Raw genomic sequence first — 47,527 nt, 5'->3', positions numbered from 1 at the left:
GGAGATAGCTGGTTCTCCTCGAAAGCTATTTAGGTAGCGCCTCATGTATCACTGTAGGGGGTAGAGCACTGTTTCGGCTAGGGGGTCATCCCGACTTACCAAACCGATGCAAACTCCGAATACCTACAAGTGCCGAGCATGGGAGACACACGGCGGGTGCTAACGTCCGTCGTGAAAAGGGAAACAACCCAGACCGTCAGCTAAGGTCCCAAAGTCATGGTTAAGTGGGAAACGATGTGGGAAGGCTTAGACAGCTAGGAGGTTGGCTTAGAAGCAGCCACCCTTTAAAGAAAGCGTAATAGCTCACTAGTCGAGTCGGCCTGCGCGGAAGATGTAACGGGGCTCAAACCATGCACCGAAGCTACGGGTATCATCTCAGGATGATGCGGTAGAGGAGCGTTCTGTAAGCCTGTGAAGGTGAGTTGAGAAGCTTGCTGGAGGTATCAGAAGTGCGAATGCTGACATGAGTAACGACAATGGGTGTGAAAAACACCCACGCCGAAAGACCAAGGTTTCCTGCGCAACGTTAATCGACGCAGGGTTAGTCGGTCCCTAAGGCGAGGCTGAAAAGCGTAGTCGATGGAAAACAGGTTAATATTCCTGTACTTCTGGTTATTGCGATGGAGGGACGGAGAAGGCTAGGCCAGCCTGGCGTTGGTTGTCCAGGTTTAAGGTGGTAGGCTGAGATCTTAGGTAAATCCGGGGTCTCAAGGCCGAGAGCTGATGACGAGTGTTCTTTTAGAACACGAAGTGGTTGATGCCATGCTTCCAAGAAAAGCTTCTAAGCTTCAGGTAACCAGGAACCGTACCCCAAACCGACACAGGTGGTTGGGTAGAGAATACCAAGGCGCTTGAGAGAACTCGGGTGAAGGAACTAGGCAAAATGGCACCGTAACTTCGGGAGAAGGTGCGCCGGTGAGGGTGAAGCATTTACTGCGTAAGCCCACGCCGGTCGAAGATACCAGGCCGCTGCGACTGTTTATTAAAAACACAGCACTCTGCAAACACGAAAGTGGACGTATAGGGTGTGACGCCTGCCCGGTGCCGGAAGGTTAATTGATGGGGTTAGCGCAAGCGAAGCTCTTGATCGAAGCCCCGGTAAACGGCGGCCGTAACTATAACGGTCCTAAGGTAGCGAAATTCCTTGTCGGGTAAGTTCCGACCTGCACGAATGGCGTAACGATGGCGGCGCTGTCTCCACCCGAGACTCAGTGAAATTGAAATCGCTGTGAAGATGCAGTGTATCCGCGGCTAGACGGAAAGACCCCGTGAACCTTTACTATAGCTTTGCACTGGACTTTGAATTTGCTTGTGTAGGATAGGTGGGAGGCTTTGAAGCGTGGACGCCAGTCTGCGTGGAGCCAACCTTGAAATACCACCCTGGCAACTTTGAGGTTCTAACTCAGGTCCGTTATCCGGATCGAGGACAGTGTATGGTGGGTAGTTTGACTGGGGCGGTCTCCTCCTAAAGAGTAACGGAGGAGTACGAAGGTGCGCTCAGACCGGTCGGAAATCGGTCGTAGAGTATAAAGGCAAAAGCGCGCTTGACTGCGAGACAGACACGTCGAGCAGGTACGAAAGTAGGTCTTAGTGATCCGGTGGTTCTGTATGGAAGGGCCATCGCTCAACGGATAAAAGGTACTCCGGGGATAACAGGCTGATACCGCCCAAGAGTTCATATCGACGGCGGTGTTTGGCACCTCGATGTCGGCTCATCACATCCTGGGGCTGAAGCCGGTCCCAAGGGTATGGCTGTTCGCCATTTAAAGTGGTACGCGAGCTGGGTTTAGAACGTCGTGAGACAGTTCGGTCCCTATCTGCCGTGGACGTTTGAGATTTGAGAGGGGCTGCTCCTAGTACGAGAGGACCGGAGTGGACGAACCTCTGGTGTTCCGGTTGTCACGCCAGTGGCATTGCCGGGTAGCTATGTTCGGAAAAGATAACCGCTGAAAGCATCTAAGCGGGAAACTTGCCTCAAGATGAGATCTCACTGGAACCTTGAGTTCCCTGAAGGGCCGTCGAAGACTACGACGTTGATAGGTTGGGTGTGTAAGCGCTGTGAGGCGTTGAGCTAACCAATACTAATTGCCCGTGAGGCTTGACCATATAACACCCAAGCAATCTGCGTGAGATGAGCAGATTGCGGTGACTGTGAAGATGACACGAACCGAAGGCTTGCGATCACGAACGCACCGAGCTATCACATACCCGATTTGCTGAAGCGCGCCGCAAGGCACGATTCGGTACCCGAATTTCTTGATGACCATAGAGCATTGGAACCACCTGATCCCATCCCGAACTCAGTAGTGAAACGATGTATCGCCGATGGTAGTGTGGGGTTTCCCCATGTGAGAGTAGGTCATCGTCAAGATTGAATTCCAGAAACCCTCATCGCTTACGCGTTGAGGGTTTTTGTTTTTCTGGTTCCCCCAAACCAACATGAAAACACGTTTTCGTTTCTATGCAGCATGTCTCTGCGTGGCTATGATGCGTGCCTCATTGCCAGGCGACTCTAAATGCTGACCTTGTTAAAGCTTCTTGCTGATGGTGCGTTCCATTCTGGACAGGTATTAGGCAATGCTCTGGGCATAAGCCGTAGTGCTGTCTGGAAGCAGCTTCAGCAGCTTGAGGTCGATCTGGGCATCGAGGTACATAAAGTGCGCGGGCGAGGTTATCGACTGGCTGCGCCCATCTCTCTCTTGAGTGCTGCTGGCATAGTGCAGTGCGGATTTCCTGCCAACTGGTCTGTGCGCACTTACGACACTATCGATTCAACCAACGCAGAGGCCGCGCGTCTGATTGCTCAAGGCGAGTCCATGCCTTTGCTGGTCGTGGCCGAGCAGCAAACTTCCGGAAGAGGGCGGCGTGGTCGCAAGTGGGTAAGCCCATTCGCTGAGAACCTGTATTACAGTCTGGTGCTGCGCATCGATGGCGGAATGCGCCAGTTGGAGGGGCTCAGTCTTTTGGTGGGTCTGGCGGTGATGAATGTGTTGCGCGACATGGGTGTACATGGTGCAGGCCTTAAATGGCCTAATGATGTGCTGGTCGGTAGGCAGAAGATTGCTGGCATCCTGCTGGAGCTTATAGGTGATCCGGCAGACGTCTGCCATGTCATCATCGGAATAGGCGTGAATGTGAATATGCGTTCATCCTTCGAAGTAGATCAGTTATGGACGTCCATTCGACTCGAAACAGGCAGTCTCATTGATCGCAATCAGATCGCGGCCCTTATAGGCAGTCAGCTCGATGCTCTTCTTGTGGTTCATCGCAAGGAAGGTTTTGCAGCTTTTCAGAAAGAATGGGAGCGCGGGCACCTGTGGCAGGGGGCGGCGGTAAAGTTGTTGTCAGGGATTCAGGAAGTGGAGGGAGTGGTGTTGGGGGTCGACTCGCTTGGGGCGCTAAGGCTTGAGGTCAGTGGTGTGGAAAAGAGCTTCAGTGGCGGCGAGCTCAGCCTGAGGTTACGAGATGATTCTTGAGCTCGATTGTGGCAACAGCTTTATCAAATGGCGGGTAACGGCGAAGCGTGACGCATCAGTGATCAGTGGCGGCGTTGTGGATTCAGATGCTGCCTTGCTGGAACATCTGAGTAATCTGCCTGGTGCATCATTCACTGACTGCCGTCTTGTAAGTGTTCGTAGCACTGAAGAAACGGCAAGGATGGTCGCTTTATTGGCTGATACCTTTTCCGTAATGCCGGTCTGCGCTATGCCTGCTCGTGAGCTTGCTGGTGTCACCAATGGCTACGACGACTTCGCACGTCTGGGCATGGATCGCTGGCTGGCGTTTGTTGGTGCTTACCATCTTGCAAGGGGCGCATGCCTGGTGATCGATCTCGGTACTGCGGTGACGTCTGACTTTGTGGACGCTATGGGCACGCACCTTGGCGGTTTTATTTGCCCTGGAATGCCCTTGATGCGCAATCAGTTGCGTACCCATACTCGTCGCATCAGGTATGACGACACGGAGGCTGAGAGAGCCTTGGCCCGCCTTGTTCCCGGTCGTGCGACTGCCGAGGCTGTAGAGCGTGGCTGTTCGTTGATGCTCAGAGGGTTTGCTATGACTCAGATCGAGATAGCCCGTGGGTACTGGGGGGGCGATTTTGCTGTTTTCGTGACTGGTGGAGATGCTGCTCTGGTTGCGGATGTGCTGCCAGGCGCTCGCATCGTTCCTGATCTGGTCTTCGTGGGTCTGGCTCTCGCTTGCCCTTTGCGTTGAGGTCTCTATGCGTTGGTTATTTCTTCTGCTGCTGATGCTTAATGCCTTTTATTACATCTGGCACCAGCAAGAGGCTCCACTGAGGGCCAAAGAGGTGATGCCCTTATCGTTGCACCGTGCCCCTCAGCAGGATATTCGCCTGCTCAGCGAATCGGATGCGGGGCGGGCGTCGCATGATGCCGATAGGAGGTGTCTTTACGTTGGTGGCTTTGTCAGACCAGAAGATGCTCGTCTGGTTGAGCAGCGTCTGAACAGCCTGGATATACAGTCTCAATTCCAGCCACTACAAACGAATGGGGCGACCGCCTACTGGCTAAAAATTACCCCGGAAAGTCGACGCCTTGTAGAGGCGGGTGTGATCAGCCAGCTGAGTCAGGATTTCCCTCAAATAAAAAATCAAATAATGTTATGCGAGGGCATTGCAACTGCTGATTAGTTTACATAGAATGGCGCCCGCTTCGCAGTGAGGTGAAAGTCTCGCGAACGAAGTGGTAGTAGTCAACGCATGTAACCTCAGGTTTTTACTGAGAAAAAGGTTGACAGAAGGGCAGCATGAGTTGAGAATGCTGCCTCGCTTAGGAGGGGTTCCCGAGCGGCCAAAGGGATCAGACTGTAAATCTGACGTCTACGACTTCGAAGGTTCGAATCCTTCCCCCTCCACCAGATTTAGCGCAAGCTGCAAATTGCGCGGGTATAGTTTAGTGGTAGAACCTCAGCCTTCCAAGCTGATGATGCGGGTTCGATTCCCGCTACCCGCTCCAAGCTTGCGGCTTATGCATTGTGTTTTGCTCTTGTAGCTCAGTTGGTAGAGCACACCCTTGGTAAGGGTGAGGTCAGCGGTTCAAATCCGCTCAAGAGCTCCATTGCTAAAGGCAGATATGAAAATATCTGCCTTTGTTTTAGGTGGGTCGGTTGCGCTTGACTTGCCTGATGTCTTGTTTAGATTCTGCTTTTGGGGCAGGCTGTTCTGAATAAGATGTTGAAAAACTCTCGTCAGGTCCGCATAATGGTCGGCCTGATTTTGCTTTTAGGTCAGTAGCTCAATTGGCAGAGCGACGGTCTCCAAAACCGTAGGTTGGGGGTTCGATTCCCTCCTGACCTGCCAGATTTCCTAGGTGTAATCTGGCTTTCTTTTCACAGGATCTCCGTAGATGAATCCCAAGGCTGAAGCATCAGACTCTCGCTTTGATATGCTGAAGTGGCTCCTGGTAGTCGTTTTGGTTGTCGTGGGTGTTGTCGGTAATCAGTATTATTCTGCTGAGCCGATCCTGTACCGTGTTCTCGCTCTCCTCGTGATTGCCGCTGTCGCTGCGTTTGTAGCGTTGCAAACCGGTAAGGGCAAGGCCTTTTTCGTTCTGGCGAAAGAGGCTCGCGCCGAGATTCGTAAAGTCGTATGGCCTACTCGCCAAGAAACCACTCAAACCACGTTGATCGTTGTGGCTGTTGTGCTGGTTATGGCGTTGCTGTTGTGGGGGCTTGATTCCCTGCTCGGCTGGCTTGTTTCCTTGATAGTTGGCTAAGGGTGTCCCGTGGCTAAGCGTTGGTACGTAGTGCATGCTTACTCGGGTTACGAGAAGCATGTCATGCGCTCGTTGATCGAGCGTGTGAAGCTGGCAGGCATGGAAGATGGCTTCGGCGAAATTCTGGTTCCCACTGAAGAAGTGGTCGAAATGCGTAATGGCCAGAAGCGCAAAAGCGAACGCAAGTTCTTCCCGGGTTATGTGCTTGTTCAGATGGATATGAATGAGGGTACTTGGCACTTGGTCAAGGACACTCCTCGCGTCATGGGCTTCATTGGCGGTACCGCTGACAAGCCTGCTCCGATCACCGACAAGGAAGCGGAAGCAATTCTGCGTCGTGTCGCAGACGGTAGCGACAAGCCGAAGCCTAAGACACTGTTCGAGCCGGGTGAGGTTGTTCGTGTGACCGACGGTCCGTTTGCTGATTTTAACGGTACGGTTGAAGAAGTTAACTACGAAAAGAGCCGGATTCAAGTGGCGGTGCTCATTTTCGGACGCTCTACCCCGGTAGAGTTGGAGTTCAGTCAGGTCGAAAAGGCATAACTGAGCTGGAATCCCATACCCCGCAGCCTAAGGCTGTGGGGTTTTTTCGTCACTGGGATATACGCGTAAGTAACCGGGGAGCCTTTATTGGCGCTTGAACCCGTAATTGGAGTGCCTCATGGCCAAGAAGATAACCGCATACATCAAGCTGCAAGTGAAAGCCGCTCAGGCTAACCCAAGCCCGCCAGTTGGTCCTGCTCTGGGTCAGCACGGTGTGAATATCATGGAATTCTGCAAAGCGTTCAACGCCCGTACTCAGGGTATTGAGCCAGGCTTGCCGACTCCAGTGATCATCACTGTGTACAGCGACCGTAGCTTCACTTTCGAAACAAAAAGTACCCCTGCATCGGTTCTGCTCAAGAAAGCTGCAGGCTTGATCAGCGGCTCGGCTCGCCCGAACACCGTTAAAGTTGGCACCGTGACTCGTGCTCAGCTGGAAGATATCGCTAAAGCAAAAAATGCGGATCTGACTGCAGCTGACATGGAAGCGGCCGTGCGTACCATCGCCGGTTCCGCTCGTAGCATGGGCCTTAACGTGGAGGGTGTGTAATGGCTAAGCTGACCAAGCGTCAAAAGGCAATCGCCAGCAAGGTCGAGGCTGGCAAGTCCTACAACTTCGTAGACGCTGCAGCCCTGCTGACCGAGCTGTCGACTGTCAAGTTCAGCGAGTCGGTAGACGTTGCTGTCAACCTGGGCGTTGATCCTCGTAAGTCCGACCAGGTCGTTCGTAGCGCTACCGTACTGCCGCACGGCACCGGTAAAACTGTACGCGTTGCAGTTTTCACCCAAGGTCCTGCTGCTGAAGCTGCTCTGGCTGCCGGTGCTGATCGCGTTGGTATGGATGATCTGGCCGCTGAAATGAAAGCTGGCGATCTGAACTATGACGTGGTTATCGCTTCCCCTGACGCAATGCGCGTTGTGGGTCAGTTGGGTCAGGTTCTCGGTCCTCGTGGCCTGATGCCTAACCCTAAAGTCGGCACTGTTACTCCTGACGTTGCGAACGCCGTCAAGAATGCCAAGGCTGGTCAGGTTCGTTATCGCACCGACAAAAACGGCATCATCCACACTTCCGTTGGCAAGGTCGGCTTCGATGCCGTCAAGCTGAAGGAAAACGTTGAAGCGCTGATCGCTGATCTGAAGCGTATCAAGCCAGCTTCTTCGAAAGGTATTTACGTCAAGCGCATCACCCTGAGCACCACTATGGGCCCAGGTCTGGTCATCGACCAGGGTTCGTTGGAAGCGTAAGACAAAAGCGGTACGGTGATTGACGCCGTACCCCTTTGAAAGATTGGGGTCCCTGCCTGGCGGGGGCTATCCAAGACCGTAGGCGACGCAAGTCTTAAACCTCAAGCCTACGCAGATGGTGCTCCCGGTTCCTTACCGAATCAGACACCAAAACGACATCTGGCTTCGGTCGGATGAAACGGTAACAAGCAGGAGTTAAACCCGTGGCAATTAAACTCGAAGACAAGAAGGCCATCGTCGCTGAAGTCAACGAGGCTGCCAAAGCTGGTCTGTCCGCTGTCGTGGCTGATGCCCGTGGTGTGACGGTCGGCGCTATGACCGGACTCCGTAAAGAGGCTCGTGAAGCTGGCGTTTACGTACGTGTTGTACGTAACACCCTGCTCAAGCGCGCTGTTGCTGACACTGAATTCAGTGTCCTCAACGACGTGTTCACTGGCCCGACCTTGATCGCGTTCTCCAATGAACATCCTGGCGCTGCTGCCCGTCTGTTCAAGGAATTCGCCAAAGGTCAGGACAAGTTCGAGATCAAGGCAGCTGCGTTCGAGGGCAAGTTCCTCGCAGCTAATCAGATCGATGTACTGGCAAGCCTGCCGACCCGTGACGAAGCAATTTCTCAGCTGATGAGCGTGATTCAAGGCGCTACCAGCAAGTTGGCTCGTACTCTGGCGGCTGTTCGCGACCAAAAAGAAGCAGCTGCAGCCTAAGGCTGAGTCAGATCTTTTCGCGTATTTTTGTTTATTTTGATGGTCGCGTAGGCCGTCCCCCAATTCAGGAAATTGAGTCATGTCCATCTCTCAAGACGATATCCTTAACGCCGTAGCTGAAATGTCCGTTCTGCAGGTTGTAGAGCTGATCAAGGCGTTCGAAGAGAAGTTTGGCGTTACCGCTGCTGCCGGCTCTGCTGGTCCAGCTGTTGCTGCTGCTGTTGTTGAAGAACAAACTGAATTCAACGTCATGCTGCTGGAAGCTGGCGAGAAGAAAGTTAACGTGATCAAGGCAGTACGTGAACTGACCGGTCTGGGTCTGAAAGAAGCCAAGGCAGTCGTTGACGGCGCGCCAGCAATGGTTCTGGAAGCTGTTGCCAAAGACGCAGCTGACAAAGCCAAAGCTACTCTGGAAGAAGCAGGCGCTAAAGTCGAGCTGAAATAAGCATCGATTTTGAGTGTCCAGCCCACGCGTTTAGCGAAAGGCTGATGGCTGGTGGCTTTTGCCACCGGCCTTTTTCCGTTATAGACGATTGGCGCTGTCAACGTTTGTAACGTGTGGTATCCACCGATGGCGGTGGCGCAAACCAAGGGGTTTGCAAGATTTTCTGGCTGCTTCCGTCGGGAGGGAGCCAAACAAGCAGGTGACCAAGCTGGGGAACGCTGATGGCTTACTCATATACTGAGAAAAAACGTATCCGCAAGGACTTTAGCAAGTTGCCGGACGTAATGGATGTGCCATATCTTTTGGCCATCCAGCTGGATTCGTATCGCGAATTCCTGCAGGCGGGAGCGACCAAAGATCAGTTCCGCGACGTCGGTCTGCATGCAGCCTTCAAATCCGTTTTCCCGATCATCAGCTACTCCGGCAATGCTGCGCTGGAGTATGTAGGTTATCGCTTGGGCGAACCGGCATTTGATGTCAAGGAATGCGTGCTGCGCGGTGTGACGTACGCAGTACCTCTGCGTGTCAAGGTCCGTCTGATCATTTTCGACAAAGAATCGTCGAACAAAGCGATCAAGGACATCAAAGAGCAAGAAGTCTACATGGGTGAAATCCCCCTGATGACTGAAAACGGTACCTTTGTAATCAATGGCACCGAGCGCGTTATCGTGTCTCAGCTTCACCGCTCGCCTGGCGTATTCTTCGACCACGACCGTGGCAAGACGCACAGCTCCGGTAAGCTGCTGTACTCCGCTCGTATCATTCCTTACCGCGGTTCGTGGCTGGACTTCGAGTTCGATCCGAAAGACTGCGTATTCGTCCGTATCGACCGTCGTCGCAAGCTGCCTGCGTCCGTACTTCTGCGCGCTCTGGGTTACACCACCGAGCAAGTGCTTGATGCTTTCTACACCACCAACGTATTCCATGTGCGCGGTGAAAACCTGAGCCTGGAACTGGTGCCTCAGCGCCTGCGTGGTGAAATTGCCGTTCTGGATATCCTGGACGACAAGGGCAAGGTCATTGTCGAGCAGGGTCGTCGTATCACTGCCCGTCACATCAACCAGCTGGAAAAGGCCGGGATTAAAGAACTGGAAGTGCCTCTGGACTACGTCCTGGGTCGTACTACAGCCAAGGTCATCGTGCATCCGGCAACCGGTGAGATCATTGCCGAGTGCAACACCGAGCTGAACACTGAAATCCTGGCCAAGATCGCCAAGGCTCAGGTTGTTCGCATCGAAACGTTGTACACCAACGACATCGACTGCGGTCCGTTCGTCTCCGACACACTGAAGATCGACTCCACCAGCAACCAACTGGAAGCGCTGGTCGAGATCTATCGCATGATGCGTCCTGGCGAGCCGCCAACCAAGGACGCCGCTGAAACACTGTTCAACAACCTGTTCTTCAGCCCTGAGCGCTACGACCTGTCTGCTGTAGGTCGTATGAAGTTCAACCGTCGTATCGGTCGTACCGAAATCGAAGGCTCGGGCGTGCTGTGCAAGGAAGACATCGTAGCGGTTCTCAAGACCCTCGTTGATATCCGCAACGGCAAAGGCATCGTCGATGACATCGACCACCTCGGTAACCGTCGCGTTCGTTGCGTTGGCGAGATGGCCGAGAACCAGTTCCGTGTAGGTCTGGTCCGTGTCGAGCGCGCTGTTAAAGAACGTCTGTCCATGGCAGAAAGCGAAGGCCTGATGCCTCAGGACCTGATCAACGCCAAACCTGTTGCGGCGGCGGTCAAGGAGTTCTTCGGTTCCAGCCAGCTTTCCCAGTTCATGGACCAGAACAACCCGCTGTCCGAGATCACGCACAAGCGTCGTGTTTCTGCACTCGGCCCTGGTGGTCTGACACGTGAGCGCGCCGGCTTTGAAGTTCGAGACGTTCACCCGACTCACTACGGCCGTGTGTGCCCGATCGAGACGCCTGAAGGTCCGAACATCGGTCTGATCAACTCCCTGGCGGCCTATGCCCGCACCAACCAGTACGGCTTCCTCGAGAGCCCGTACCGTGTGGTCAAGGAAGGTCTGGTCACCGAAGAGATCGTGTTCCTGTCGGCGATCGAAGAAGCGGACCACGTCATTGCCCAGGCTTCGGCCGCAATGAACGACAAGCAAGAGCTGATCGACGAGCTGGTTGCTGTGCGTCACTTGAACGAATTCACCGTCAAGGCGCCAGCCGATGTCACCCTGATGGACGTTTCGCCCAAGCAGGTCGTCTCGGTAGCTGCATCGCTGATTCCGTTCCTCGAGCACGATGACGCCAACCGTGCGTTGATGGGTTCGAACATGCAGCGTCAGGCTGTTCCAACTCTGCGTGCCGACAAGCCGCTGGTAGGTACTGGCATGGAGCGCAACGTTGCTCGCGACTCCGGCGTTTGCGTCGTGGCTCGTCGTGGTGGTGTGATCGACTCGGTTGATGCCAGCCGTATCGTTGTTCGCGTTGCCGATGATGAAGTTGAAACAGGTGAGGCGGGTGTAGACATCTACAACCTGACCAAATACACCCGTTCGAACCAGAATACCTGCATCAACCAGCGTCCGCTGGTCAGCAAGGGTGACCGTGTTCAGCGTAGCGACATCATGGCTGACGGCCCGTCCACCGATATGGGTGAACTGGCGCTGGGTCAGAACATGCGCATCGCGTTCATGGCCTGGAACGGTTTCAACTTCGAAGACTCCATCTGTCTTTCTGAGCGTGTTGTTCAGGAAGACCGCTTCACTACGATCCACATTCAGGAACTGACCTGCGTGGCGCGTGACACCAAGCTTGGGCCAGAGGAAATCACAGCTGACATCCCGAACGTGGGTGAAGCTGCTCTGAACAAGCTGGACGAAGCGGGTATCGTTTATGTAGGTGCCGAAGTCGGCGCCGGCGACATCCTGGTCGGTAAGGTCACTCCTAAGGGCGAGACCCAACTGACTCCGGAAGAAAAACTGTTGCGCGCGATCTTCGGTGAGAAGGCCAGCGACGTTAAAGACACTTCCTTGCGCGTACCAACCGGTACCAAAGGTACTGTCATTGACGTTCAGGTCTTTACCCGGGATGGTGTTGAGCGTGATGCGCGGGCCCTGTCCATCGAGAAGTCGCAACTCGACGAGATCCGCAAGGATCTGAACGAAGAGTTCCGTATTGTCGAAGGCGCTACTTTCGAACGTCTGCGCTCTGCGCTGGTGGGTCGTGTAGCCGAAGGCGGCGCTGGCCTCAAGAAGGGCCAGGAAATCACCAACGAAGTGCTCGATGGTCTTGAGCATGGTCAGTGGTTCAAGCTGCGCATGGCTGAAGATGCTCTCAACGAGCAGCTCGAAAAGGCTCAGGCTTACATCGTTGATCGTCGCCGTCTTCTGGATGACAAGTTCGAAGACAAGAAACGCAAACTGCAGCAGGGCGATGACCTGGCTCCAGGCGTTCTGAAAATCGTCAAGGTCTACCTGGCAATCCGTCGCCGCATCCAGCCGGGCGACAAGATGGCCGGTCGTCACGGTAACAAGGGTGTGGTCTCTGTGATCATGCCGGTTGAGGATATGCCGCACGATGCCAATGGCACGCCGGTTGATATCGTTCTCAACCCGCTGGGCGTACCTTCGCGTATGAACGTTGGTCAGATTCTCGAAACCCACCTGGGCCTCGCGGCCAAAGGTCTGGGCGAGAAGATCAACCGCATGCTAGAAGAGCAGCGTAAAGTTGCTGAGCTGCGTACGTTCCTCAACGAGATCTATAACGAAATCGGCGGTCGTCAGGAGTCTCTGGAAGACCTTACCGACAACGAAATTCTAGACCTCGCGAAGAACCTGCGTAACGGCGTACCAATGGCTACCCCGGTTTTCGACGGTGCCAAGGAAAGCGAAATCAAGGCAATGCTCAAGCTGGCAGATATGCCGGAAAGCGGCCAGATGCAGCTGTTCGATGGTCGTACCGGCAACAAGTTTGAACGTGCTGTAACGGTTGGCTACATGTACATGCTGAAGCTGAACCACTTGGTGGACGACAAGATGCACGCGCGTTCCACTGGTTCGTACAGCCTGGTTACCCAGCAGCCGCTGGGTGGTAAGGCACAGTTCGGTGGTCAGCGTTTCGGGGAGATGGAAGTGTGGGCGCTGGAAGCATATGGCGCGGCGTACACTCTGCAGGAAATGCTCACAGTGAAGTCGGACGATGTGAACGGTCGTACCAAGATGTACAAAAACATCGTGGACGGCGATCACCGTATGGAGCCGGGCATGCCCGAGTCTTTCAACGTGTTGATCAAAGAAATCCGTTCGCTCGGTATCGATATCGATCTGGAAACCGAATAACACGTGACGCGAATCGGGGGCAGGGCGGTACTGCCTGCTCCCTGCTCCGCCAGGAGGAAAAGCCTTGAAAGACCTACTGAATTTGCTGAAAAACCAGGGTCAAGTCGAAGAGTTCGACGCAATCCGTATCGGACTTGCATCGCCTGAGATGATCCGCTCTTGGTCGTTCGGTGAAGTTAAAAAGCCGGAAACCATCAACTACCGTACGTTCAAGCCTGAGCGTGACGGTCTGTTTTGCGCCAAAATCTTTGGCCCGGTAAAAGATTACGAGTGCCTGTGCGGCAAGTACAAGCGCCTGAAGCACCGCGGTGTCATCTGCGAAAAATGCGGTGTTGAAGTGGCTCTGGCCAAGGTTCGTCGCGAGCGTATGGCTCACATCGAACTGGCTTCGCCGGTTGCGCACATCTGGTTCCTGAAATCGCTGCCGTCCCGTATCGGCCTGCTGATGGACATGACCCTGCGTGATATCGAACGTGTTCTCTACTTCGAGAGCTATGTCGTTATCGATCCAGGCATGACTACCCTTGAAAAAGGCCAACTGCTGAACGACGAGCAGTATTTCGAAGCGCTTGAAGAGTTCGGTGACGACTTCGACGCCCGTATGGGTGCCGAGGCTGTTCGCGAGCTGCTGCACGCTATTGATCTGGAGCACGAGATTGGCCGTCTGCGCGAAGAAATTCCGCAAACCAATTCCGAGACCAAAATCAAGAAGCTGTCCAAGCGTCTGAAATTGATGGAAGCCTTCCAGGGTTCCGGCAACCTTCCTGAGTGGATGGTGCTGACCGTTCTGCCGGTTCTGCCGCCAGATCTGCGTCCTCTGGTTCCGCTTGACGGTGGCCGTTTCGCGACGTCCGACCTCAACGATCTGTATCGTCGAGTGATCAACCGTAACAACCGTCTGAAACGCCTGCTGGATCTGTCTGCTCCCGATATCATCGTGCGCAACGAAAAGCGCATGCTGCAGGAAGCGGTCGATGCCCTGCTCGATAACGGCCGTCGCGGTCGTGCGATCACAGGTTCGAACAAGCGTCCTCTGAAATCCCTGGCTGACATGATCAAGGGTAAGCAAGGTCGTTTCCGTCAGAACTTGCTCGGCAAGCGTGTTGACTACTCGGGCCGTTCGGTAATTACCGTAGGTCCGACCCTGCGTCTGCACCAGTGCGGTCTGCCGAAGAAGATGGCTCTCGAGCTGTTCAAGCCGTTCATTTTCGGCAAGCTGGAAATGCGTGGCCTGGCTACGACCATCAAAGCTGCCAAGAAGATGGTCGAGCGCGAGCTGCCAGAGGTCTGGGACGTTCTCGCTGAAGTGATCCGCGAACACCCGGTGCTGCTGAACCGTGCGCCGACGCTTCACCGTCTGGGCATCCAGGCGTTTGAGCCGGTACTGATCGAAGGTAAGGCTATTCAACTGCACCCGCTGGTCTGTGCTGCCTACAACGCCGACTTCGACGGTGACCAGATGGCCGTTCACGTGCCTCTGACGCTGGAAGCTCAGCTGGAAGCGCGCGCGCTGATGATGTCGACCAACAACATTCTGTCGCCAGCCAACGGTGAGCCAATCATCGTTCCTTCGCAGGACGTTGTATTGGGTCTGTATTATATGACTCGTGAAGCGATCAACGCCAAGGGCGAAGGTCGTGTGTTTGCCGATCTGCAGGAAGTCGACCGCGTATTCCGCGCCGGCGAAGCGGCTCTGCATGCCAAGGTCAAGGTTCGTATCCACGAAACGGTCAACGACCGTGACGGTGGCAGCGTCAAGAACACCCGTATTGTCGACACTACTGTTGGCCGTGCGCTGCTGTTCCAGGTGGTTCCGGCCGGCCTGTCCTACGACGTCGTCAACCAGCCTATGAAGAAGAAAGCGATCTCCAAGCTGATCAACCAGTGCTACCGCGTGGTTGGTCTGAAAGAGACCGTTATCTTTGCTGACCAGTTGATGTACACCGGTTTTGCCTACTCGACTATTTCGGGTGTTTCCATCGGCGTTAACGATTTCGTTATCCCGGATGAAAAAGCTCGCATCATCGACGCGGCCACTGAAGAAGTTAAAGAGATCGAAAGTCAGTACGCCTCCGGCCTGGTCACCCAGGGCGAGAAGTACAACAAGGTGATCGACCTCTGGTCCAAGGCCAACGACGAAGTTTCCAAGGCAATGATGTCGAACCTCTCGAAAGAGAAGGTCATCGATCGTCATGGCGTCGAAGTTGACCAGGAATCCTTCAACTCGATGTACATGATGGCTGACTCCGGTGCGCGTGGTTCTGCTGCCCAGATTCGTCAGTTGGCGGGTATGCGTGGTCTCATGGCCAAGCCTGACGGCTCCATCATTGAAACGCCGATCACCGCGAACTTCCGTGAAGGTTTGAGCGTACTTCAGTACTTCATCTCTACTCACGGTGCTCGTAAGGGTCTTGCGGATACGGCATTGAAGACCGCCAACTCCGGTTATCTGACTCGCCGTCTGGTAGACGTGGCTCAGGATCTGGTGGTTACCGAGGTGGATTGCGGTACCGAGCACGGTCTGCTGATGACTCCGCACATTGAAGGCGGCGACGTTGTAGAGCCGCTGGGTGAGCGCGTACTGGGTCGAGTTATCGCCCGTGACGTGTTCAAGCCGGGCACAGAAGACGTCATCGTGCCTGCTGGCACACTGGTCGACGAGAAGTGGGTCGAGTTCATCGAGCTGAACAGCATTGACGAAGTGATCGTTCGTTCGCCAATCAGCTGTGAAACCCGCTACGGCATCTGCGCCAAGTGCTACGGTCGCGACCTGGCTCGTGGTCACCAGGTCAACATCGGTGAAGCTGTCGGCGTAATCGCTGCACAGTCGATCGGTGAGCCAGGTACCCAGCTGACAATGCGTACGTTCCACATTGGTGGTGCGGCAAGCCGGACCTCGGCAGCCGACAGCGTTCAGGTGAAGAATGGCGGTACTGTCCGTCTGCACAACCTGAAGCACGTCGAGCGTGTTGACGGTCACCTGGTTGCGGTATCCCGCTCCGGTGAACTGGCAATTGCCGATGACTTCGGTCGCGAGCGTGAGCGTTACAAGCTGCCATACGGTGCTGTGATTTCGGTGAAGGAAGGCGACAAGGTCGACGCTGGCTCAATCGTAGCCAAGTGGGACCCGCACACTCACCCGATCGTTACCGAGATGAAAGGTACTGTTACCTACGTCGGCATGGAAGAAGGCATCACGATCAAGCGTCAGACAGACGAATTGACCGGTATGACCAACATTGAAGTGCTTGATGCCAAAGACCGTCCGGCTGCCGGCAAGGACATCCGTCCTGCCGTGAAGATGGTGGGTCTGGATGGCAAGGATCTGCTGCTGCCTGGTACTGACGTACCGGCCCAGTACTTCCTGCCTGCGAACGCCCTGGTCGGTGTTGCCGACGGTGCGCAGATCGCGATCGGTGATGTTATCGCTCGTATTCCTCAGGAAACTTCGAAAACTCGTGACATCACCGGTGGTCTGCCGCGTGTTGCCGACCTGTTCGAAGCGCGTCGTCCGAAAGAGGCGTCGATCCTTGCAGAAGTCAGCGGTACCATCGCGTTCGGCAAAGAGACCAAGGGCAAGCGCCGTCTGGTCATTACCCCGAACGATGGCAGCGATCCGTACGAGGAGCTGATTCCGAAGTGGCGTCACCTGAACGTCTTCGAAGGCGAGCAAGTGAACCGCGGCGAAGTAATCTCCGACGGTCCTAGCGATCCACACGACATCTTGCGTCTGTTGGGTGTGAGTGCGCTGGCCAAGTACATCGTCAACGAGATTCAGGACGTATACCGTCTGCAGGGCGTGAAAATCAACGACAAGCACATCGAGACGATTCTGCGTCAGATGCTGCGCAAGGTTGAGATTGCCGAGTCTGGCGATTCCAGTTTCATCAAGGGCGACCAGATGGAATTGACTCACGTTCTGGTAGAGAACGAGCGTCTGAGCACGGAAGACAAATTTGTTTCCAAGTTCACTCGCGTGTTGCTGGGTATCACCAAGGCATCGCTGTCCACCGAATCGTTCATCTCCGCGGCCTCCTTCCAGGAGACAACCCGCGTACTGACCGAAGCGGCTGTGACCGGCAAGCGCGATTACCTGCGCGGCCTGAAGGAAAACGTGGTCGTGGGTCGTCTGATCCCGGCCGGTACCGGTCTGGCTTATCACAGCGAGCGCAAGCGTCGTCGTGAAATGGACAAACCGATGCGTGTCAGCGCGAGCGAAGTAGAAGCCGCTCTGACTGAAGCGTTGAACTCCAGCGGTAACTGAGACTAGAGCCTCGGCATTTTTCACCGGGCAGGCAGCACGTTTTTCGTGTTGTTTGCGCGGTGAGGACGTCGGGGCTTTGTCTTGACTGGGGGCGGGATCCTCTTTAGACTCTTGTACCCCTAAATTTGGCGGGGCTTGTGCCCTGTCATTTGCTTTTCTTGTAAGACAATAGCGTCGCAAGACAACAGTGGAGCTAGTAGATGGCAACTATCAACCAGCTGGTACGTCAGCCGCGTAAGCGTATCGTCGAGAAATCCGACGTGCCTGCGCTGCAGAACTGCCCGCAACGTCGCGGTGTGTGCACTCGTGTGTACACCACCACGCCGAAAAAACCTAACTCGGCATTGCGTAAAGTCTGCCGTGTGCGCCTGACCAACGGTTTCGAGGTTTCCTCGTACATCGGCGGTGAAGGTCACAACCTGCAAGAGCACAGCGTGGTACTGATTCGTGGCGGTCGTGTAAAAGACTTGCCAGGTGTTCGTTATCACACCGTTCGTGGTTCTCTGGATACTTCCGGCGTTAAAGGCCGTAACCAGGGTCGCTCGAAATACGGTACCAAGAAGCCTAAGTAGTTTTTGGCTTCTATTTGAAATTGCAGATTTCTATTTTTCTGAGTCGATAAGAGTAAGGTCGGGCGCATCCCTTGCAGGATGGTGGTCCCGAGCTAACCTGAAGACCGTTTGAGGGCTTATCCATGCCAAGAAGACGCGTAGCAGCCAAGCGCGAAGTGCTTGACGATCCAAAATACGGCAGCCAGATCCTGGCCAAGTTCATGAACCACGTGATGGAAAGCGGCAAGAAAGCCGTTGCCGAACGTATCGTTTATGGCGCGCTGGAAAAGGTTAAAGAACGCAAGAACAGCGACCCCCTGGAAATCTTCGAGAAAGCTCTCGACGCCATCGCTCCGCTGGTCGAAGTAAAGTCGCGCCGTGTAGGCGGTGCTACTTACCAGGTTCCTGTCGAAGTTCGTCCGTCCCGTCGTAATGCTCTGGCAATGCGTTGGCTGGTAGACTTCGCGCGCAAGCGCGGTGAGAAGTCAATGGCGCTGCGTTTGGCTGGCGAACTGCTGGACGCCGCCGAAGGTAAAGGTGCTGCGGTCAAGAAGCGTGAAGACGTGCACCGTATGGCTGAGGCCAACAAGGCTTTCTCGCACTACCGCTTCTAATTTCAGCGTCACTAATTTTGCGAGGGCTTTATGGCTCGTACTACTCCGATTGGCCGCTACCGTAACATTGGTATCGTTGCTCACGTGGATGCTGGTAAAACCACCACCACCGAGCGCGTCCTTTTTTACACCGGCAAAAGCCACAAAATGGGCGAGGTGCATGACGGCGCCGCGACCACGGACTGGATGGTTCAGGAGCAGGAGCGTGGTATTACCATTACTTCTGCTGCTATTACTGCCTTCTGGCAGGGTTCCGAGAAGCAACACAAAGACCAATACCGTTTCAACGTTATTGACACCCCGGGCCACGTTGACTTCACAATTGAAGTTGAGCGTTCCCTGCGTGTACTCGACGGCGCGGTCGTTGTGTTCTGTGGTACTTCCGGCGTAGAGCCGCAGTCCGAAACCGTATGGCGTCAAGCCAACAAGTACGGTGTTCCACGTATCGTTTACGTGAACAAGATGGACCGTGCGGGTGCGAACTTCCTGCGCGTAATCGCTCAGATCAAGCAGCGTCTGGGTCACACCCCGGTGCCGATCCAGCTGGCCATTGGTGCCGAAGACAACTTCCAGGGTCAGATCGATCTGATGTCGATGGAAGCTGTTTACTGGAACGATGCCGACAAGGGTATGGTTCCTCGTCGTGAGCCTATCCCTGCCGAGCTGCAGGAACTGGCTGACGAGTGGCGCAGCAACATGGTTGAGGCTGCGGCCGAAGCCAGTGAAGAGCTGATGAACAAGTACCTTGAAGGTGAAGAGCTCACCAACGAGGAGATCAAGGCTGCTCTGCGTCAGCGTACTATCGCTGGTGAGATCGTTCTTGCTGTTTGCGGTTCTTCCTTCAAGAACAAGGGTGTTCCCCTGGTTCTCGATGCCGTGATCGACTATCTGCCGGCTCCGACCGACATTCCAGCTATCAAGGGTTCCGATCCTGATAACGAAGAAGTCCTGATGGAGCGTCATGCAGACGACAACGAGCCGTTTTCGGCTCTGGCGTTCAAGATCGCTACCGACCCATTCGTGGGTACCCTGACCTTCGTTCGCGTTTACTCGGGCGTATTGGCATCCGGCGACGGCGTGATCAACTCGGTCAAGGGCAAGAAAGAGCGTGTGGGTCGTATGGTGCAGATGCACGCAAACGCCCGTGAAGAAATCAAGGAAGTACGCGCTGGTGACATCGCGGCCTTGATCGGCATGAAGGACGTCACCACTGGTGAAACCTTGTGCAACGCTGACAAGCCAATCATTCTGGTTCGTATGGACTTCCCGGAGCCGGTTATTTCGGTTGCCGTTGAGCCAAAAACCAAGGATGACCAGGAAAAAATGGGTATCGCACTGGGCAAGCTTGCTCAGGAAGACCCGTCTTTCCGCGTCAAAACTGATGAAGAGACTGGTCAAACGATCATCTCTGGCATGGGCGAGCTGCACCTGGACATCCTGGTTGACCGGATGCGCCGTGAGTTCAATGTCGAAGCCAACATCGGCAAGCCGCAGGTTTCCTATCGTGAGCGCATCACGAAGAATTGTGAAATCGAAGGCAAGTTCGTTCGTCAATCCGGCGGTCGTGGCCAGTTTGGTCATTGCTGGATCCGTTTTGCACCTGCTGACGAAGGTCAGGAAGGTCTGCAATTCGTAAACGAAGTGGTAGGTGGTGTTGTTCCCAAGGAATACATCCCGGCTATCCAGAAGGGTATCGAAGAGCAGATGAAGAACGGCGTTGTTGCCGGCTATCCGCTGATCGGCCTGAAGGCTACCGTGTTTGATGGTTCCTACCATGACGTCGACTCGAACGAGATGGCGTTTAAGGTGGCTGCTTCCATGGCGACCAAGCAACTGGCCCAGAAGGGCGGTGGTGAGCTGCTTGAGCCGATCATGGCAGTAGAGGTTGTTACGCCTGAAGACTATATGGGTGACGTGATGGGCGATCTTAACCGTCGTCGCGGCATGATTCTGGGTATGGAAGATACGGTTTCCGGCAAAGTAATTCGTGCCGAGGTTCCGTTGGGTGAGATGTTCGGTTATGCGACCGACGTTCGCTCCATGTCCCAGGGTCGCGCAAGCTACTCTATGGAATTCAAAAAATACAATACAGCTCCGTCGCACATCGTCGAAACTGTAACCAAAAAACAAGGCTGATTCAGCGCCTTTAGGCTAGGAGTTATTTGTCGTGGCTAAAGAAAAATTTGATCGTTCCCTCCCGCACGTCAACGTTGGCACCATTGGTCACGTTGACCACGGTAAAACCACGCTGACCGCTGCTCTGACTCGCGTCTGCTCCGAAGTTTTCGGTTCGGCTGCTGTCGAATTCGACAAGATCGACAGCGCACCGGAAGAAAAGGCTCGTGGTATTACCATCAATACCGCGCACGTCGAATACAAATCGTTGATCCGTCACTACGCTCACGTTGACTGCCCAGGTCACGCTGACTACGTGAAGAACATGATTACTGGTGCTGCCCAGATGGACGGCGCGATTCTGGTTTGTTCGGCCGCTGATGGTCCGATGCCACAAACCCGTGAGCACATCCTGCTGTCCCGTCAGGTTGGCGTTCCGTACATCGTGGTCTTCCTGAACAAGGCTGACTTGGTAGACGACGCTGAGCTGCTGGAACTGGTTGAGATGGAAGTGCGCGATCTGCTCAGCACTTACGACTTCCCAGGTGACGACACTCCGATCATCATCGGTTCTGCTCGTATGGCTCTGGAGGGCAAAGACGATAACGAAATGGGCACCACTGCCGTTCGTAAACTGGTTGAAACTCTGGACAGCTACATCCCAGAGCCAGTTCGTCTGACTGACAAGCCATTCCTGATGCCAATCGAAGACGTATTCTCGATCTCCGGTCGTGGTACTGTTGTGACTGGTCGTATCGAGCGCGGTATCGTCAAGGTTCAGGATCCGCTGGAAATCGTTGGTCTGCGTGACACTACCGTCACCACCTGCACCGGTGTTGAAATGTTCCGCAAACTGCTCGACGAAGGTCGTGCTGGCGAGAACTGCGGCGTTCTGCTGCGTGGCACCAAGCGTGACGACGTTGAGCGTGGTCAGGTTCTGGTCAAGCCAGGTACCGTCAAGCCGCACACTCAGTTCGAAGCTGAAATCTATGTTCTGAGCAAAGAAGAAGGCGGTCGTCACACTCCGTTCTTCAAGGGCTACCGTCCACAGTTCTACTTCCGTACTACCGACGTAACCGGTAGCTGCGAACTGCCGGAAGGCGTAGAAATGGTTATGCCAGGTGATAACGTTAAAGTTTCCGTTACCCTGATCAAGCCAATCGCAATGGAAGATGGTCTGCGTTTCGCAATCCGTGAAGGCGGTCGTACCGTCGGCGCTGGCGTCGTGGCCAAAATCATCGCGTAAGCGTTGAGTCCCAAAAAAAGCCCCCGCACTGCGGGGGCTTTTTTATTGGGTTGACACCTTGTTAGGTCGTCTATAGAATTGCGCCTCCTTTTAACGGGCGTATTGCGCTCGGTGGGAACAGCAATCTGGAGTCTGAATCCAATGCAAAACCAGCAAATCCGTATCAGGTTGAAGGCTTTTGACCATCGCCTGATCGACCAATCAACCCAGGAAATCGTGGAAACCGCGAAACGTACTGGTGCACAGGTGCGTGGTCCGATTCCACTGCCGACTCGTAAAGAGCGGTTCACCGTTCTGGTTTCTCCGCACGTCAACAAAGACGCGCGCGACCAGTATGAGATCCGTACTCACAAGCGTGTTCTGGACATTGTCCAGCCAACGGAAAAAACCGTTGATGCGCTTATGAAGCTTGATCTTGCGGCCGGTGTGGAAGTTCAGATCAGCCTCGGCTAAGACTTGGGTCTTAGTCGTGTAACGCTCTGAAATGGGCGGCCATAGCGGGTGAAAGCCCCGTACACTCATGAGGTTTACAACATGACTATTGGTGTAGTCGGTCGTAAATGCGGTATGACCCGTATTTTCACCGAAGAAGGTGTCTCCATTCCGGTCACGGTCATTGAGATCGAGCCGAATCGCGTCACTCAGTTCAAAACCGAAGAAACCGATGGCTATCGTGCAGTGCAAGTCACTGTCGGCGAGCGTCGCGCTTCGCGTGTTACAGCCGCTCAGGCTGGCCACTTCGCTAAAGCGAACGTTGCCGCCGGTCGTACCGTCATGGAATTCCGTCTTGAAGAAGGCGACTACCAGGCTGGCGATCAGATCAACGCTGAAATCTTCGCCGCTGGTCAACTGGTTGATGTAACCGGTCAGTCCAAGGGTAAAGGCTTCCAGGGTACGATCAAGCGTTGGAATTTCCGTGGTCAAGACAATACCCATGGTAACTCCGTCTCCCACCGCGTCCCAGGCTCTATCGGCCAGTGCCAGACTCCTGGTCGTGTATTCAAGGGCAAAAAAATGTCCGGTCATATGGGCGCTGAGCGCGTGACCGTGCAGTCCCTGGAAGTAGTGCGCGTGGACGCTGAACGCAATCTGTTGTTGGTCAAGGGTGCTGTTCCTGGCGCTACTGGCGGCAACCTGGTTGTACGTCCGGCAGCCAAGGCTCGCGGTTAAGGGGAAGCTGACATGCAATTAAATGTAAATGACGCTCAGGCAATCGAAGTTTCCGAACTGACATTTGGCGGCGAATTCAACGAGACGCTGGTTCACCAGGCAGTCGTGGCCTACATGGCTGGCGGTCGTCAGGGTAGCAAGCAGCAAAAGACCCGTTCCGACGTTCGTGGTGGCGGCAAGCGCCCTTGGCGTCAGAAAGGTACTGGCCGTGCTCGTGCCGGTACCATTCGTAGCCCAATCTGGCGCGGCGGCGGTACCACTTTCGCAGCTCGTCCTCAGGATCACACTCAGAAGCTCAACAAGAAGATGTATCGCGCAGCTCTGCGCTCCATCCTTGCTGAACTGGTTCGTACTGATCGTCTGGTCGTGGTTCAGGACTTCGCTGTTGAAGCACCGAAAACCAAAGATCTGCTGAACAAGCTGACTGGCATGGGTCTGACTGACGTCCTGATCGTGTCTGACGCTGTTGACCAGAATCTGTACCTGGCTGCTCGCAACCTGCCGCACGTTGATGTACGTGACGTTCAAGGTTCCGATCCAGTTAGTCTGATCGCATACGACAAAGTGTTGATCACTGTGTCGGCCGTGAAGAAATTCGAGGAGCTGCTGGGATGAACCAGGAACGCGTATTTAAAGTTCTGCTTGGCCCGCACGTTTCCGAAAAGGCTACGGTTCTTGCAGACAAAAAAGGTCAGTTCGTTTTCAAGGTTGCTACTGACGCAACCAAGCTGGAAATCAAGAAGGCCGTCGAAAGCCTGTTCAGCGTGAAAGTAGAGCGTGTTACTACCCTGAATGTTCTGGGTAAGAGCAAGCGCACTGCTCGCGGTCTGGGCAAGCGTAATGACTGGAAGAAGGCAGTTATCTCCCTTCAGCCAGGCCAAGATCTCGATTTCAGCAGCAGTGCTGAGTAAGGAAGGGGTGCATCATGGCAATCGTTAAATGCAAACCGACTTCCCCTGGCCGCCGTTTTGTGGTCAAGGTGGTCAACCAGGAGCTGCATAAAGGCGCTCCTCACGCACCGCTGCTCGAGAAAAAATCGAAGTCTGGTGGTCGTAACAACAATGGTCGTATTACTACCCGCCATATCGGTGGTGGCCATAAGCAGCATTATCGTCTGGTCGATTTTCGTCGCAACGACAAGGATGGCATCGCTGCCACTGTCGAGCGTATCGAATACGATCCAAACCGTACTGCTCACATTGCTCTGCTGCTTTACGCAGACGGCGAGCGCCGCTACATCATCGCCCCTAAAGGCGTGAGTGCTGGCGACCAGCTCATTGCAGGTGCTCTGGCACCAATCAAGCCGGGCAACGCTCTTCAACTGCGCAACATTCCAGTTGGTAGCACCGTACACGGCATCGAATTGAAGCCAGGTAAAGGCGCGCAGATCGCTCGTTCCGCTGGTGCTTCTGCACAGCTGATCGCTCGTGAAGGTGTGTACGTAACCCTGCGTCTTCGCTCCGGTGAAATGCGTAAAGTACTGTCTGAGTGCCGTGCAACGCTGGGTGAAGTCTCGAACTCCGAGCACAGCCTTCGTTCGCTGGGTAAAGCCGGTGCCAAACGCTGGCGTGGCGTTCGCCCAACCGTTCGTGGTGTTGCCATGAACCCGGTTGACCACCCACATGGTGGTGGTGAAGGTCGTACCTCTGGTGGTCGTCATCCGGTATCGCCGTGGGGCTTCCCGACTAAGGGCGCGAAGACTCGTGGTAATAAGCGTACCGACAAAATGATCGTCCGTCGTCGCAAGTAAATAGAGGGATACGACAGTGCCACGTTCTCTGAAAAAAGGTCCTTTTATTGATCTTCACCTACTGAAGAAGATCGAAGTGGCGGCGGAAAAGAACGATCGCAAACCAGTTAAGACCTGGTCGCGTCGTTCGATGATCCTGCCACAAATGGTCGGTTTGACCATTGCAGTGCATAACGGTCGCCAGCATGTTCCAGTTCTCGTGAACGAAGACATGGTCGGCCATAAACTAGGCGAGTTTGCCGGTACCCGTACATATCGTGGGCACGTGGCAGACAAGAAAGCCAAGCGTTAAGGGGTAAGGAACGATGGAAGTAGCCGCTAAGTTGTCGGGCGCTCGAATCTCCGCCCAGAAAGCCCGCTTGGTCGCCGACCAGATCCGCGGGAAGAAGGTGGGCGAAGCGCTCAACCTGTTGGCTTTCAGCAGTAAGAAAGCCGCCGAGATCCTGAAGAAAGTGCTGGAGTCGGCTGTAGCCAACGCCGAGCATAACGAAGGCGCAGACGTTGATGACCTCAAGGTCTCCACCGTTTTCGTCAACGAAGGGCGTTCGCTGAAGCGCATCATGCCACGTGCTAAAGGCCGTGCTGATCGCATCGTCAAGCGGTCTTGCCATATCACTGTCAAGGTTGCTGACAAGTAACGGAGTCGAAGAGATGGGTCAGAAAGTACATCCCATTGGCATTCGCCTGGGAATCGTCAAGGAGCACACCTCCGTCTGGTACGCAGACGGTCGGACTTATGCGGACTATTTGTTCGCTGATCTGAAAGTGCGTGAGTACCTCCAAGACAAATTAAAAAGCGCGTCCGTCAGCCGTATCGATATCCATCGTCCGGCTCAGACAGCACGTATCACCATCCACACCGCTCGTCCCGGCATCGTGATCGGCAAGAAAGGTGAAGATGTTGAGAAACTGCGTCAGGACCTGACCAAGCAAATGGGTGTGCCTGTGCACATCAATATCGAAGAGATCCGCAAGCCGGAGCTTGACGGTATGCTGGTTGCGCAGAGCGTAGCTCAGCAGCTGGAGCGTCGTGTAATGTTCCGTCGCGCTATGAAGCGCGCTGTTCAGAACGCCATGCGCATTGGTGCCAAAGGCATCAAAATCCAAGTGAGCGGTCGTCTCGGCGGTGCTGAAATCGCACGTACTGAATGGTATCGCGAAGGTCGTGTGCCACTGCACACCCTGCGTGCCGACATCGACTATGCCAACTACGAAGCTCACACCACTTACGGTGTGATCGGTGTAAAGGTTTGGATCTTCAAAGGCGAAGTAATTGGTGGTCGCCAAGAAGAACTGAAACCACAAGCACCAGCGCCTCGTAAAAAAGCTGCTAAGTAAGGGGTACGCCAAATGTTGCAACCAAAGCGTACGAAGTTCCGCAAGCAGATGACCGGCCACAACCGTGGTCTGGCACTGCGCGGTAGCAAAGTCAGCTTCGGCGAGTTCGCGCTGAAGTCTGTTGCTCGTGGTCGTCTCACCGCTCGTCAGATCGAGTCAGCGCGTCGTGCTCTGACCCGTCACGTTAAACGTGGCGGCAAGATCTGGATCCGTGTGTTCCCGGACAAGCCTGTTACCAAGAAGCCACTCGAAGTTCGGATGGGTAAAGGTAAGGGTAACGTGGAGTACTGGGTTGCCCAGATTCAGCCAGGCAAAGTCCTGTATGAAATCGAGGGTGTTACTGAAGAGCTGGCGCGTGAGGCTTTCGCCCTGGCTGCTGCAAAGCTGCCGCTCGCCACCTCCTTTGTTAAGCGGACGGTGATGTGATGAAAGCGAATGAACTTCGTGAAAAATCAGCACAGCAGCTGAACGAGCAACTGCTCGGCCTGCTGCGCGACCAGTTCAATCTGCGTATGCAGAAAGCAACTGGCCAGTTGGGGCAGTCTCATCTGCTCTCGCAAGTTAAGCGTGACATCGCTCGCGTGAAAACTGTGCTCAACCAGCAGGCAGGTAAGTAATCATGGCTGAAGCCGAAAAAACTGTCCGTACGCTGACTGGCCGTGTTGTCAGCGACAAGATGGACAAGACCATCACCGTTCTGATCGAGCGTCGCGTAAAGCACCCGATCTACGGTAAATACGTTAAGCGTTCGACTAAGCTGCACGCACACGACGAAACCAACCAATGCCATATCGGCGACAAGGTCACGATTCGTGAAACTCGTCCGGTAGCCAAGACCAAGTCTTGGGCGTTGGTTGATATCCTCGAACGCGCTGTGGAAGTCTAAGGGCTAGGGGTCGGAGAAATTATATGATTCAGACTCAATCCATGCTCGATGTGGCCGATAACAGCGGCGCACGCCGCGTTATGTGCATCAAGGTGCTGGGTGGCTCCCATCGTCGTTACGCTGGTATCGGTGACATCATCAAAGTAACCGTCAAGGAAGCAATTCCGCGCGGTAAGGTGAAAAAAGGCCAAGTGATGACTGCTGTTGTAGTCCGCACTCGCCATGGCGTTCGTCGTGCAGACGGCTCCATTATCCGCTTTGACGGCAATGCTGCTGTTCTGTTGAACAACAAGCAAGAGCCGATCGGTACCCGTATCTTTGGGCCAGTGACCCGTGAGCTTCGTACTGAGAAGTTCATGAAGATCGTCTCGCTCGCCCCTGAAGTGCTTTAAGGAGATCCGACATGCAAAAGATTCGTCGTGACGACGAGATCATCGTGATCGCCGGCAAAGACAAAGGTAAGCGCGGTAAGGTGCTCAAGGTTCTCGCTGACGACCGTCTGGTCGTTGGTGGGATCAACCTGGTGAAGCGCCATACCAAGCCAAACCCGATGTCGGGCGTACAGGGCGGTATCGTCGAGAAAGAAGCGCCACTGCACGCTTCCAACGTCGCCATTTTCAACGGCGCAACCAACAAGGCTGACCGCGTTGGTTTCAAAGTTGAAGACGGCAAGAAAATTCGTGTCTTCAAGTCGACCCAAAAAGCGGTTGATGCTTGAACACTGCTAGGTAGAAGACCATGGCACGACTAAAAGAGATTTACCGGAAGGAAATCGCTCCGAAACTTAAGGAAGAACTTAAGCTTTCGAACGTGATGGAAGTTCCGCGCGTTACAAAAATCACCCTGAACATGGGTCTGGGCGAAGCGATCGGCGACAAAAAAGTCATCGAGCACGCTGTTGCTGACCTGGAAAAGATCACCGGTCAAAAGGTCGTTGTGACTTACGCTCGGAAATCCATCGCTGGCTTTAAAGTCCGTGAAGGTTGGCCGATCGGCGTCAAAGTGACTCTGCGCCGCGATCGTATGTACGAATTCCTGGATCGTCTGCTGTCGATCTCCCTGCCTCGGGTCCGCGACTTCCGCGGCCTGAATGCCAAGTCCTTCGATGGTCGTGGTAACTACAGCATGGGCGTAAAAGAGCAGATCATTTTCCCGGAAATCGACTACGACAAGATCGATGCTCTCCGCGGTCTGGACATTACCCTGACCACCACTGCCAAGAACGATGACGAAGGCCGCGCACTGCTGCGCGCTTTCAAATTCCCGTTCCGCAACTGATTGGAGTAGGAAAATGGCCAAGAAGAGCATGAAGAACCGTGAGCTGAAGCGTCAGCTCACCGTTGCCAAGTACGCCAAGAAGCGTGCAGAGCTGAAAGCTGTCATCGTTGATCTGAACGCAAGTCCAGAAGCGCGTTGGGAAGCTACCGTAGCCCTGCAGAAGCAACCACGTGACGCAAGCGCTGCGCGCATGCGTAACCGTTGCCGCATCACTGGTCGTCCACACGGCGTCTATCGCAAGTTCGGCCTTGGCCGTAACAAGCTGCGTGAAGCAGCTATGCGTGGCGACGTACCGGGTCTGGTCAAAGCCAGTTGGTAAGGCGCACCTCTCGTTTCGTCCTGATCGATTGCGCAAGTCATCGGTCGGGATGAAGCCTGAATTTGAATCAAGCCCCTTTTGGGGCTTGATTCATTTCTGGGGTAAGACTAGAATTGCCGGCTCGCCTGAGCCCGTGTTTTTACGTGCCCGGAAGTTCTCGGCGATCAAGCTGTAGCCGCAAGGCTAATTATTTTGTTTTAGGAGCGTCTAGCCCATGAGTATGCAGGACCCGTTAGCGGACATGCTAACTCGTATCCGTAATGCCCAGATGGCTGAAAAGCCCGTCGTAAGCATGCCATCTTCCACGTTGAAGGTTGCTGTAGCTAAAGTCCTGAAGGACGAAGGCTACATTGCGGGTTATCAGATCAGCAGCGAAGTTAAATCCTCGCTGTCCATCGAGCTTAAGTACTTCGAAGGCCGTCCGGTCATTGAAGAGGTTAAGCGCGTCAGCCGCCCAGGCTTGCGTCAGTACAAGTCCTCCGATGATCTGCCGAAAGTTCGTGGCGGTCTTGGTGTGTCTATCGTCTCCACCAGTAAAGGTGTGATGACGGATCGTGCTGCGCGCGCTGCCGGTGTCGGTGGCGAAGTGCTTTGCACTGTGTTCTAAGGGGGGATAAGCATGTCACGCGTAGCTAAGAACCCCGTTAAGTTGCCATCCGGCGTCGAAGTCAAACTCGTCGGTCAGCAGCTTTCGGTGAAGGGTGCCAAGGGCACTCTGGAACTGAACATCCATTCGTCCGTTGAGATTGTTGAAGAAGCTGGTGAGCTGCGTTTCGCTGCTCGCAATGGCGATCAACAAACCCGCGCAATGGCAGGCACCACTCGTGCACTGGTTAACAACATGGTCCAGGGCGTAAGCCAAGGCTTTGAGCGCAAGCTCCAGCTGGTCGGTGTTGGTTACAAGGCGCAAGCAAAAGGCACGGTCCTGAACCTTGCACTTGGCTTCTCGCACCCGGTGGACTACGAATTGCCGAATGGCATCACCGCTGAGACCCCCAGCCAGACCGATATCCTGATTCGCGGTATCGATAAGCAGTTGGTTGGTCAAGTGGCCGCTGAGATCCGCGACTTCCGCCGTCCTGAGCCTTACAAAGGCAAAGGTGTGCGTTACGCGGACGAAGTCGTCCGCCGTAAAGAAGCCAAGAAGAAGTAGGGCATAGCAAATGACCGTCAAAAAAGTTACCCGACTGCGTCGCGCTCGCAAAGCACGCCTGAAAATGCACGAGCTGGAAGTCGTGCGTCTCTGCGTGCACCGCTCTTCGCAGCACATTTATGCCCAGGTCATTTCGGCCGACGGCAGCAAAGTCCTGGCAAGCGCCTCGACTTTGGACAAAGAACTGCGTGATGGCGCCACTGGCAACATCGACGCGGCCACTAAGGTTGGCAAGCTGGTCGCCGAGCGCGCGAAAGCCGCGGGTGTATCGCAAGTCGCTTTCGACCGTTCTGGCTTCAAGTACCACGGCCGTGTCAAAGCGCTGGCTGATGCTGCTCGTGAAGGCGGGCTGGAGTTCTAAGTTATGTCAAATCACGACCAAAAACGCGACGAAGGCTACATCGAGAAGCTGGTTCAAGTTAACCGCGTGGCCAAAACCGTAAAAGGCGGCCGTATCTTCACTTTCACTGCGTTGACCGTAGTGGGTGATGGTAAAGGGCGCGTTGGCTTCGGCCGTGGCAAGTCACGTGAAGTGCCTGCTGCAATCCAGAAGGCGATGGAAGCTGCTCGTCGCAACATGATTCAGGTTGATCTGAACGGCACGACCCTGCAGTACGCGATGAAGTCTGCTCATGGCGCCTCCAAGGTGTACATGCAGCCTGCTTCTGAAGGTACCGGTATCATCGCTGGCGGCGCAATGCGCGCAGTGCTGGAAGTTGCTGGTGTCCAGAACGTATTGGCCAAGTGCTACGGTTCGACTAACCCTGTAAACGTGGTTCACGCCACTTTCAAGGGTTTGAAGGGCATGCAGTCTCCTGAGTCGATCGCTGCCAAACGTGGCAAGCGTGTTGAGGAGATCATCTGATCATGGCTACCGTTAAAGTAACGCTGATCAAAAGCATGACCGGCCGCATCCCTAACCACAGACTGTGCGTTAAGGGTTTGGGTCTGCGTCGCATCGGTCACACTGTAGAAGTGCTGGATACTCCCGAAAATCGCGGGATGATCAACAAGGCTTACTACATGCTGCGAGTCGAGGGTTAATCGATGAAACTCAATGATCTGAGTCCAGCGCCGGGTTCCCGTCGCGAAAAGCATCGTCCGGGCCGTGGTATCGGTAGTGGTTTGGGCAAGACCGGTGGCCGTGGCCACAAAGGTCAAAGCTCCCGCTCCGGTGGCACAATCGCTCCGGGCTTTGAGGGCGGCCAACAGCCGCTGCATCGTCGCCTGCCAAAATTCGGTTTCGTTTCTCTGAAAGCCATGGATCGCGCAGAAGTGCGTTTGTCCGAGCTGGCTAAAGTGGAAGGCGACATCGTAACTGTGCAGTCCCTGAAAGATGCCAACGTGATTAACCAGAACGTTCAGCGTGTGAAAATCATGCTGTCGGGCGAAGTTACTCGCGCTGTCACTATCAAGGGTATCGCCGCCACCAAAGGTGCGCGTGCGGCTATCGAAGCAGCTGGCGGCAAGTTCGAGGAATAAATGGCTAAGCAAGGTGCTCTCTCAGCGCTCGGCAAAGGCGGTATGTCTGAACTCTGGGCTCGTCTGCGTTTTCTGTTCCTGGCGATTATCGTCTACCGAATAGGCGCACACATCCCGGTTCCAGGTATCAACCCGGACCGACTCGCAGAACTGTTTCGACAGAATGAGGGGACCATTCTTAGCTTGTTCAACATGTTTTCCGGTGGCGCACTGGAGCGGATGAGCATCTTTGCATTGGGGATCATGCCGTACATATCGGCATCGATCATCATGCAGTTGATGACTGCCGTCAGTCCGCAACTGGAGCAGTTGAAGAAGGAAGGTGAAGCTGGCCGTCGCAAGATAAGCCAGTACACCCGCTATGGCACCGTTGTCCTGGCTCTTGTCCAAGCTATCGGCATGTCCGTTGGTCTGGCGAGTCAGGGCGTCGCGTTTTCTGGCGACCTGGGTTTCCACTTTGTGGCCGTAACTACCTTCGTGGCAGGTGCGATGTTCATGATGTGGCTGGGTGAGCAGATTACCGAGCGCGGTGTCGGCAACGGTATCTCGATGCTGATTTTCGCAGGTATCGTAGCTGGTCTTCCGAGAGCAATAGGGCAGTCTTTCGAGTCTGCACGTCAGGGTGATATCAATATCTTCGCTCTGGTTGCTATCGGTTTGCTGGCAGTAGCGATCATCGGTTTTGTGGTGTTCATTGAGCGTGGTCAGCGTCGAATCGCTGTTCACTACGCCAAGCGTCAGCAGGGCCGCAAGGTCTTCGCTGCGCAGACAAGCCACCTGCCGCTGAAAGTGAACATGGCCGGCGTCATTCCGGCCATCTTCGCGAGCAGCATTTTGCTGTTCCCGGCTTCGTTGGGGTCCTGGTTCGGTCAGTCTGAAGGTCTGGGCTGGTTGCAGGACATCTCGCAGTCGATCGCTCCTGGTCAGCCGTTGAATATTCTGCTGTTTAGTGCAGGGATTATTTTCTTCTGCTTCTTCTATACGGCGTTGATGTTCAATCCGAAAGACGTAGCGGAAAACCTGAAGAAGTCCGGTGCCTTTATTCCGGGTATTCGTCCAGGTGAGCAGTCGGCGCGCTATATTGATGGCGTTCTGACTCGCTTGACCATGTTCGGTGCTCTATATATGACGGCCGTGTGCCTGCTTCCCCAGTTTCTGGTGGTTGCGGCAAACGTTCCGTTCTACCTTGGCGGGACCTCGTTGCTGATCGTGGTCGTGGTTGTGATGGACTTTATGTCGCAAGTGCAATCTCACCTCGTTTCGCACCAGTATGAATCCCTGATGAAGAAAGCCAACCTGAAGGGCTACGGTGGCAGCGGCGGTATGCTGCGCTGAAGCACCCCTAAGGTTCGAGGAGTTGGTGATGAAAGTTCGTGCATCGGTGAAAAAGCTGTGCCGTAACTGCAAGATTATTCGCCGCGAAGGTGTGGTTCGAGTAATTTGCAGCGCGGAACCACGTCATAAGCAGCGCCAAGGCTGATTGTGATTTGTGCTTAAGCCCAGCAGCTAGTGCGCTGCTGGGTTGATTATTTGTTACTACAGCGATATTATCTCGCGCCCTATTTCTTGGCTTCCGGGGCGTAGGTAGCTGTCAATTGGAGTCCCACTGAATGGCCCGTATTGCAGGCGTTAACATTCCAGATAACAAGCATACTGTTATCTCGCTGACCTACATCTATGGTGTTGGTCGCACCACTGCACAGAAAATTTGTGCAACCACCGGTGTAAACCCGGCGGTGAAAATCAAAGATCTGAGCGACGAGCAGATTGAACAGCTGCGTGGCGAAGTGGCGAAGTTCACCACTGAAGGTGACCTGCGTCGCGAAATCAACATGAAAATCAAGCGCTTGATGGACCTGGGCTGCTACCGCGGTCTGCGTCATCGTCGGGGTCTTCCAGTACGCGGTCAGCGTACCAAGACCAACGCGCGTACTCGCAAAGGTCCGCGTAAGCCGATCCGCAAGTAATCGCACCAGCGCAACGACAGGAATTTAGTCATGGCAAAACCTGCTGCTCGTCCTCGTAAAAAAGTTAAAAAGACAGTGGTTGATGGCATCGCCCACATCCACGCGTCGTTTAACAACACAATCGTCACCATTACCGATCGTCAAGGTAACGCTCTTTCTTGGGCTACCTCCGGCGGTTCGGGTTTCCGTGGTTCGCGCAAGTCCACCCCGTTCGCTGCTCAAGTAGCTGCTGAACGTGCTGGTCAAGCTGCGCTGGAGTACGGTCTGAAGAACCTCGACGTCAATGTCAAGGGTCCAGGCCCAGGTCGTGAATCCGCTGTCCGTGCATTGAACGGCTGTGGCTATAAGATCGCCAGCATCACCGACGTGACGCCAATCCCGCACAACGGGTGCCGTCCGCCGAAGAAGCGCCGCGTGTAATCCAGGAGACTGTAAGAAATGGCTCGTTACATTGGTCCAAAATGCAAACTTGCTCGTCGTGAAGGCACCGATCTCTTTCTGAAGAGCGGCGTTCGCGCTATCGAATCCAAGTGCAACATCGAAGCAGCTCCAGGTATCCACGGCCAACGCCGCGGTCGCCAGTCCGATTACGGTACTCAGCTGCGTGAAAAGCAAAAAGTCCGTCGTATCTACGGCGTTCTCGAGCGTCAGTTCAGCGGCTACTACAAAGAAGCCGCCGGCAAGAAAGGTGCAACAGGCGAGAACCTGCTGCAACTGCTCGAATGCCGTCTGGACAACGTTGTATACCGCATGGGCTTCGGCTCGACGCGTGCCGAATCCCGTCAATTGGTTTCGCACAAGTCGGTCAGCGTAAACGGCAAAACCGTTAACGTTCCTTCTTATCAGGTTCGTGCTGGCGACGTTGTTGCTATCCGCGAAAAAGCTAAGAATCAGCTGCGTATTGTCCAGGCTCTCGATCTGTGTGCCCAACGTGGCCGCGTAGAATGGGTAGAAGTAGACACTGAGAAGAAATCGGGCGTTTTCAAGAACGTTCCAGCTCGCAGTGATCTATCCGCCGACATCAACGAAAGCCTGATTGTCGAGCTCTACTCCAAGTAAGGGCTAGAAAATAGGTGCATCCATGCAGATTTCGGTAAATGAGTTCCTGACACCCCGCCACATTGATGTGCAGGTTGTCAGTCCAACCCGCGCCAAAATCACTCTCGAGCCTCTCGAGCGTGGTTTCGGCCATACCCTGGGCAACGCGCTTCGCCGCATTTTGTTGTCCTCCATGCCCGGCTGTGCAGTAGTCGAGGCCGAGATTGACGGTGTACTCCATGAGTACAGCGCCATCGAAGGTGTACAGGAAGACGTCATTGAAATCCTGTTGAACCTTAAAGGTCTGGCTATCAAGCTGCACGGTCGAGACGAAGTTACGCTGACCTTGTCGAAGAAGGGTTCGGGGGTGGTTACCGCTGCCGATATTCAGCTGGATCATGATGTCGAGATCGTTAACCCCGATCACGTAATCGCTAACCTGGCGTCTAACGGCGTCTTGAACATGAAGCTCACCGTAGCTCGTGGTCGTGGTTATGAGCCGGCAGACTCGCGTCAAAGCGATGAAGACGAAAGCCGCAGCATTGGTCGCTTGCAGCTTGACTCTTCGTTCAGCCCGGTTCGCCGTATCGCATACGTGGTGGAAAACGCCCGTGTCGAGCAGCGTACTAACCTGGACAAGCTGGTTATTGATCTGGAAACCAACGGTACTCTGGACCCTGAAGAGGCTATCCGTCGCGCTGCAACCATTCTGCAACAGCAGTTGGCTGCGTTCGTGGACCTCAAAGGCGACAGCGAACCAGTGGTAATCGAACAGGAAGACGAGATCGATCCGATCCTGCTTCGTCCGGTTGACGATTTGGAACTGACCGTGCGTTCGGCCAACTGCCTTAAGGCGGAGAACATCTATTACATCGGCGATCTGATTCAGCGCACCGAAGTAGAGCTGTTGAAGACTCCGAACCTGGGCAAGAAATCCTTGACCGAGATCAAGGACGTTCTGGCTTCTCGTGGTCTCTCCCTCGGCATGCGCCTCGACAACTGGCCGCCGGCAAGTCTTAAGAAGGACGACAAGGCTACGGCCTGATCGTCGTAATCACCGAACGCGAGTTTGGTAAGGAATGAACCATGCGTCATCGTAAAAGTGGACGTCACCTGAGCCGTACCAGCTCTCACCGCAAAGCCATGTTTCAAAACATGGCGGTGTCGCTGTTCGAGCACGAGCTGATCAAAACTACCCTGCCGAAAGCCAAGGAACTGCGTCGCGTTGCCGAGCCGCTGATCACCCTGGCCAAGGAAGACAGCGTTGCTAACCGTCGTCTGGCTTTCGACCGTACTCGTTCGAAAGAAATCGTCGGCAAGCTGTTCAACGATCTGGGCAAGCGCTATGCAACCCGTCAGGGCGGCTATCTGCGTATCCTCAAGTGCGGTTTCCGCGCTGGCGACAACGCGCCAATGGCGTACGTCGAGTTGGTTGATCGTCCTGTCGGTGGCTCTGTAGAAGCTGCTGAATAAGACATCAGTTTGAACAGAAGACCGGGCCTAGTGCCCGGTTTTTTGTTATCCAGGATTTAAAAATCCTATCGATAGTCATGATTTAATGAATTCGACGCTGCAATAGCTTTCAACAATACTTCCTTCCGAGCCCATTAGCCGGCTATAGATGCCAGAGGAAGATTTTCATGAGCCCCAAGACCCTTACGACTGCCAGCGGTGCTCCAGTCGCCGACAACCAGAACTCGCGTTCCGCAGGCCCGCGTGGTCCTCTGCTGCTCGATGATTTCCATCTGATCGAAAAGCTTGCCCATTTCAATCGTGAGAACATCCCGGAGCGTCGCGTGCACGCCAAGGGATCGGGTGCTCATGGTACGTTCACCGTCACCCGCGACATCAGCCAATACACCAGTGCCAAGCTGTTTGACACAGTTGGTAAGCAGACGTCCGTTTTCCTGCGCTTCTCCACTGTAGGGGGCGAGCGCGGCTCGGCTGATACCGAACGTGACCCACGCGGCTTTGCGATCAAGTTTTACACTGAGGAAGGTAACTGGGACATTGTGGGTAACAACACTCCGGTGTTTTTCATCCGTGACCCGTTGAAGTTTCCGGACTTTATCCATACCCAGAAGCGCCTTCCGCAAACCAATCTGAAAAGCCCTCAGATGATGTGGGATTTCTGGTCGCATTCGCCAGAGGCGCTGCACCAGATCACTATTTTGTTCTCGGATCGTGGCATTCCTGATGGCTATCGCCATATGCACGGTTTTGGCAGCCACACCTACAGCCTGATCAGCGCTGCAGGTGAGCGTCATTGGGTGAAGTGGCACTACAAGACCCGGCAAGGTATCAAGAACCTGACACCGGCCGATGCTGCACGTATTGCTGGCACCGATCCCGATTATGCTCAGCGTGATCTGTTCACCGCCATCGAAAAAGGTGATTTCCCCAGGTGGCAGGTGTGCATTCAGCTGATGAGCGAAGCTCAGGCTGCCGGTCACCACGAAAACCCGTTCGATGTAACCAAGACCTGGTCGCAGAAAGAGTATCCGCTCATTGAAGTAGGCGAACTGGAACTGAACCGTAACCCGCTCAATTACTTTGCCGAGGTTGAGCAGGCTGCGTTCGGCCCGAGCAATATGGTGCCGGGCGTTGGCCTGTCGCCGGACCGCATGCTGCAGGGACGCGTATTCGCATACGCTGACGCACATCGCTACCGCGTAGGTACCAATCACCAGCAATTGCCGATCAATGCGCCAAGAAACCCTGTTTACAGCTACCAGCGTGACGGCTCGATGGCCTTCGGCAGCAATGGTGGTGCGGCCCCGAACTATGAGCCAAACAGCTATTCGGATGCACCGAAAGAAGATCCGCGCTACGCAGAGCCTGCGTTGGCTTTGAGCGGCACGGCGAATCGTCACGATCACCGTGTTGACAGCGATTATTACAGTCAGGCGGGCAAACTGTTCAACCTGATGAGCACTGATCAAAAAGCGCTGCTGATCAACAACATTGCGGGCGCAATGCAGGGCGTTTCCAGTGATATCGTGCAGCGCCAGTTGCAGCATTTCTACAAGGCTGACGCAGCGTATGGAGAGGGCATAGCCAGCGCTTTGGGTGCAAAGTCGGGCTGAGTCGAAGTGAGAAACAGAACCGCCCTCATTTGGGCGGTTTTTCGCTTCTTAACGGCGTAATTTCGCCACTTTTCGTCGGTTTATTGCGTTTTTCTGAGTGACCTCGCGCGGCGCTTGGTTCAAACTATCGGCTTTGAAGCAGGAGTCTGGTGCGATGCAAGGCCACCCGGAAGTAATCGATTACCTCAACACGTTGCTCACGGGCGAACTGGCTGCTCGTGACCAGTATTTCGTTCACTCACGCATGTACGAAGACTGGGGCTTTTCCAAGCTCTACGAACGTATCAATCATGAGATGGAAGAAGAGGCGCAACATGCCGATGCGCTGATGCGCCGTATCCTGATGCTCGAAGGTACACCGCGCATGCGCCCGGATGATCTCGACGTCGGCACCACGGTACCTGAGATGCTCGCCAGCGATCTGCGTCTGGAATACAAGGTTCGCGCTGCACTATGCAAAGGCATCGAGCTCTGTGAGCTGCACAGTGACTACGTGACCCGTGAAATCCTGCGCGTGCAGCTGGCTGACACGGAGGAAGACCACACCTATTGGCTTGAACAGCAGATGGGTCTGATCAAGTCCATTGGTCTTCAGAACTACCTGCAATCGCAGTTCTGATTCAGTCGCTCACAAAAAAGCTCCTGCACTTGCGTGACAGGAGCTTTTTTGTATCCGGGTTCGACTCATGCCGAACCCGTTTTCATCACTCTCGTCAGGCTTTGTCCCGAGTCAACAAAGGCTTCAGATAATGCCCGGTGTAGGACTGTTCCATTTCGGCGACCTGTTCGGGTGTGCCGGTCGCGATGATCTGTCCACCTCTTGAACCGCCTTCCGGACCGAGGTCCACCAGCCAGTCGGCGGTCTTGATGACATCCAGATTGTGCTCGATCACCACCACCGTATTGCCGTGGTCGCGCAGGCGATGCAACACATCCAGCAGCTGCTGAATATCCGCAAAATGCAGGCCCGTAGTCGGTTCGTCGAGGATGTACAGCGTCTTGCCGGTGTCGCGCTTGGACAACTCACGCGACAGCTTGACCCGCTGTGCCTCACCGCCTGACAAAGTCGTCGCCGATTGCCCCAGCTTGATATAGGAAAGCCCTACATCCATCAGGGTTTGCAGCTTGCGCGCCAGTGCAGGTACGGCATCGAAGAACTCGCGAGCTTCCTCGATGGTCATTTCCAGCACTTCATGGACACTTTTGCCCTTGTACTTGATCTCGAGCGTCTCACGGTTGTAACGCTTGCTCTTGCACACATCGCAGGGCACGTAGATGTCCGGCAGAAAGTGCATCTCGACCTTGATCAGCCCGTCGCCCTGGCATGCCTCGCAGCGACCGCCTTTGACGTTGAACGAGAACCGTCCAGGGCCGTAGCCCCGTGAGCGTGATTCAGGTACACCGGCAAACAGTTCGCGAATCGGCGTGAACAGCCCGGTGTACGTTGCCGGGTTGGAGCGCGGCGTACGACCGATAGGGCTCTGGTCGATGTCCACGACCTTGTCCAGATGCTGCAGGCCATTGATGCTGTCGTGCGTGGCAGCCTCAAGCGTCGTCGCGCCGTTCAGCGCGGTGGCGCTCAACGGGAACAGCGTGTTGTTGATCAGCGTCGACTTACCCGACCCGGAAACGCCCGTCACGCAAGTCAGCAGGCCAATCGGAATCTCGAGATTGACGTTCTGCAGATTGTTGCCGCGCGCGCCCTTGAGCGTCAGCGACAGCTTTTTATTACGCGGGGTGCGCTTGGCGGGTACAGCAATCTTCACGCGCCCCGACAGGTATTTGCCGGTCAGCGAGTCAGGGTGCGACATCACCTCGTCCGGCGTACCTTCGGCAACGATGTGACCACCATGCACGCCTGCCCCCGGGCCAATATCGACTACATAGTCGGCCAGGCGAATCGCATCCTCATCGTGCTCCACCACAATCACGGTGTTGCCGATGTCGCGCAGGTGTTTGAGCGTGCCCAGCAAACGATCGTTATCGCGCTGGTGCAGGCCAATGGACGGCTCGTCGAGGATGTACATCACCCCGACCAGACCCGCACCGATCTGGCTGGCCAGACGAATCCGCTGGGCTTCGCCGCCGGACAACGTGTCCGCGCTGCGATCCAGGGTCAGATAGTCCAGGCCGACATTGACCAGAAACTGCAGACGCTCACGGATTTCCTTGAGGATTTTGTCTGCGATTTCACCGCGCCTTCCGGTCAATTTGAGCGCTTCGAAATAATGCGTGGCATCGCCAATCGGCAAATTGGTTACCGCAGGCAAGGTCTTTTCGCCTACCCACACATGGCGCGCTTCACGACGCAGACGAGTGCCTCGGCAATCAGGGCACGGCTGCGTGCCGAGGAATTTGGCCAGCTCTTCGCGTACGGTCGCCGATTCGGTTTCCCGATAGCGGCGTTCCAGATTCGGCACAATGCCTTCGAACGGGTGTGCACGCTTGACGATATCGCCGCGGTCATTCAGATAGCGGAAGTCGACACTCTGCGAGCCACTGCCGTTGAGCAGAATCTTCTGCATGTCGGCAGGAATTTCCTTGAACGGCACCTCCAGACTGAAGCCATAGTGCTTGGAGAGCGACCCAAGCATCTGGAAGTAATAAACGTTACGCCTGTCCCAGCCGCGTATCGCGCCTTCGGCAAGCGTCAGCTCGGCATTCACCAGTCGCTTGATATCAAAGAACTGCTTCACGCCCAGGCCGTCGCAGGTCGGGCATGCGCCAGCCGGGTTGTTGAAGGAGAACAGCTTCGGCTCCAGCTCGCTGATCGCATGGCCACAGATCGGGCAGGCGAAGCGGGCAGAGAAAATCACTTCTTCGCCTGGCTCATCGTCCATTGGTGCGACCAACGCGATGCCGTCGGCCAGCTTCAACGCGGTTTCAAAGGATTCCGCCAGACGCTGTTGCAGATCGGCGCGGACCTTGAAACGATCCACGACCACATCAATCGAGTGCTTCTTCTGCTTGTCCAGCTTCGGCAACTCATCCAGCTCACACAGCTTGCCGTTGACCCGCGCGCGGACAAAGCCTTGTGCGCGCAGCTCTTCAAAAACCGACAGGTGCTCGCCCTTGCGCTCGCGGATAACCGGCGCAAGCAGCATAAGCTTGCTGCCCTCAGGCTGAGTCAGCACCAGATCAACCATCTGGCTGACAGTCTGGGCCTCCAGCGGGATATCGTGGTCCGGGCAGCGCGGTTGTCCGACTCGTGCATACAAAAGGCGCAGGTAGTCGTAAATCTCGGTGATCGTCCCCACGGTCGAACGCGGGTTGTGCGACGTCGATTTCTGCTCGATGGAAATCGCTGGCGACAAACCTTCGATCGTGTCGACGTCCGGCTTTTCCATCATCGACAGAAACTGTCGGGCATAGGCAGACAGCGATTCGACATAACGGCGTTGCCCTTCGGCGTACAGCGTATCGAAAGCCAGCGAAGACTTGCCTGAGCCGGAGAGCCCGGTGATGACGATCAGTTTGTCGCGGGGAAGTGTCAGGTCAATATTTTTAAGGTTGTGGGTTCGTGCCCCACGTATCAAGATCTTGTCCACTGCGGCCTCGCTTGGCGGGCATAAACGACGGAGTATAAGGCTCCGAGCCATTACGCGGCAAAGCGTCGCGTATGTGCTGTACAACGATGGGACTGGTAGAATCGCCGCCGGTTCACACGAGGTTATTCCATGCACGATACCCACAGCGAGCGTATGAGTAGCGGCGAGACCCGCGCAGCAGGCGGTCTGGCCCTGGTGTTCGCGTTCCGCATGCTTGGCATGTTCATGGTTTTGCCGGTTCTGGCAACCTACGGCATGGACCTGGCGGGCGCGAGTCCTGCACTGATCGGTCTGGCGATTGGCGCTTACGGCCTCACTCAGGCTGTGTTGCAGATTCCGTTCGGGATCATTTCCGACCGTATCGGACGGCGACCGGTCATTTATCTCGGCCTGATCGTTTTTGCGATCGGCAGCGTGGTGGCAGCAAACGCCGATTCGATCTGGGGGATCATTGGCGGGCGCATCCTGCAGGGCGCTGGCGCGATTTCCGCTGCGGTCATGGCCTTGCTGTCTGACCTGACCCGCGAGCAGCACCGCACCAAGGCCATGGCCATGATCGGCATGACCATCGGTCTGTCGTTCGCTATCGCGATGGTGGTCGGCCCCGTGATCACCGGCGTATTCGGTCTTTCAGGGTTGTTCCTGGCCACCGGCGGCATGGCCTTGCTGGGTATTCTCATCGTCGCGTTTGTGGTGCCCAAGGCCAATGGCCCGTTGATGCACCGCGAATCCGGCGTTGCCAAACAGGCGTTGGGGGCTACCTTGCGTCATCCAGACCTGCTGCGCCTGGATTTGGGTATCTTCGTGTTGCACGCCATGCTCATGTCCAGTTTTGTAGCCTTGCCGCTGGCGCTGGTCGAAAAAGCCGGTTTGCCCAAGGAAGAGCACTGGTGGGTCTACCTGACCGCCTTGCTGGTTTCCTTCTTCGCGATGATCCCGTTCATCATCTATGGCGAGAAGAAACGTCAAATGAAGCGTGTTCTGCTGGGCGCCGTCACAGTTTTGATGCTGGCTGAGCTATTCTTCTGGGCCTACGGGGACACGTTGCGGGCACTGGTCATCGGGACAGTGGTATTCTTCACGGCGTTCAACCTGCTGGAAGCGTCCTTGCCGTCGCTGATCAGCAAGGTTTCACCGGCTGGCGGAAAAGGCACGGCGATGGGAGTTTATTCCACCAGCCAGTTTCTTGGATCAGCCGCAGGTGGGATACTGGGCGGCTGGTTGTTCCAGCATGGTGGGCTCGATGTGGTGTTCCTTGGTGGTGCAGCCATGGCCGCCGTCTGGCTCACCTTCGCAGTGACCATGCGCGAACCGCCTTACGTGACCAGCCTACGTCTGCCGTTGTCGCCGCAGGCGCAGCGTGAAGCAGGCCTGGCAGATCGTTTGATGTCCGTAGCAGGCGTGACAGATGCAGTGGTGGTTGCTGAAGAGGCGGCCATCTACATAAAACTCGACACAAAATTATTGGATCGTGCCTCTCTCGAAAAGCTGGTCAATCCAGCGTCAGAAGCGTGCGAAGCCTAGGAGAACGTTATGGCCCGTGGGGTTAACAAAGTCATATTGGTCGGTACATGCGGCCAGGATCCCGAAGTTCGCTACTTGCCTAACGGTAACGCCGTGACCAACCTGAGTCTGGCAACCAGCGAACAATGGACTGACAAGCAGACCGGTCAGAAAGTCGAAAAGACCGAGTGGCACCGTGTATCGATGTTTGGCAAGGTCGCCGAGATCGCCGGCGAATACCTGCGCAAGGGTTCGCAGGTCTACATCGAAGGCAAACTGCAGACCCGCGAGTGGGAAAAAGACGGCATCAAGCGCTACACCACTGAAATCGTCGTCGACATGCAGGGCACCATGCAACTGCTGGGCGGCCGTCCTCAGGGCGACTCGCAACAAGGTCAGGGCGGCGGCAACTACAACCAGTCCGCACCTCGTCCACAGCAGTCGCGCCCACAACAGTCGGCACCGCAGCAGTCCGCACCTCAGCAGAACTACAACCAGCAGCCGCCACAACGCGACTCGCGCCCGGCACCGCAACAACAAGCGCCGCAGCCAGCTGCTGACTTTGATAGCTTTGATGATGATATTCCGTTCTAGGGCGGAATAAAGTCTACTTTGTAAAGTTTTGGTCTGGAGCCCCCGTTTATCGGGGGCTTCGTGGTTTTCAGGGATCAGAAAGCGCGGAACCGCTCTGGCTGTAATGCTGCCGTGAAAGCCGCTGGGCACCTAAAACCGCGCATCCTTCTGCATTTGCGCGTTTTCGAAACAATGCGCGATCACCCAGCTTGCTGGCTTCACTTCACCTCGCGGGCCAAACGCCAATGCCCGTTGTGCCAACGGCCCGTTGCTGGTCGTGGCTCCGGCAATATGCGGGCTGTCCCACACACCCCAAGTGATAACTGTCGACACCGAGCGCGTAGCAAGGATCAGGTCCAGATAGCGCTTATAGGTTTGCGCAACCGTCCCATCGCGTTCTGTAATGGACCCCGTCAAGTGGCTGTCGTCGACGTCGAGTTCTGTGATGTGGATCGACAACCCAATATCACGCACTGCAAGAATAAAGCGAGACAGGTCCGGACCAAATGTGTCGCCTGCACGCAGGTGGGACTGAATGCCCAGACCGTGTATCGGAATGCCCCGCTGCCTGAGACCGCGCAGCAGGGCGAGCACGGCAGTGCGTCGGCTTTCGCCGTAATGGGTATCCTTTTCCAGGCCGTAATCGTTGTAGCAGAGCAGGGCGTCCGGGTCGGCCTTGTGCGCAGCGTTAAAGGCTATGTCCAGATAGCGAGGCCCGAGCATCTGATACCAGAATGAATTGCGCAGCCCGCCAGGCTGGCCGTCTTCCAGTTGGATGGCTTCGTTGACGACGTCCCATGCACTGGTGAGGCCACGATAATGGCTGGCGACGGTACTGATGTGCGCCGTCAGCACCGCTTCGGCGTTCGTCGGGGTGACGGTGTGGTGAACCCAGTTGGGTAAAGAACGATGCCAGCAGAAGGTGTGCCCGCGCATACGCTGGTCATGCGCTTTCGCAAACGCCGCGATTGCGTCGGCGGGCGCGAAGTTGTAACGCTCTGGTTCGGGGTGGACCGTCTGCCACTTCAAGGCGTTTTCTGGCACTACGATGCTGGCCTGATGGGCGACCAGTTCCCGGTAGGCCGCGTCGTCATTCAGCTTCGCCGGGTCAGCCGCAAAGCCGAACCGTATGCCTCTCTCGGCTGCAGGCTGGCGCAACGCGGTAAAAGTTTCTGCAGCCAGCAATCTGCTGTTCACAAAGGGCAGACACGCCATCAGGCGGACAAACGCAGTCAGAAAACTGCGTCGACTAGTCCGACGCACTACGCACCAAAAATCCCCATCAACTCCTCACGCCCCACCATCACTGTCATCGACCCTTGCTTCTGGTCGCCCTCAATCGTGCACAGCAACCCAGCCTCGCGACAAATCACAGCCCCTGCTGCGATATCCCACAGGCTGGTGAATTTCTCCATGTAGCCGTCTGTCTGCCCCAAAGCGGCGAACGCCAGGCCGATGGTGGCGCAGCGATAACCGGCAAGGCCCCAGCCCTGTCGGCGCAGGCTCAGGTGCAATTTGCCCATCTCTTCGGCGTCCCAGCGGGTGTTTTCGCCGACGCCAGCGATGCGCAGGTGCTCTGGTGGTTGAGGGCGGACAAAGGGGACGCCGTTGCGCAGCAAGCCATCGCCCGTGCGGGCGGCCAGGGTGTAGCCCAACGCCGGGTAGGCGACGACGCCGATTTCGGGCTCGCCTGCCGACATGTACGCCACAGCGATTCCCCACAATGGAGTGCCGCGCAGGTAGTTGCCAGTGCCGTCAATGGGATCGATAACCCAGCCATCGGTGATGAATTCGCCGCCCATTTCTTCGCCGAGGATTGTATCGTCGGGGAAGTGTTTGCCCAATTCGGCACGAAGCAGTTGTTCCACCTCGAAGTCGGCGCGGGAAACGAGGTCTTGCGCGCTTTTGGTGGTGATGTCGAGGGTGTGGCGGTCGTTGAAGTAGGCCATGGCCAGGCCAGTGGCTTTTTCTACGGCTTGCATGGCGACGCTGAGTCTTTTGTTCATTGCAGACAGCCTCCGTTCGGCAGGTTCAACAAGTCCGGGTAATCACTGAGAATCGACTGTGCGCCATGTTCCAGCAAGTAGCGCGCACGTTTCGGGCTGTTGATGGTAGCCACGGCGAATTCGACGCCGCTGCTTTTCAGGCGGACAAGGTGATGGTCATCGAGCATGTCGTCAAGTACGTGAAGTATTCGACAGTCATATTCGGCCAGCAGCGCGACCGGGTCGGCAGGGGCCACCACCGAGGCGATGGCCAAGGGCACGTCAGCCCATAACCGGCGTGCGGCCTTTAGGGAGCGTACTGAAAAACTGGATACGAACAGTTGATCATTGCCGGTGGGCCACAGGTTTTTGAGGATCGGCATCACCACTTCAGCCGTTTCGATATCGTCGCCAATGGTCGGCTTGAGTTCGACCTGCAAGCCAAGGTTGAGGCGCAGCGCGCAAGCCACGATCTCTTCAAAGGTGGGGATCTGCAAGCCTGCGAATTCAAGGGCGAACCAGCTGCCTGCGTCCAGTTTGCGGATGGCCTCAAGTTCGTGAAGCACGACCGCGCCGCGCCCGTTGGTAGTTCGGTCCAGCAAGTCGTCATGAATCACGACAGGCTGGCCATCACGGGTCAGTTTCACGTCGATCTCGACCCACTCGGCGCCGCACTCTGCAGCTTTCTCCAGGGCCAGCAGGGTGTTTTCCGGCACGTAAGCCTTGGCACCACGATGGGCAATCAGGGACGAACGGACGAGGGGGGCGGATTTGGGCATGGCGGGTCACTTGGCGGTTTGGGAGAAGGAAACGAGCTGGCGTTGGCCACTCTCGATATCGAAAAGCAGTGGCGCGGGGCTGATCGCGAGTCGAACCTGGGTGCCGGGCATCAGATGTTGCCGCTCGGCGAGGCTGACGACACAGCGTGTTCCAGCGAGTTGGCAATACAGCAGGCTGTGGCTGCCCAGATTCTCCGAAGACTCCACCGTGGCGATGACGCCTGCCTGGTCGAGTGCGAAGGTCTCGGGGCGCAGGCCCATCAGCCATTTACCTGTGCAGTTGCTGGCAACGCCGAGTCTGACGGGCAGGCGTTGCCCGTCCGCGAGCATCAAAACGTTGTCGTCCAGACAATGCACAGGCAGCAGGTTCATGGGCGGGGTGCCGATGAAGCCGGCGACGAAAGTGCGCGCGGGTTGATCGTAGATGTCAGTGGGCGTGCCGATTTGTTCGACATGGCCTTTGTTGAGGATCACCACGCGCTCGGCGAGAGTCATGGCTTCGGTCTGATCGTGGGTGACGTACAGAATCGTTGCACCGGTCTGCTGGTGCAAACGGCGAATCAACAGGCGCATTTCATGACGCAGCGCGCTGTCCAGGTTGCACAGTGGCTCATCGAACAGCAGGACTGGCGGTTTGCGGATCAGCGCACGACCGATGGCAACGCGCTGGCGCTGACCGCCGGAAAGCTCGCCGGGCTTGCGTTGCAACAAAGCCTCAAGACCCAGCGAGCCGGCACATTCGCGAATACGCTGCTCACGCTCCTTGCGTGAGATACGCGCCAGCTTGAGGGTGTAACCAATGTTGTCGGCCACGCTCATGTGCGGATAAAGCGCGTAGTTCTGAAACACCATGGCGCAGCCACGCTCCTTGGGCGGCAGACGCGTTACATCACGGCCACCCATCAGGATTTGCCCCTGGCTGACGTCCTCCAGCCCGGCGACCATGCGCAGCAGCGTGGACTTGCCACACCCGGACGGGCCGAGGATGACGTTAAGCTCGCCCGCTTTGAAAACCAGATCGAGCCCGTGAAGGATTTGTTCTGTGCCGTAGGTTTTGTGCAGGCCCTTGAGGACAATATCCGGTGCGCAGGCAATAGGGGTGAGCGCGGTCATTTGCCGACTCCGATCAGGCCTTTGACAAACCATCGCTGCATGAGCGCAATGACGAGTATGGGGGGCAGCATGCTGACCACCGCGGCGGCCATCAGCAGGTTCCATTCGGGGACCTGAGTCGCATCGGTCGGTAGAAAGCTGGCAACGCCCAGCACCAGTGTGCGCATGTCCTCGCGATTGGTTGCGACCAGTGGCCACAGGTAGTCTTTCCACGCACCGATGAACACCAGCGTACCGAGCGCCGCGAAGTTGGTCTTCGACAGTGGCAGCAGAATGTCGATGAAAAACCGCCAGGGTCCGGCACCGTCCATTCGTGCCGCTTCGACCAGTTCGGCGGGCAGCGTCTGATAGAACTGCCGGAACAGAAAGGTGCCGGTGGCCGAGGCAATCAGTGGCAGGGCGAGCCCGGTATAGCTGTCGAGCAGGTTGATGGTCGGCACCGGCAGCGACTGGATACCCAGCCATTGCAAAAGCGTCCGTAGCGGTCCGAGAAGGTCGCTGGCCACCGCATACGTAGGGATGATGCGCACTTCCAGCGGCAGCAGTAGCGCGCCCAGTACGGCGAACAAAATCACCGAGGTGTAACGGCTGCGAAAGTAGACCACGGCAAATGCCGTCAGCGCCGAAAGCGTCAGCTTGCCGATCACCACCAGCATGGCGACCAGCAGGCTGTTGCCCAGCAGACGCAGCAGATCGAGACGCCGGGTAACGTGTTGCAGATTCTCCAGCAACTGGTCGCCGGGCATGACCGCAAGGCCGTGGGCGAACAGCTGTGGGTTACTGACTGTCGCCGAGCAGACTG

The 47,527-nt window shown here is 55.6% G+C and carries 53 protein-coding genes, 4 tRNA genes and 2 rRNA genes (2 of these 59 only partly in view); 53 read left to right on the top strand and 6 right to left on the bottom strand.

Annotated features, from left to right (window positions below; all coding sequences use genetic code 11):
* From MME58_RS23325 to bfr, 51 genes are all read left to right on the top strand, one after another.
* Window positions 1–2,106: ribosomal RNA gene (locus tag MME58_RS23325) — 23S ribosomal RNA — on the top strand (it extends 788 nt beyond the left edge of the window).
* A 149-nt stretch (window positions 2,107–2,255) separates the two neighbouring features.
* A 5S ribosomal RNA gene (gene rrf / locus MME58_RS23320) occupies window positions 2,256–2,371 on the top strand.
* Between the two features lie 145 nt (window positions 2,372–2,516).
* Window positions 2,517–3,476: a bifunctional biotin--[acetyl-CoA-carboxylase] ligase/biotin operon repressor BirA gene (birA, locus tag MME58_RS23315; protein ID WP_055004809.1), complete on the top strand. Its 960-nt coding sequence runs from the start codon at window positions 2,517–2,519 to the stop codon at window positions 3,474–3,476.
* Window positions 3,466–4,215 (top strand): pantothenate kinase, encoded by a 750-nt coding sequence (locus tag MME58_RS23310; RefSeq protein ID WP_054987265.1) that lies wholly within the window; start codon window positions 3,466–3,468, stop codon window positions 4,213–4,215. The genes birA and MME58_RS23310 overlap by 11 nt, the downstream gene beginning before the upstream one ends.
* Window positions 4,216–4,222: 7 nt before the next feature.
* Complete coding sequence (locus MME58_RS23305; RefSeq protein ID WP_054987266.1) at window positions 4,223–4,651, top strand: hypothetical protein; 429 nt, start codon at window positions 4,223–4,225, stop codon at window positions 4,649–4,651.
* Window positions 4,652–4,793: 142 nt separating this feature from the next.
* Window positions 4,794–4,878: transfer RNA gene (locus MME58_RS23300), tRNA-Tyr, on the top strand.
* Window positions 4,879–4,902: 24 nt separating this feature from the next.
* Window positions 4,903–4,976 (top strand) — tRNA-Gly (locus MME58_RS23295).
* A 26-nt stretch (window positions 4,977–5,002) separates the two neighbouring features.
* Window positions 5,003–5,078: transfer RNA gene (locus MME58_RS23290), tRNA-Thr, on the top strand.
* A 166-nt stretch (window positions 5,079–5,244) separates the two neighbouring features.
* Window positions 5,245–5,320 (top strand) — tRNA-Trp (locus MME58_RS23285).
* A 46-nt stretch (window positions 5,321–5,366) separates the two neighbouring features.
* A complete protein-coding gene (secE, locus tag MME58_RS23280; RefSeq protein WP_024961319.1) occupies window positions 5,367–5,735 on the top strand; it encodes a preprotein translocase subunit SecE in 369 nt (122 codons plus the stop codon).
* A gap of 9 nt (window positions 5,736–5,744) precedes the next feature.
* Window positions 5,745–6,278 carry a transcription termination/antitermination protein NusG gene (gene nusG / locus MME58_RS23275; protein WP_002555501.1) on the top strand — a complete coding sequence of 178 codons (534 nt, stop codon included), beginning with the start codon at window positions 5,745–5,747 and terminating at the stop codon, window positions 6,276–6,278.
* A gap of 118 nt (window positions 6,279–6,396) precedes the next feature.
* Complete coding sequence (gene rplK, locus MME58_RS23270) at window positions 6,397–6,828, top strand: 50S ribosomal protein L11 (RefSeq protein ID WP_055004808.1); 432 nt, start codon at window positions 6,397–6,399, stop codon at window positions 6,826–6,828.
* Window positions 6,828–7,523 carry a 50S ribosomal protein L1 gene (rplA, locus tag MME58_RS23265; protein WP_055004807.1) on the top strand — a complete coding sequence of 232 codons (696 nt, stop codon included), beginning with the start codon at window positions 6,828–6,830 and terminating at the stop codon, window positions 7,521–7,523. Before rplK ends, rplA begins: the two co-directional genes overlap by 1 nt.
* A 203-nt stretch (window positions 7,524–7,726) precedes the next feature.
* Window positions 7,727–8,227 (top strand): 50S ribosomal protein L10, encoded by a 501-nt coding sequence (gene rplJ, locus MME58_RS23260; protein ID WP_003431816.1) that lies wholly within the window; start codon window positions 7,727–7,729, stop codon window positions 8,225–8,227.
* Window positions 8,228–8,306: 79 nt separating this feature from the next.
* A complete protein-coding gene (gene rplL, locus MME58_RS23255; RefSeq protein ID WP_002555497.1) occupies window positions 8,307–8,672 on the top strand; it encodes a 50S ribosomal protein L7/L12 in 366 nt (121 codons plus the stop codon).
* Between the two features lie 221 nt (window positions 8,673–8,893).
* The gene (rpoB, locus tag MME58_RS23250) at window positions 8,894–12,967 is read left to right on the top strand and encodes a DNA-directed RNA polymerase subunit beta (RefSeq protein WP_054987267.1); all 4,074 of its coding nucleotides are present in this window, start codon (window positions 8,894–8,896) and stop codon (window positions 12,965–12,967) included.
* A 64-nt stretch (window positions 12,968–13,031) separates the two neighbouring features.
* Complete coding sequence (gene rpoC, locus MME58_RS23245) at window positions 13,032–17,231, top strand: DNA-directed RNA polymerase subunit beta' (RefSeq protein ID WP_054987268.1); 4,200 nt, start codon at window positions 13,032–13,034, stop codon at window positions 17,229–17,231.
* Window positions 17,232–17,431: 200 nt separating this feature from the next.
* Complete coding sequence (gene rpsL / locus MME58_RS23240; protein WP_002555494.1) at window positions 17,432–17,803, top strand: 30S ribosomal protein S12; 372 nt, start codon at window positions 17,432–17,434, stop codon at window positions 17,801–17,803.
* Between the two features lie 122 nt (window positions 17,804–17,925).
* A complete protein-coding gene (rpsG, locus tag MME58_RS23235) occupies window positions 17,926–18,396 on the top strand; it encodes a 30S ribosomal protein S7 (RefSeq protein ID WP_002555493.1) in 471 nt (156 codons plus the stop codon).
* 30 nt (window positions 18,397–18,426) lie between these two features.
* Complete coding sequence (fusA, locus tag MME58_RS23230; RefSeq protein ID WP_004666356.1) at window positions 18,427–20,532, top strand: elongation factor G; 2,106 nt, start codon at window positions 18,427–18,429, stop codon at window positions 20,530–20,532.
* Window positions 20,533–20,563: 31 nt separating this feature from the next.
* A complete protein-coding gene (tuf, locus tag MME58_RS23225; RefSeq protein WP_003369027.1) occupies window positions 20,564–21,757 on the top strand; it encodes an elongation factor Tu in 1,194 nt (397 codons plus the stop codon).
* Window positions 21,758–21,898: 141 nt separating this feature from the next.
* Window positions 21,899–22,210: a 30S ribosomal protein S10 gene (rpsJ, locus tag MME58_RS23220; protein WP_002555491.1), complete on the top strand. Its 312-nt coding sequence runs from the start codon at window positions 21,899–21,901 to the stop codon at window positions 22,208–22,210.
* 81 nt (window positions 22,211–22,291) lie between these two features.
* Window positions 22,292–22,927: a 50S ribosomal protein L3 gene (rplC, locus tag MME58_RS23215; protein ID WP_002555490.1), complete on the top strand. Its 636-nt coding sequence runs from the start codon at window positions 22,292–22,294 to the stop codon at window positions 22,925–22,927.
* A 12-nt stretch (window positions 22,928–22,939) separates the two neighbouring features.
* The gene (rplD, locus tag MME58_RS23210) at window positions 22,940–23,542 is read left to right on the top strand and encodes a 50S ribosomal protein L4 (RefSeq protein WP_002555489.1); all 603 of its coding nucleotides are present in this window, start codon (window positions 22,940–22,942) and stop codon (window positions 23,540–23,542) included.
* The gene (gene rplW / locus MME58_RS23205) at window positions 23,539–23,838 is read left to right on the top strand and encodes a 50S ribosomal protein L23 (RefSeq protein WP_002555488.1); all 300 of its coding nucleotides are present in this window, start codon (window positions 23,539–23,541) and stop codon (window positions 23,836–23,838) included. The genes rplD and rplW overlap by 4 nt, the downstream gene beginning before the upstream one ends.
* A 14-nt stretch (window positions 23,839–23,852) precedes the next feature.
* Window positions 23,853–24,677, top strand: coding sequence for a 50S ribosomal protein L2 (gene rplB / locus MME58_RS23200; RefSeq protein WP_003317104.1), 825 nt, complete (start codon window positions 23,853–23,855; stop codon window positions 24,675–24,677).
* Window positions 24,678–24,693: 16 nt separating this feature from the next.
* Window positions 24,694–24,969 (top strand): 30S ribosomal protein S19, encoded by a 276-nt coding sequence (gene rpsS, locus MME58_RS23195; protein WP_002555486.1) that lies wholly within the window; start codon window positions 24,694–24,696, stop codon window positions 24,967–24,969.
* A gap of 13 nt (window positions 24,970–24,982) precedes the next feature.
* A complete protein-coding gene (gene rplV, locus MME58_RS23190) occupies window positions 24,983–25,315 on the top strand; it encodes a 50S ribosomal protein L22 (RefSeq protein WP_002555485.1) in 333 nt (110 codons plus the stop codon).
* Between the two features lie 13 nt (window positions 25,316–25,328).
* Window positions 25,329–26,015 (top strand): 30S ribosomal protein S3, encoded by a 687-nt coding sequence (gene rpsC / locus MME58_RS23185; protein ID WP_003176422.1) that lies wholly within the window; start codon window positions 25,329–25,331, stop codon window positions 26,013–26,015.
* 12 nt (window positions 26,016–26,027) lie between these two features.
* Window positions 26,028–26,441, top strand: a complete 414-nt coding sequence (gene rplP, locus MME58_RS23180) for a 50S ribosomal protein L16 (protein ID WP_002555482.1) — start codon at window positions 26,028–26,030, stop codon at window positions 26,439–26,441.
* Window positions 26,441–26,632, top strand: coding sequence for a 50S ribosomal protein L29 (rpmC, locus tag MME58_RS23175; protein ID WP_002555481.1), 192 nt, complete (start codon window positions 26,441–26,443; stop codon window positions 26,630–26,632). Before rplP ends, rpmC begins: the two co-directional genes overlap by 1 nt.
* A 2-nt stretch (window positions 26,633–26,634) precedes the next feature.
* On the top strand, window positions 26,635–26,901 hold the full coding sequence (gene rpsQ, locus MME58_RS23170) for a 30S ribosomal protein S17 (RefSeq protein ID WP_002555480.1): 267 nt from the start codon (window positions 26,635–26,637) through the stop codon (window positions 26,899–26,901).
* A gap of 23 nt (window positions 26,902–26,924) precedes the next feature.
* Window positions 26,925–27,293: a 50S ribosomal protein L14 gene (gene rplN / locus MME58_RS23165; protein ID WP_002555479.1), complete on the top strand. Its 369-nt coding sequence runs from the start codon at window positions 26,925–26,927 to the stop codon at window positions 27,291–27,293.
* Between the two features lie 11 nt (window positions 27,294–27,304).
* Window positions 27,305–27,619, top strand: a complete 315-nt coding sequence (gene rplX / locus MME58_RS23160) for a 50S ribosomal protein L24 (RefSeq protein ID WP_002555478.1) — start codon at window positions 27,305–27,307, stop codon at window positions 27,617–27,619.
* A 20-nt stretch (window positions 27,620–27,639) separates the two neighbouring features.
* A complete protein-coding gene (gene rplE, locus MME58_RS23155; protein WP_002555477.1) occupies window positions 27,640–28,179 on the top strand; it encodes a 50S ribosomal protein L5 in 540 nt (179 codons plus the stop codon).
* Between the two features lie 13 nt (window positions 28,180–28,192).
* Window positions 28,193–28,498 carry a 30S ribosomal protein S14 gene (rpsN, locus tag MME58_RS23150; RefSeq protein ID WP_054987269.1) on the top strand — a complete coding sequence of 102 codons (306 nt, stop codon included), beginning with the start codon at window positions 28,193–28,195 and terminating at the stop codon, window positions 28,496–28,498.
* A 214-nt stretch (window positions 28,499–28,712) separates the two neighbouring features.
* A complete protein-coding gene (gene rpsH, locus MME58_RS23145) occupies window positions 28,713–29,105 on the top strand; it encodes a 30S ribosomal protein S8 (RefSeq protein WP_002555475.1) in 393 nt (130 codons plus the stop codon).
* A 12-nt stretch (window positions 29,106–29,117) separates the two neighbouring features.
* On the top strand, window positions 29,118–29,651 hold the full coding sequence (gene rplF, locus MME58_RS23140; RefSeq protein WP_003369019.1) for a 50S ribosomal protein L6: 534 nt from the start codon (window positions 29,118–29,120) through the stop codon (window positions 29,649–29,651).
* Between the two features lie 10 nt (window positions 29,652–29,661).
* Complete coding sequence (rplR, locus tag MME58_RS23135; protein ID WP_002555473.1) at window positions 29,662–30,012, top strand: 50S ribosomal protein L18; 351 nt, start codon at window positions 29,662–29,664, stop codon at window positions 30,010–30,012.
* A gap of 3 nt (window positions 30,013–30,015) precedes the next feature.
* Window positions 30,016–30,516 (top strand): 30S ribosomal protein S5, encoded by a 501-nt coding sequence (gene rpsE, locus MME58_RS23130; protein WP_003317099.1) that lies wholly within the window; start codon window positions 30,016–30,018, stop codon window positions 30,514–30,516.
* 2 nt (window positions 30,517–30,518) lie between these two features.
* On the top strand, window positions 30,519–30,695 hold the full coding sequence (gene rpmD / locus MME58_RS23125; RefSeq protein WP_010438202.1) for a 50S ribosomal protein L30: 177 nt from the start codon (window positions 30,519–30,521) through the stop codon (window positions 30,693–30,695).
* Window positions 30,696–30,698: 3 nt separating this feature from the next.
* Entirely contained in the window at window positions 30,699–31,133 is a 435-nt protein-coding gene (gene rplO / locus MME58_RS23120) for a 50S ribosomal protein L15 (RefSeq protein WP_002555470.1), read from the top strand.
* Window positions 31,134–32,468 (top strand): preprotein translocase subunit SecY, encoded by a 1,335-nt coding sequence (secY, locus tag MME58_RS23115; protein WP_002555469.1) that lies wholly within the window; start codon window positions 31,134–31,136, stop codon window positions 32,466–32,468.
* 28 nt (window positions 32,469–32,496) lie between these two features.
* The gene (rpmJ, locus tag MME58_RS23110) at window positions 32,497–32,613 is read left to right on the top strand and encodes a 50S ribosomal protein L36 (RefSeq protein ID WP_002555468.1); all 117 of its coding nucleotides are present in this window, start codon (window positions 32,497–32,499) and stop codon (window positions 32,611–32,613) included.
* A 130-nt stretch (window positions 32,614–32,743) separates the two neighbouring features.
* Window positions 32,744–33,100: a 30S ribosomal protein S13 gene (rpsM, locus tag MME58_RS23105; protein WP_002555467.1), complete on the top strand. Its 357-nt coding sequence runs from the start codon at window positions 32,744–32,746 to the stop codon at window positions 33,098–33,100.
* A 30-nt stretch (window positions 33,101–33,130) separates the two neighbouring features.
* Window positions 33,131–33,520: a 30S ribosomal protein S11 gene (gene rpsK / locus MME58_RS23100; RefSeq protein WP_002555466.1), complete on the top strand. Its 390-nt coding sequence runs from the start codon at window positions 33,131–33,133 to the stop codon at window positions 33,518–33,520.
* A gap of 18 nt (window positions 33,521–33,538) precedes the next feature.
* The gene (gene rpsD / locus MME58_RS23095) at window positions 33,539–34,159 is read left to right on the top strand and encodes a 30S ribosomal protein S4 (RefSeq protein ID WP_002555465.1); all 621 of its coding nucleotides are present in this window, start codon (window positions 33,539–33,541) and stop codon (window positions 34,157–34,159) included.
* Window positions 34,160–34,181: 22 nt separating this feature from the next.
* Window positions 34,182–35,183: a DNA-directed RNA polymerase subunit alpha gene (locus tag MME58_RS23090; RefSeq protein ID WP_002555464.1), complete on the top strand. Its 1,002-nt coding sequence runs from the start codon at window positions 34,182–34,184 to the stop codon at window positions 35,181–35,183.
* Between the two features lie 41 nt (window positions 35,184–35,224).
* Window positions 35,225–35,611 (top strand): 50S ribosomal protein L17, encoded by a 387-nt coding sequence (rplQ, locus tag MME58_RS23085; RefSeq protein WP_002555463.1) that lies wholly within the window; start codon window positions 35,225–35,227, stop codon window positions 35,609–35,611.
* 167 nt (window positions 35,612–35,778) lie between these two features.
* Entirely contained in the window at window positions 35,779–37,224 is a 1,446-nt protein-coding gene (locus MME58_RS23080) for a catalase (RefSeq protein ID WP_055004806.1), read from the top strand.
* Between the two features lie 154 nt (window positions 37,225–37,378).
* Entirely contained in the window at window positions 37,379–37,843 is a 465-nt protein-coding gene (gene bfr, locus MME58_RS23075) for a bacterioferritin (RefSeq protein WP_003317095.1), read from the top strand.
* Between the two features lie 94 nt (window positions 37,844–37,937).
* On the opposite strand, the gene uvrA is transcribed toward bfr, so the two are convergent.
* Window positions 37,938–40,772, bottom strand: a complete 2,835-nt coding sequence (gene uvrA / locus MME58_RS23070; protein ID WP_055004805.1) for an excinuclease ABC subunit UvrA — start codon at window positions 40,770–40,772, stop codon at window positions 37,938–37,940.
* 129 nt (window positions 40,773–40,901) lie between these two features.
* Here uvrA and MME58_RS23065 point away from each other — a divergent pair, with 129 nt between their 5' ends.
* The gene (locus tag MME58_RS23065; RefSeq protein ID WP_054987273.1) at window positions 40,902–42,296 is read left to right on the top strand and encodes an MFS transporter; all 1,395 of its coding nucleotides are present in this window, start codon (window positions 40,902–40,904) and stop codon (window positions 42,294–42,296) included.
* A 9-nt stretch (window positions 42,297–42,305) separates the two neighbouring features.
* Window positions 42,306–42,869, top strand: a complete 564-nt coding sequence (locus MME58_RS23060; RefSeq protein ID WP_054987274.1) for a single-stranded DNA-binding protein — start codon at window positions 42,306–42,308, stop codon at window positions 42,867–42,869.
* Between the two features lie 129 nt (window positions 42,870–42,998).
* Here MME58_RS23060 and MME58_RS23055 read toward each other — a convergent pair whose 3' ends face one another.
* The 5 genes in view from MME58_RS23055 to MME58_RS23035 are tightly spaced (at most 6 nt apart) and all read right to left on the bottom strand, a layout consistent with a single transcriptional unit that may run on beyond the window.
* Window positions 42,999–44,111, bottom strand: a complete 1,113-nt coding sequence (locus tag MME58_RS23055) for an endo-1,4-beta-xylanase (protein WP_055004804.1) — start codon at window positions 44,109–44,111, stop codon at window positions 42,999–43,001.
* Complete coding sequence (locus tag MME58_RS23050; protein WP_054987276.1) at window positions 44,111–44,854, bottom strand: inositol monophosphatase family protein; 744 nt, start codon at window positions 44,852–44,854, stop codon at window positions 44,111–44,113. The genes MME58_RS23055 and MME58_RS23050 overlap by 1 nt, the downstream gene beginning before the upstream one ends.
* Entirely contained in the window at window positions 44,851–45,612 is a 762-nt protein-coding gene (locus MME58_RS23045; RefSeq protein ID WP_055004803.1) for a glycerophosphoryl diester phosphodiesterase, read from the bottom strand. The genes MME58_RS23050 and MME58_RS23045 overlap by 4 nt, the downstream gene beginning before the upstream one ends.
* A 6-nt stretch (window positions 45,613–45,618) precedes the next feature.
* Window positions 45,619–46,725, bottom strand: a complete 1,107-nt coding sequence (locus MME58_RS23040) for an ABC transporter ATP-binding protein (RefSeq protein ID WP_055004802.1) — start codon at window positions 46,723–46,725, stop codon at window positions 45,619–45,621.
* Window positions 46,722–47,527, bottom strand: partial view of an ABC transporter permease subunit gene (locus MME58_RS23035; protein WP_054987279.1) — the 3' portion only. It continues 88 nt past the right edge of the window; only the last 806 of its 894 coding nucleotides appear in the window; the start codon falls outside the window, past its right edge; its stop codon occupies window positions 46,722–46,724. Before MME58_RS23035 ends, MME58_RS23040 begins: the two co-directional genes overlap by 4 nt.

Origin of the sequence: Pseudomonas syringae pv. tagetis (assembly GCF_022557255.1) — a bacterium.
Lineage (GTDB): Bacteria > Pseudomonadota > Gammaproteobacteria > Pseudomonadales > Pseudomonadaceae > Aquipseudomonas > Aquipseudomonas caricapapayae.
Note: the sequence above shows the minus strand (reverse complement) of the source record. Positions and strands in the feature narration are given on the sequence as shown.

Excerpts from the sequence above, each read along its gene's own strand:
- birA (WP_055004809.1), top strand. The coding sequence starts at position 2,517 with ATGCTGACCTTGTTAAAGCTTCTTGCTGATGGTGCGTTCCATTCTGGA.
- MME58_RS23310 (WP_054987265.1), top strand. The coding sequence starts at position 3,466 with ATGATTCTTGAGCTCGATTGTGGCAACAGCTTTATCAAATGGCGGGTA.
- MME58_RS23305 (WP_054987266.1), top strand. The coding sequence starts at position 4,223 with ATGCGTTGGTTATTTCTTCTGCTGCTGATGCTTAATGCCTTTTATTAC.
- secE (WP_024961319.1), top strand. The coding sequence starts at position 5,367 with ATGAATCCCAAGGCTGAAGCATCAGACTCTCGCTTTGATATGCTGAAG.
- rplK (WP_055004808.1), top strand. The coding sequence starts at position 6,397 with ATGGCCAAGAAGATAACCGCATACATCAAGCTGCAAGTGAAAGCCGCT.
- rplA (WP_055004807.1), top strand. The coding sequence starts at position 6,828 with ATGGCTAAGCTGACCAAGCGTCAAAAGGCAATCGCCAGCAAGGTCGAG.
- rplL (WP_002555497.1), top strand. The coding sequence starts at position 8,307 with ATGTCCATCTCTCAAGACGATATCCTTAACGCCGTAGCTGAAATGTCC.
- rpoB (WP_054987267.1), top strand. The coding sequence starts at position 8,894 with ATGGCTTACTCATATACTGAGAAAAAACGTATCCGCAAGGACTTTAGC.
- rpsL (WP_002555494.1), top strand. The coding sequence starts at position 17,432 with ATGGCAACTATCAACCAGCTGGTACGTCAGCCGCGTAAGCGTATCGTC.
- rpsG (WP_002555493.1), top strand. The coding sequence starts at position 17,926 with ATGCCAAGAAGACGCGTAGCAGCCAAGCGCGAAGTGCTTGACGATCCA.
- fusA (WP_004666356.1), top strand. The coding sequence starts at position 18,427 with ATGGCTCGTACTACTCCGATTGGCCGCTACCGTAACATTGGTATCGTT.
- rpsJ (WP_002555491.1), top strand. The coding sequence starts at position 21,899 with ATGCAAAACCAGCAAATCCGTATCAGGTTGAAGGCTTTTGACCATCGC.
- rplC (WP_002555490.1), top strand. The coding sequence starts at position 22,292 with ATGACTATTGGTGTAGTCGGTCGTAAATGCGGTATGACCCGTATTTTC.
- rplD (WP_002555489.1), top strand. The coding sequence starts at position 22,940 with ATGCAATTAAATGTAAATGACGCTCAGGCAATCGAAGTTTCCGAACTG.
- rplW (WP_002555488.1), top strand. The coding sequence starts at position 23,539 with ATGAACCAGGAACGCGTATTTAAAGTTCTGCTTGGCCCGCACGTTTCC.
- rplB (WP_003317104.1), top strand. The coding sequence starts at position 23,853 with ATGGCAATCGTTAAATGCAAACCGACTTCCCCTGGCCGCCGTTTTGTG.
- rplV (WP_002555485.1), top strand. The coding sequence starts at position 24,983 with ATGGAAGTAGCCGCTAAGTTGTCGGGCGCTCGAATCTCCGCCCAGAAA.
- rpsC (WP_003176422.1), top strand. The coding sequence starts at position 25,329 with ATGGGTCAGAAAGTACATCCCATTGGCATTCGCCTGGGAATCGTCAAG.
- rplP (WP_002555482.1), top strand. The coding sequence starts at position 26,028 with ATGTTGCAACCAAAGCGTACGAAGTTCCGCAAGCAGATGACCGGCCAC.
- rpmC (WP_002555481.1), top strand. The coding sequence starts at position 26,441 with ATGAAAGCGAATGAACTTCGTGAAAAATCAGCACAGCAGCTGAACGAG.
- rpsQ (WP_002555480.1), top strand. The coding sequence starts at position 26,635 with ATGGCTGAAGCCGAAAAAACTGTCCGTACGCTGACTGGCCGTGTTGTC.
- rplN (WP_002555479.1), top strand. The coding sequence starts at position 26,925 with ATGATTCAGACTCAATCCATGCTCGATGTGGCCGATAACAGCGGCGCA.
- rplX (WP_002555478.1), top strand. The coding sequence starts at position 27,305 with ATGCAAAAGATTCGTCGTGACGACGAGATCATCGTGATCGCCGGCAAA.
- rplE (WP_002555477.1), top strand. The coding sequence starts at position 27,640 with ATGGCACGACTAAAAGAGATTTACCGGAAGGAAATCGCTCCGAAACTT.
- rpsN (WP_054987269.1), top strand. The coding sequence starts at position 28,193 with ATGGCCAAGAAGAGCATGAAGAACCGTGAGCTGAAGCGTCAGCTCACC.
- rpsH (WP_002555475.1), top strand. The coding sequence starts at position 28,713 with ATGAGTATGCAGGACCCGTTAGCGGACATGCTAACTCGTATCCGTAAT.
- rplF (WP_003369019.1), top strand. The coding sequence starts at position 29,118 with ATGTCACGCGTAGCTAAGAACCCCGTTAAGTTGCCATCCGGCGTCGAA.
- rplR (WP_002555473.1), top strand. The coding sequence starts at position 29,662 with ATGACCGTCAAAAAAGTTACCCGACTGCGTCGCGCTCGCAAAGCACGC.
- rpsE (WP_003317099.1), top strand. The coding sequence starts at position 30,016 with ATGTCAAATCACGACCAAAAACGCGACGAAGGCTACATCGAGAAGCTG.
- rpmD (WP_010438202.1), top strand. The coding sequence starts at position 30,519 with ATGGCTACCGTTAAAGTAACGCTGATCAAAAGCATGACCGGCCGCATC.
- rplO (WP_002555470.1), top strand. The coding sequence starts at position 30,699 with ATGAAACTCAATGATCTGAGTCCAGCGCCGGGTTCCCGTCGCGAAAAG.
- secY (WP_002555469.1), top strand. The coding sequence starts at position 31,134 with ATGGCTAAGCAAGGTGCTCTCTCAGCGCTCGGCAAAGGCGGTATGTCT.
- rpmJ (WP_002555468.1), top strand. The coding sequence starts at position 32,497 with ATGAAAGTTCGTGCATCGGTGAAAAAGCTGTGCCGTAACTGCAAGATT.
- rpsM (WP_002555467.1), top strand. The coding sequence starts at position 32,744 with ATGGCCCGTATTGCAGGCGTTAACATTCCAGATAACAAGCATACTGTT.
- rpsK (WP_002555466.1), top strand. The coding sequence starts at position 33,131 with ATGGCAAAACCTGCTGCTCGTCCTCGTAAAAAAGTTAAAAAGACAGTG.
- rpsD (WP_002555465.1), top strand. The coding sequence starts at position 33,539 with ATGGCTCGTTACATTGGTCCAAAATGCAAACTTGCTCGTCGTGAAGGC.
- MME58_RS23090 (WP_002555464.1), top strand. The coding sequence starts at position 34,182 with ATGCAGATTTCGGTAAATGAGTTCCTGACACCCCGCCACATTGATGTG.
- rplQ (WP_002555463.1), top strand. The coding sequence starts at position 35,225 with ATGCGTCATCGTAAAAGTGGACGTCACCTGAGCCGTACCAGCTCTCAC.
- MME58_RS23080 (WP_055004806.1), top strand. The coding sequence starts at position 35,779 with ATGAGCCCCAAGACCCTTACGACTGCCAGCGGTGCTCCAGTCGCCGAC.
- bfr (WP_003317095.1), top strand. The coding sequence starts at position 37,379 with ATGCAAGGCCACCCGGAAGTAATCGATTACCTCAACACGTTGCTCACG.
- MME58_RS23065 (WP_054987273.1), top strand. The coding sequence starts at position 40,902 with ATGCACGATACCCACAGCGAGCGTATGAGTAGCGGCGAGACCCGCGCA.
- MME58_RS23060 (WP_054987274.1), top strand. The coding sequence starts at position 42,306 with ATGGCCCGTGGGGTTAACAAAGTCATATTGGTCGGTACATGCGGCCAG.
- MME58_RS23050 (WP_054987276.1), bottom strand. The coding sequence starts at position 44,854 with ATGAACAAAAGACTCAGCGTCGCCATGCAAGCCGTAGAAAAAGCCACT.
- MME58_RS23045 (WP_055004803.1), bottom strand. The coding sequence starts at position 45,612 with ATGCCCAAATCCGCCCCCCTCGTCCGTTCGTCCCTGATTGCCCATCGT.
- MME58_RS23040 (WP_055004802.1), bottom strand. The coding sequence starts at position 46,725 with ATGACCGCGCTCACCCCTATTGCCTGCGCACCGGATATTGTCCTCAAG.